Origin of the sequence: Liquorilactobacillus aquaticus DSM 21051 (assembly GCF_001436755.1) — a bacterium.
GTDB classification, from domain to species: Bacteria; Bacillota; Bacilli; order Lactobacillales; family Lactobacillaceae; genus Liquorilactobacillus; species Liquorilactobacillus aquaticus.
Window position 1 is genome coordinate 1 of sequence record NZ_AYZD01000001.1, and the last position, 57671, is coordinate 57671.

Genomic DNA, 57671 nt, shown 5'->3' on the forward strand with positions numbered 1-57671 from the left:
AAAATTCGGTTTCTCGTCCTATTTACTTATACAGAGGCTAGTTATGTCACAGCCTCAATTTTGCGTATTCAATTACCAAATTAGGTTAGTGATAAATTTATTTGTTGGTTTTCTTTTTAATTCGTCTAGTTTGACCGGAATATTCGAATAATTGGACGAAACTTTTAATGGCGGTCTTTCTCAGCAATAAAACAAGTCCATATCCAATTATGACCCCTAAAGCATTTGTAATGACATCATTAATATCGATCCAACGCGAGATATTAAACAACAGATCGTAGATAAATTGGCTGAATTCGATCGATGCACCTACCCCAAAACCGAATAGGATCACCTGCTTAAAGTTCAATCGTTTAATCAGGAATAAGTATCCGCCTAAAGGAATCGTCATTAAAATGTTTAGAAAAAACCCAGTATCGATATATCTAAACGGGATAATATTGATTGGTATCGTTCCAAACCTAAACAAAGCTGCCGGTACCTCGCGATATGCATCAGGAGTCGGTGAAAAAACCAAATAACCGACAACAAGCAAGTACACGCCCAATGAAGTAACTGTAAAAAGTTTCCAGATATTTTTTTCGGTCAACCTGGAGATACCCATTTTAATGGCAACTACCAATCCGGTCATATTTAAAACAAACGGGACCCAACGTTCGATCTCTGCCATAAGAATCTCCCCCTTTTTATATCTTAGTAAAGACTGGAATTGACTTTCGACTTGAGATCATACTAGCACAACAACTTTAATTTCACCTTAAGGTCTTTCCTAAAAGCATAAGTGTAACCTTTTCTCAACGATATTTATGTTTCTTTAATAATTTGTGTATTCTATTTGTAACATGTCAGAAAAAGATTAACAAGTTATTGACAATTTATAAGTAAATCTGTAAATTTAATACTAGAAACTAATACACGTATAAAACGATGAAGAGAAGAGTAGATCATTACAAAGGCACTAAGCGAGCACTGATAGTGTGAGAGTGCAGCCTTAGGATGATTGAAGATGAACTCGGAGTTTTGGGCAGCGCTAAGAAGGCATGCCCCGTAGAGATGCGATAAAATCTGAAGCATATTTTTACTTGTATGCTGCTGAGTTACAGATAGTAATATCTGGATAAAGATGGGTGGTACCGCGAAAGCTTTCGTCCCTGTACGTTGTATTTTACGTACAAGGATGAGAGCTTTTTTGCTGCAAGCTTATTAAGCAAGGGATGTGAGGCCGACAAAAAAATCTTTTAGTTTAAGACGATTAAAAAAAGGAATTATAGGGGGAAGAGTTAATGCGCAAACTAAGAACTATACTATCTTTGCTGGCTATGAGTGTTTTGATTTTAACACTTTCGGCTTGCGGAAAATCAGCAGAAAGCAGTTCAAGTTCAAAAAAGCAAGTCTTAAATTTAAGCGCGACCGCTCCGCTTGATACGATCGACATCTCAAAAGCAAGCGGTTATGGTCAAACAGGCAATGTTTTTGAAAGCTTCTATCGCCTTGGCAAAAATGGCAAAGTTACGCCAGGATTAGCTAAAAGTGGAACGGTCTCTAAAGATGGCAAGACATGGACCTTTAAGCTGCGCAATGCTAAATGGAGCAATGGCGCTAAAATCACTGCTCAGGATTTCGTGTATTCGTGGCGTAGAACGCTGAATCCTAAAACTAAATCAACATATTCATACCTATTCGGTGGTGTTCAGAATGCGGACGCCGTCAGTTCCGGTAAAAAAGATCCGAGTTCAGTTGGAATTTCTGCTCCTGATAGTAAAACAGTCGTAATCAAGCTCAATAAACCAATCGCTTATTTTAAAGTCCTAATGGCTTATCCCCTATTTGGACCGCAAAATCAAAAAATTGTTGAAAAATATGGCAAAAAATATGCCACAAAAGCCCAATATATGGTTTACTCAGGTCCATTCAAAATCAAGAAATGGAACGGAACCGGCAATAAATGGCAATTCGTCAAAAATAATCAATATTGGGACAAAAAAGTTGTCAAACTTCAAAAGATTAACTACTTAGTCGTCGGAAGCCCAACAACTGGGCAGGAGCTTTATCAGCAAGGAAAACTTGATCTAACGCCCCTCGCTGGTCAGCAAGTTAAGAACTTTAAAACCAGTTCACAATTCAAGCAGTATCCATACTCATATGTCTCTTACTTGCAGTATAACTTCAAAGACGGTGATGCTGTCAAACGTACGGCAATGAATAATCGCAACATCAGATTAGCTCTATCTTTAGCTATTGATCGCAACGTTTTAACTAAGAAGATCCTAGGAAACGGCTCTCTGACACCTAAGGGTTTTGTGGCTTCAGAACTGGCAAATGACCCGAAGACCGGAACCGATTTTGCTGATCAGCAATACGTTAAAAATACGGTTGAACGTAATACCAAACTTGCAAAGCAGTATTGGGCAAAAGGCATGAAAGAAATTGGACAAAAAAAGCTTAAACTCACATTGCTGGCTTCAAATGATGACTCTAACAGTACCGTGATTGCGCAGTATCTGCAATCGGCATATGCCAAAGTTCTTTCTGGTTTAAGCATTGAAGTTAACAGTATTCCTAGTAATAATGCTCAGCAGAATGCCCTCCAAGGAAACTTTGATATTTACCTTTCTGGCTGGGGCGGCGATTTTAGTGATCCAATTACCTTTTTGCAAATTCCTGAAACAGATACAGCCTACAATTATGGTAAGTATTCAAGTGCAAAGTATGATGAATTGATCGCACGCGCTCAGAATGCGGATGCAAATGATCCAAGCAAGCGCTGGAGTGATCTGGTCCAAGCTGCACGCCTTCTCAACAGTGATCAAGGCATGACACCAGTCTATCAGCAAGTTACTGCTTATCTACAAAAAAACGATATCAAGGGTATTATTCACAATACAGCAGGAACACAGTGGAACTACAAGTATGCTTATAAAAAATAAAATTTAAAATACAACACATATCTATAAAATAAAAGCTCCCCCTCGCTTAAAAAATAATTAAGCGGTGGGAAGCTTTTATTTTTAGCAACAGGTCTGTTAGAAAATCAGGCACAATGAAACGTTGCTTACCATAACATAGAAACGTGATTTTTGGGTTTGCGTCATCCGCTTTATACCCTATTTAAAATCATTAATAATGGGGGTAAGATAATTAAAAGAAAATTCCAAACCTTTTTTTACCAATTCATTGCTTTTTGAAAAACGTCTGTCCTCATGCTCAATACTAAAATCGCCTTCGTAATTAATTTCCTGCATCACTTTATAAAATTCACTCCAGTTAATGTCACCTAAACCTGGAATCACCGGTGTCCAGAATCCTAGATCTTCAGCATGCTGTCGGTTTAATTTTTTGCCATAAATTCCATATTTATAAAATTGGCTTTTATCAACAAGCATGTCCTTAGCATCAATATGAAAAATACGATCTTTGTATTCACGCAAAGCTCTGAGATAATCAATCCCCAACCAGTCTAAATGTGATGGATCGAAGTTCAAACCGAATGCTGCGCTGGAAATACGGTGAAACATTTCATCCCACAGCTCCGGTGAATAGGAAATAGTCCCTGGAAGCCCATCTTCCTGCCAACCCGGCATGGGACAATTCTCTACCATCAGCTTAACGTTTTTCTTTTCAGCAAACAGTACAAGCTGTGAAAAAATTCGTTCAAATTCGTCGAAATTTTCCAATAGAGATTTTTTTTGATTTTTTCCGACAAAACATCCCACTAAAGGTGTCCCGAGCTCGCTAGCTGCTTCTATTACAGCTCTCAAGTGTTCATAGTAAAATTTTTGTTTACACTCATCTGAATCGAGCATATTATCATAATAAGCTAGACTTGAAAAAGAAATATGATATTTCTCCTGTATAGTTTTTATTTTAACTGTTTCAACCGCAGTTAAATGCTCAACATCAATATCGCTCCCCGAATAGTCGCGTGTATTGCTGCGTGGCCAGCAAGAAACATCTAACGCGGAGAAACCAACTTGATGCGCATATTTCATCTTCTCTTCTAAAGTCATATTCTGTAAACAACCTGTTAAAAACCCAAAATTCATTTTGATCACTCCTTTTTTAATAATCTACTAAATAATATTCGCAAAATAGTCCAAATTACTGATAATAACAGCTCCGATAACAGCCAGTACCGTCCCCAACGAAATAAGAATCATTTGATGAGAGGATTTCTTTTCGTGCAAAATAAAGATACCTCCAAATGCTCCAACAATAAATCCAAGTGAACTCAAAGTGGACGCTGCTGCCTGACCAAGATTTGGATTAGCAATCGAAACAAAAAGTGCAACATTCCCGACTGCCCAAACCACGCCAGTAATAGCATTTGTAAAAGTAATTTTACTAATCAACTGCTTTGTTTCATGCGTTATCATAAATACGAATAATATACCACCGATTACCATGCCAATAGATTGTGGAAAAATAATTGTAATCATATATTGGACTCCATGCTCAGCATTTATAATTTGAGCCGGGATATCCATCCATCTCTGTAAAAGTTTAGGCGCAATGAAATAACCCATAAAACCTAAAGTAGATAATAACAGTGGCAAAAAACCACCTACAGCATTTTTCTTTATATCATTATTGCTTTTCTTTCCCGTTTTGTCTTCAGTTTGAATCCAAACAGCTCCTAAAACAATCAATGCAATCGCAACAATTCCGGCAATCCATTGCGAAACCTTGGTCCATTCACCTAAAAGTGCAGCCCCTAACAAAGCATTCCCGACAATTTGGCTCGTCATAGATAAAGGCACGGCACGAGAAACACCCATTGACTTAATTGCAATAAATTGAAATCCTTGACCTACCGTCCACAAAACACCGGATACCAGCCCAATAATAACGATCTGCCAATTCATTGCGTATCCATGGGGCAATACCCAAAGGAAATAAGTTAGAAATCCAAAAAGCAATCCGCCAAGAGTAAGGCCTAATGTTTGCTGTGATGAATTCCCGCCAAACTTGGCTGATAGAAGTCCGATTGACCCCCAACACAAAGATGGAATAAGTGCGATTAAGATATGCATAATTTCCCCTCCCTAATTGATTTCGATCATCTGGCCTTTTTCATTAGACTCAATTCCCGCAAAGGTTGCTTTCATTGCATTGAGAACAGTCTCACCATCCGATATAGAAACACGCTTGCTTAATATAGAATCTACAAATTCATCGATCATTCCAGAACTGGTCTGCTGATCATTAGTCTGAATCTGATCAAGGCTGTAATCAATGTGTTCCTTATTTTTTAATATCACCCTAATTGCGTATTCAGGATCATCATATATTTTCATAATTCCTTTGGTTCCGTACAGAATAGTTGAGTTATCTTCTTCTCCGTAATAAGTCCAACTTGCTGCGACAGTCCCTAACACGCCTGAATTTAACTTATAGATGCTGAATGCATTATCATCGACACCGATCAATTCACCTGCGCTATCTCTCTTGTCCAGCGTAGCTAATATTGAAAAGGCGCTAGTGACATGGCTATCTAGCAAATACAGCATCAAATCCAACTTATGGACGCCTAGATCAAAAATCGCTCCAAATTTAGCTTTGTTTTTATCAAAAAACCAAGTATTAGCCCCTGGATCAACACTCCAAGTCTCTGGTCCTCCATGTCCAAAAGTGGTTTTAAAAGTTAAAACACTGCCAATTGTATTTTGCTGCAACAATTTTTTAGCTATTACATGTGCTCTTGCCAATCTTTGATTCTGATCAATCATTAACTTCCGTCCGGCTTTTTTGGCTTCATCGATCATTGCTTCGCAATCCTCCAAAGTTGTGGCCATTGGTTTTTCGCAAAGAACATGTTTGCCAGCCTTCAATGCTTGGATGGTGAGCTTAGCATGAGACTCATTAGCAACACAAATACTAACCGCATCGATTTTGTCATCCGCCAGAAGAGACTCAATTGAATCAAACGCCCGTCCCCCGTATTGTTTTGCCATTGTTGAAGCCCTTTCTTGTGAATAATCAAAATATCCCTCTAGCTGTACATGTGTATTATGTGCATACTCAGGAATATGCCGGGTTTGAGCAATCTTGCCACAGCCAATAATACCCACGTTCAATTTTTTGCCTGTCATATTTAAATTCCTCCTTTGATTAAGAACAATTATGTTTTATAATAAAACCGCTTACATTGCAATGCGAATTTCATAAACTGAAATATTGCAAAAAAGTGGATGAATTAAAATGCTTTAATTAAGCGTTCTTTGTTAGCTTTTGAAACTATCCATGGTCTATTTTGATTAAATTTAGAAATATTTCATTTTTATTTTGGAGGGAAATAATTTGAGTAAAAAGATTAACGCTTACGATATTGCTAAAGTCGCACATGTCTCACCTTCTACTGTATCCAGAGTCTTGAATCATAAAAATAACGTTAACCTAATCACTGCTCAAAAAGTTGAGGAGGTTATTAAAAAACTGGAATTCAAGCGTAACAAGGACAAAAACACAGCAAAAATAATTCTCTTGAATATTCCTGATCTCTCGAACACTTTCTACGCCGATATCATCGAAGGAATCAAAGCTGCTGCCAATGCTAATCAATACCATTTGCTAATTGATCAGACTGATTTAGGCAATACTGATATTCAACATTTTATGAACTTAGTACGCAGACTGCAAATTTCTGGTCTTATAACATTCAAACAATTATCACTGTCTATTTTGAACAGACTTTCCAGTATCATCAAAGTAGTACAATGCAACGAATTCAATCCAGCGTCCGATCTTCCATATGTCACAATTAATGATTACTCTGCTGCTAAAGACGCAACTATTCAACTTCTAAGAACTGGTAAAAGAAATATTGGTCTTATCAACGGTCCGAAATCATTCAGATACGCTTATGAACGTGAGCGTGGATTTAAAGATGCCTTAAAAGAATACAATATTTCGACTACCAAAGAATGGCTTATTTCTTTACCTGCTATAAAGTACGAAATTGCTTTACCTATTGTTTCACAATTATTAAGTGCCCAGCCTCATCCTGATGCGTTTTTTTGTGTTTCAGATACGCTTGGAGCTGCCGTAATAAATGCCGCACAAAAGTACCGTTTAAGGGTACCTGCGGATATTGCAGTTATCGGATTCGATAATACAATGATCTCTCAAATCATCACGCCCCCTTTAACAACCGTAAATCAACCTCGTTTTCAAATTGGCTACTCTTCCGTTGAATTATTTAAAAATTTTGACCACAAAAACCGCCACTTACAACTAGAAACAGAATTTATTGTCCGCAACTCAATCTAACTTCAAATGAATAAGAATTAGTGATCATTTCAAGCCGGATTAAATTCCAACTTTTTAAGAGATAAATAGCAAATTATGTAATTCAAATTTAAGGGAAAAATTTATTTTTGAACTTTAGCACCCAAAAGACAAACTCTTCAGAAACAGCGGAGCTAGGCCAAAGAATTGATTTGGTCTAGCTCCGCTTTAATTTTTTATAATATTCGTATCAATAATATGTCCCAGCGATCAGCTTAGGCTGATTTTACCAAAACTTTCTTATCTCTCTTGCTTACTTTTACCTGGAATCAGACGTGCCGAATTCAGAATGAAGATCGATTCGCTTCCGACATGGACTATTGCCGCAACAAGCGGTGTTAATATTCCAAAACCGGCAAGCAACATACCCGCAGCATCAACAACAATCGTCCCCACAAAGTTAAAGTTAACGATTCGGCGTGTTCGACGTGCAAGGCTGATCAACGACTGCACATCGCCCAGATTTGAACTGATAAGTACGACTTTTGAAGAATCACGTGCGATATCAGTCCCGCTGCCCATTGCAATGCCAACATCAGCTTGTGCAAGGGATGGTGCATCGTTTACACCATCCCCAACCATTGCAACTTTGTGTCCCGCTTGGCGTTGAGCATCAATCGCAGCCAGTTTTCCTTCCGGCATAAGTTCAGCACGAACCTCATCAATCTGCAGCTCAGCCGCAATCGACTCTGCGGTAGCTGTTCTATCACCAGTCAGCATGATGACGCGCAAACCCATTTTTTTAAGTTCAGCAATACTTTCAGCTGCATTCGCGCGAACTGAATCTGCTAATGAGATTTTACCGATAAAGCGACCATCATACGAGATATACACTATATTCTCCCCAGAGTCCGTACTTTGAGTATTCTTTTCTTCCATTCCTCTAAACGCATCTTGTCCAAGATGTCCCGCATTGCCAACCCTCAGGATGTGTCCATCGATTACAGTCGTCAGTCCTTGTCCCGGCTTATTCTCAAAAGAATCTGGCTGAATAAGTTTTTCACCATTTTCATTAGCAGCCGCAACAATTGCTTTTCCAAGCGGATGCTCAGAATGCCATTCGGCGCTGGCAGCAAGCTGTAACAATCGTTTGGTGGAAACCCCATCTACAGATACTACTGATGTTACTTTCGGAGATCCAAGGGTCAATGTACCTGTCTTATCAAAAATAATCGTGTCCAATTGTGCCAACGATTCCATGTAAGATCCACCCTTAACAAAAGCCCCTTTACGCGCCGCTCTTGCAATTGATGCTAGCATGGCTAAGGGAGTCCCAGCTGCTATCCCACACGCCCCGGCAACAATAATCACATCGATCGCGTTATGCAGATTTCGAGTAACGATCCATGTGAGGATAGCGCCTGCAATAGCTGTATATATCAAAAAAGCAGCGAACTTATCAGCTAATTTCTGAATTGGTGCTTGGTTAGACTGAGCTTCTTGAACTGCGGCAATCGTCTGACCATATGAGGACTCCTCGCCGACTCGTTCTGCACGCACTTCAAGCGCCCCATTTCTATTAACTGATCCTGCATAGACAAACACTCCAGCAGTAACTTCGACTGGCATTGATTCACCTGTAATTCGAGATTGATCGACACTAGAAAATCCATTTATGACCGTTCCGTCAACCGGAATCCGCTCTCCCGGTGAAATAATGACTATCTGATTTAGCCTTACTTCTTTAAGAGCAACTCGCTGTATCACTTCTTTTTTAGCACTGGACGTCTGTTTGATACGGACTGTTCCAGGTAAAAAGGACATTAAGTCCGTTAAGGCATTTTTACCTTGATCCATACATAAGTCTTCAAGGATATCGGCTGCCAGCACAAAAATTGTAATAATAAGTGAAGTTACCCACTGACCGATAGCAGCGGCCGCCACGATCGCAATAAACATCGAAAGGTCCATGCTCATTTTTCGCTGGCGAATATCATGCCATGATTCAATGATAATCGGCCAGCAGCCGTAAATCAGCCCAACTGCAGTAGTCCCCATTATCGCCCATAATTGTTGTGGCACAAATATTTCAAGCCCAATTACAATAAGTGCCAAAAATACCGTTATTAAAATACGATTAAGTGCATCTCGTTCTATTCGTGCCCAGATAGGGGCTGTTTGATTTTTTTCACCCAATTCGTTTTCCTCCTCACAAATCAATGACCTTCTTAAATTCGTAAACTTTGTCAACGGCATGTCCTACTTTAAACAAGCTCTAAAAAAGCTGCTAGTTTCTTGCCCATATATTGAGGTGTTTCTATTGCCCCACGTCTTAACCAGCTGAGCGATGTATTGACAACTGCCCCCGCGATAAAATCAGCCCAATATTCGTCATCAGCCCGCTTACTGTTCGAAACCTTAATTATCATCTTGTTTTGCAGCAGATATTGATAAGTAGTCACAAATGATTTTATTAGTATCTGTTCTTTACCAGATCGCAGCAATGTCAGTTGTGAATCACTATGGTTCAAGACCAACTGAAAGTAATGTTCCATCAATGTAGTAAATTGCAGCTTTGATTGATTAGGCAGCTTCCTAATATATTTTATGATGCTCAACATTTCAAATTCGCTGATTATATCATCCAAAGTCGTGAAATTTTTATAATAATAAGTTCTGGAAACACCGGCTTGCTTTGTAAGTTCGGTAATTGAGATATCCTCCGAGTTTTTCATCTGCAGTAATGCAATCAGTGCCTGAAAAATATCGACCAGCTTTTTGTTTTTGATCTCTTGCGGTGACATAGTTAACAAAAACACTCCTTTTGTAAACGATACGTATAAAACAAGAATACGCCATGCTATTGTTTGAAACAAGCCTATAAAATCAATAAAAAACAAGGAGTACTTATCACTATGGACAAAAAACAAAAAGCAATCACATTTTTAATGACTATCGGAATCTTCCTATGTATGCTCGACACAACGATCATGAATATTGCGTTACCGAAAATTCAAAAAGGGTTAAATGTCAGCTTCGAGAACCTTTCATGGGCCTTAAATATTTATACGATCATATTCGCTGTCTTCACAATTCCCTTTGCAAGAATCGCAGATCTTTTAGGAAAAAACAAAGTTTATCTCATTGGATTAACTGCCTTTTTGCTAGGTTCGTTATTTTCCGGAATTTCAGTGAATGCAGCTTGGCTGATAGCAGCACGTGGCATTCAAAGCCTTGGTGCAGCAATCGTTTTTCCTGCCAGCATGACGATCGGAATCGCATCTGTGAATATCCAAAATAGAAAAACAATGCTGACCGTTTTGGGGATCACACAAGGCCTGGCGACAGCGCTTGGTCCGACTATCGGTGGGATCATCACACAATATCTTGGTTGGCGCTATATTTTCTTGGTCAACCTCCCCTTGATCATCCTAGCAGTCATTTTGACTTTTTGCCTTCTGCCTCTTAAAAATGAAAAAACAGTAAATGCCAAGATCGACTTCCCAGGGATGCTTCTGTCGATGATCATGCTGTTTTCATTAACTCTTGGACTGATCAAAGGAAATGATTGGGGTTGGCACAGCTTTTCGATTATCCTACTTGGAGCAGCAGTATTCCTCGCTTTCGGTCTGTTTATCATTGTAGAACATCACAGCAGTGCCCCCATGATCCCACTCGCTTTATTTAAAAATCGGCAATTCATCGGGGCTGTGCTCGCAACGATTTTAAGCAGCGTCTTCTTAGTTGCGGTCATGGTTATCATGCCGACATTCTTTACCACGCTTCTCGGCAAAAGTGAACTAACAGCTGCCTTCATGATCACTCCAACTTCATTAATGATTTTCTTTTTATCACCCGTTGGTGGACGGCTGGTCGAAACAACCGGTCCACGCTTAATGATGCTGCTCGGTTTTCTTTCAATGAGTATCGGTTATATAGTTCTTTCCCTTATCGATCCAGGGATTTACAGTCAACTAGTAATCAGCCTTGTCCTGATCGGAGGTGGTTTCGGAATAATAGCAGGACCAGTTGTTGTTCTCGGAGCTTCCAACTTCACCGGTGAACTTTTAACTGCATCTCAAAGCGTCCTAGGACTTTTTAGGCAAATTGGAACCTTGTTGGCGGTTGCTATCTTTGTCTCAGCCTTGACTGGCAATTTGAAGACAGCACGAGCACATTCAATTGATACCGCAACCGAAAGTATCAATTCATCTGCACTTCCGCGTACATCCCAAAAAATCTTCAAAGAAAATGTTCAGAAGTCTATTGAAAATGACGGTAATTCTAAACAGCATCCAGCAGAAACAATCTCAGCCGCCAAAATCAAAGCCCTCACTAAGGCTAAATACACCACCGTTTTGGCCCAGATGCCTAATAATACGTCTCTTTCCAGCACTGCCAAGCAAAAGATCTATGCTGAAATATCAGCTAAAGTCACCCAAGAGAGTTTCGAGCAAAAACAGATCGTCAAACAAATAACAACAGAGATCAAAAAAGAGCTTAGAAAAAATTTAAAAGCAGCCTTTATGAAACCATATCGCCAAGCGATACCTTTCGTCATATTAGCAGGATTTTCAAGTTTGTTATTTTATCGTAAAAAAGACTATCTCAACATATCTGCCTAAATTTATTTTTAGCATATGAGAAATACGAAAAATTATCAATTTTGCAAACTCTCATCACTGGGTTATAATCTTCGTAAACAACAATGGAGATTTTTAGCCTTAATCATTGGGCACCAAATATTAGTTGTGAAATGCGAATAAAATAAAACTAGAATTTGCCGCGAAATAACTTTACTGCTGAAACATATTAGTTCATATAAGACAAGGAGCCGGGTTAAAAGTTATATTTTAACCTAGCTCCTCTATTTATTTTGGATAAACCTGTTCCATAAGTCAAAATTCTCCATATAACTCGAATTACTCATAGCAAAACACTTGCTATGTGCGTAATTTCGCTTTAGTACTCAAATTTTACCGACTTGTGTCACACTCCCTATTATATTATTCTGACATATCCTTATTTAATACATTTCAGAAGCCAGCTACTTTGCCATACTAACAATCCCTCTGAAAAAAAATTTTAGCCTATTCTATACATCTTCAAAAAGTTCGTAAATCTTAGGTCGATATACTCTCATTTTTTTATTGATTAAACAAGTCACAGCACCAACCTTGTTTGCACGGTCAAGCCTAATTCAGTTTCCATACGTCAATCCCAGCGTCAGGATCAAACTGCCGCGGCAAATCTTCCTTAGTGGGCGTAAAGACTATCTCCCCAGTATATCCGATCGTTGCTTCGCGCAAGTCTCCTGCAATGACTGCAATATCACCTTTGTCATTCAAATATGAAAACCCAGCATGGGCGTGCACAACCGGCTGATTCTGGTCATCGAGAGAAACATTTCCAGTTAAAGTAAACATTTCTAACATTCCTTCCTTCGTATGATCTAGGAAGTCGTGTTTTTCTGGAATATAAGTCGAAATAATAACTTTATTAGCGGCACCGATTCCTGTAAAGTGACCACACACATGATACCTATCTGCAAATTTTCTAATTTCCGCCATTAAGTTCTCATTTTTAGCGATCCTAAGATAATATTCACCATTCATCATTTTGGACTCCATCGTACCCACCATGTCCTTTCAAAATATAGTTTAAACAATCAAAAAGCCGTTTAACCCCAGTTTATGTAACAGTTAAACAGCTCGCATCCAATTCCCCTTTGAGACCTAACGCACCATAGGAAGCTTGACATCAGCATTATATTTCCCTCAGCCAAAATAAAAAGCAATCTTTCGGTCTGCATTCGACCAGAAAATTGCTGCACATCCTTAGGCTTTATCTGGATAATAGTCTGTACCTAGCTGCTTTTTGATTTTATTTTTTGTCAGATCAATATCCTTTACTTTGTCTCTCAGATCAGCCGGTGTTTCAAGGTATTTCTCCCAAACATCTTCCATCGCTTCACTGACTCGTTTAAAGTCTGCTTTATCCGAAGATAAATCTTCCTCAATGAAGATAAAACTTGGTACAGTTCTCGATTGGATTTTTCCATTGTAAAGAAGCTGAACTTTTTGACAAGTGTAACCTGACTCATTTCCAATCCCAACTTTATATGCAGCATTAAGTTCTGGATCACGATGACTGGCTGGTATATATTTAAAAAAATACGGATTAAACAATCTCATGCCTGCACCCCCTTCACTCTATGTTTCAAGTATAGCGGTTTCACAAATTAAATGTCAATTTTATAGTTTCTTATGCCGAAACAGTAGAGCTAAAAAAAACCTTCAGTTAGTTTAAACTGAAGACAGTATACTTTCACCTAGTTAAATATTAAATATCAAATTTTCTGAGGTATCGTGTTAATAAAGACAATCCTTGTTTTAAAATCTCTTTATTGCAGCAATAGCCCAAACGTGCATGCTGGGGAACTCCAAAAGCACTCCCTGGAACCAATAAAACACCAGTATCTTTCAAAAGTGAAGCACAAAATGAATAATCATCTTCCGGAATAGTAAGCTTGATAAACGAAGTTGGAACATAATTAGGCAAGACCAGTTCGACACGTGGTTCTTTTTCAATCCAGTGCTTAACAATTTCCAAATTTTCACTCACAATCTCTCGATTACGTTGAAGAATCTTCTCCCTGTTTGATAACGCCAAGACTGCTAATTCATTATCCAGCACTCCACTACTAATTAAAGTGTAGTCGCGATACTTGCGAAAAAGATTGATAATTTCATCGTTTGGCGACGCAACCCAGCCAATTCTAAGTCCAGGAAGCGAATAAGTTTTTGACAAGGAATTAGTAGCAATTCCCTTTTCATAAATGTCTGCGATCGAGACAAAGTCACTGCTGCCCGCTAACGGGGAATAAACTTCATCGACAACGACATAAGCATCTACTGCACGGGCGACTGCAACAACTTGCTCAAGAGCTGTTCGCTCTAACAGCGTTCCTGTCGGATTGTTCGCATTATTCAGACAAATCATTTTAGTCTTTGGTGTGACGATCGCCGCCAGTCTATCCACATCAAGTTGCCAATTAGCATCTTCTTCCAAATGAATAAAATCAACATGTGCTCCAAGTGAACGTGGAATGTCGTAAAGCTGCTGATAAGTTGGAAAAGGTGCAACAACATGATCTCCAGGGTGCAAAAGCGCATAAAGAACCAGCATATTTGCCCCTGTTGAACCATTAGTTTGCAGAATATTTTCAGCAGTAACATTCTGGTATAATTCGGCAACAAGATTTTTAAAAGCCGGCGAGCCTTCAATCCAACCATAATCCATTTTCCTGCTATTTAGCTTTTCAAAAAAAGCAGCAGTTGTCGTCCCACCCAGGGCTGTCAATTCTCTTAATGTTAAAGCCGCGACTGAACTCTGCGATATGTCAAAACGCGCTTCTTTCTCCCATTTATTCAACCATTCTTCAACGCCGAACTTTGCTATTTCGATAATTATCGCTCCATTCCTAAAAAACGTTCCTTTCACCGCTACGCTATCTAACAATAATAGTTTACAAAGTTACTATTTTTCCCTAACCTTAACTCGAACTAATTTTTTGATTTCTATTACTAAGCGTCTATTTTCCTCTTCCTTACCAACGGTAATTCTAACATACTGCGGATAACCCCATGCACTGCATTCGCGAATAATAACACCGCAAGACATCAATTGTTCACAGAATACTTTTGACTGCAGGCCCTCCGGCAATCGAGCAAAAATAAAATTGGCTTGAGATGGCACAACTTCAAATTCCAACTGGTCTAACTCTACAGTAAGCTGTTCTCTTTGCAGCAGTAGCTCTTTTTTGATTGCCAGTGCTTCCTTCTGATCCAGCAATAGAGAAGCACGTGCCGCAAAAAGGCCAACACGATTAACACAGAAAGGTTCAGTAATCGTATCATATGCCGTAATCAGGTTTGGCCGCGCTAAGAGATAACCGACACGAATACCTGCTAGACCATAGTACTTGGAAAAGGTCCTGATAATCACTAGTTTTTTATGCTCCAACTTATCTGTCAGTTGTGCTCTTTTCCCCATTTGGATAAAGTCAGCATATGCTTCATCGAGAGCAATCCAGACGTCATCCCCGACTTCATCGACAAAATGTTCAATCTCTTCAGGGTTATTTATCGCTCCAGTAGGATTGTTAGGATTGCATAGCCAAACCAACTTTGTGTCTGGAGTAATGGCTGCTTTAAAAGCCTCGAAGTCGTAACTGAAATCCTCTTTCACAGGAATCTCCTTGACTGTTGCCCCCATCAAAGTGGAAACTTCTCGGTAGAGGCGATAGGTCGGTTTCGCAAGCAGTACCTCATCTCCTTCATCTAAAAATAAGCGTGCTACGGTTTCAATAACATTTCCCGCCCCACTGCCAAGAGCAACATTGCCTTTCGTCAGCCTATTTTGAGCGGCAATCGTTTCGATCAAGCCGACATAATCATCTTCTGGATAACGATTGAGGTACTTCAAGCTCTTCTTCATCGCAGCCTGAGCATTTGGATATGGTCCATAAGGATTCTCATTTGAACCCAATTTAACAACATCTGTCAACCCATATTTATCTAGAACAGCTGCTTCAGTCTCACCCGCAATATATGGCTGACAATCATCAACCTGTCTGCGTAATTTTAGTTCTGACATTTAGACACCTCAATCTTTATAATAATAATTCTCAAGCACAAAAAAAGGATTTAAAATATTCGCTTATTTGAATACGTTAAATTCTTTTTAATAAAACCAATCGCTATGAAAAGTTTTCTATTGAATAATAAAAGTGGCTCAAAAATAAGCTTTTGCCTCTCCCACTTATTTTAATTCTGCGTATCATGATGGATCACCCGAACGACTATTTAAACACGATGATCTTTTGGTTAGTAAACTCATATAAGCCCAGATCACTCATCTCACGTCCATAACCAGAATTCTTAACCCCACCAAATGGCAATTCAGGATAAGCTCCGGAAGGTCGATTAATAAAGACTTGCCCGGTCTCGATCTGTGACGCAACACGATGAGCACGTTCTTCATCTTCACCATAGACTGCACCCGCTAAACCAAAATCTGAATCATTTGCTAGAGCAACAACTTGTTCATCGTTCTCAGCGATAAAGACCTGTGCGACCGGTCCAAAAAATTCTTGGCGATAGGCTGGATTAGCAGGCGTAATATCAGTTAGAACAATCGGCTTGAAAAAGTTTCCTCGTCCTTCGACAATTCCGCCATCAACCAAAACCTTTGCTCCATGTTTAATCGCTGTATCAACCTGAGATTGCAGTTCAACAGCAGCACTATGAGATGAAAGAGGAGCTAGTGCTGTCGTTTCGTCAAGCGGATCGCCCATCTTGAGGTTAGCAAAAGTCTGTTTGATACCCGCAACAAACTCCGCCGCAACCGTCTTTTCAACAATAAAACGTTTGGCTGATGTACAAACCTGCCCCGAATTGCGCAGTCTGGCTGCAGTTGCATCTGCAATAGCAAGCTTCAGGTCCGCATCATCTAAAATAGCAAAAACATCACTTCCACCAAGCTCCATGGTCGATTTGATTAAACTCTTCCCGGCAGCACCAGCAATTATTCTTCCCGCTGCCTCTGAACCCGTCAACGCCACTCCTTGAACACGCTTATCCGCAATTATCCGTGAAACTTGTTCATGTGATATGAAGAGATTTTTAAAGGCTCCTTCTTCCCAACCAGCTTTCTCAACCAACCTTTCCAGAAGTTCTGCACAACCCGCAACGATCCCGGCATGCTTTAAAACAACCGGATTACCGATCAAATAATTGGGTGCTAAGACACGTACCACTTGTGAGTACGGAAAATTCCACGGCTCAATACTAGCAATTACCCCCAACGAATGATATTCCAAAAGTGCTTTCTTCCCTGCTCCGTAAGAATAAGGTTTAGGCTTCAACAATTCAGTGTGGTTCGCATAATATTCTGCCAATTTTGCACATAATTCAACTTCACCACGCCCTTCACTGAGACGTTTCCCCATATTAAGCGCGGCTTCATGGGCCAACTCTTCCTTATGTTCAAGCAGAACAGCTCCAAAGCGTTTTAGTTTCTTAGCTCTGAATGCTACGTCTACTTGTTTTTGTTCTTGATAAAACATTTCTGCTTTTTTCAAAGCTGCTTCAACTTCAGCATCACTTTGTACGGCAAATGTCTTAAGTGTCTTTCCATTATACGGATTAACTACGGTATACCCCATTAATTTTCACCCACTTTTTCCAAACTTAAACTGATACTCGTATTCAGAATCGCAATAGCTTTATTCACATCGCTCTTCTCAATAATCAATGGCGGCATAAATCTAATCACATTATGAAAAACACCACAATTCAGCAAGATCAAATGCTGTTGCAAAGCCTCCTTGCGAATTCTTGCAACTAACTCCGTTGCCGGTTCTCCATCTTTTTCACGAAACTCAATTGCGATCATCAATCCTAGTCCACGCACGCTGCTGATCGCTAGATATCTTTCCTGCAGTTTTTGAAGCTTGGTAACAAAATAAGCACCGACTGTTCTGACATGTTCCAAGAACTCAGCGTTCATGATGTCCAAAACAGCTGACCCGGCTGCACAAGCCAAGGGATTTCCTCCAAATGTTCCACCATGTGCCCCTGGTTCCCATTGATCCATATATTTCTTTTTGCCAATTACTGCACTCAACGGTATCCCATTCGCAATCCCTTTGGCTGATGTTAGGACATCAGGCTGTATTCCATAATGATCTTTGGCAAACAAATTACCTGTCCGACCATAACCACTTTGAACTTCATCGAAGATCAACAGGATACCAAAACGATCACAAATTTCTCGCAATTTAATCAGAAATTTTCTTGGAGCTGGAAGGTAGCCACCTTCGCCCTGTACGGGTTCAACAACGATGCATGCTGTTTGCGAAGGAGCCAGCACATTATGAAAGACCTGCTGCAACTGCCCTAAACAGCGGGCAATTTCTTCGTCCTCACTCAACTTAGTATTATAGATGTCAGGAAAATCAACATGATAAACCGGTGGCAGGACACCTTCATAATTTTTACGATATTGTGCGTTCGAAGCTGTCATCGCTGCAGTCAGAAGTGTCCGCCCATGGAATGAACGGTTGAAAGCGATGATCCCGCTTCGCTTGGTCACGCTCAATGCAAGTTTTACAGCACCTTCATTGGCTTCGGCACCGCTATTGGAAAAATAAACCTTGTAATCTTCTCCAACACGAGCAACTAATTTTTCTGCCAGTTCAATATAAGAAGGATAGTAAACAACATTGTGTCCTCCATGAACCAAATCATGCAGTTGCTTTTCAATTGCCTCAACTACAACTGGATGATTATGTCCGCAATTGACGACTCCGACTCCAGCTGCAAAATCAAGATACTTTTCGCCCTTTTCATCAGTCAAATAGGCTCCTTGACCCTTTACAATACCCAATTCTGTTGCACGTTTAGCGACTGGCGGCAAAACTTCCAGTGATCGTTCATATAATGATTTCAAATTTACTTCACTCCTTGCGGACAACTACATGACCTTGGATAAAAATGAACGTGTCCGCGTATTATTTGTTTCTTTAAAAATATGATCAGCTGTTCCACTATCAGCAATCATGCCCTCATCCATAAAAAGAACTTGATCTGCAATATTCTGTGCAAATGACATTTCATGTGTGACAATGATCATAGTCATTCCGTTCTTAGCCAATCCTTCCATTACACCCAAAACATCGCCAACCATTTCAGGATCAAGCGCTGAAGTCGGTTCATCAAATAGCATAACTTCAGGTTCCATGGCCAGAGCACGGGCAATCGCAACACGTTGCTGCTGCCCACCTGACAATGACTGCGGGTACGCGTCAGCTTTTTCTGATAAACCAACCTGTTCAAGCAGCTCATGCGCATGTTTATTGGCTTCTTGCGGCGTAGCAATTTTTAATTTTATTGGTGAGAAAGTGATGTTTTCTAGAACCGTCTTATGCGGAAAAAGATTAAATTGTTGAAACACCATCCCCATTTTCTGACGTAATAAGCGTAGTTTTTCTTTGCTGGCACCATTAACATTCTCGCCTTCAAACAAAACTTCTCCTTCATAATCATCTTCTAGACGATTCAAACATCGCAGCAGAGTACTCTTGCCACTGCCAGAAGGTCCGATCAAAACAACTTTTTCGGATTTCTTAACATCAAATGAAATGTCTTTCAAAACGACATTGTCACCAAAAGCTTTCTTAAGATTGTTGACTTCAATAATGCTTTTTTCAGCGCTCATTCTGTCATCCCTCCTCTAATTACTTCGCAGATATTTGCGCCCCATTCTCTTTTCCAAGAGCTGCATCAGCTGCGACAAAATAAAGGTTAGGACGAAATAAATCAAAGCAGCAACAATCAACGGTGGTACAAAGTCATACAGTGTTCCGCCAACCCCTAATGCTTGCGCGGTAACTTCTTGAACTCCAATATAAAACAGGACCGATGATTCCTTAACTAAAGAAATAAACTCATTTCCAAGTGCAGGCAGAATATTCCGAACAGCCTGCGGTAAAACGATTGAAAACATTGTTGTCCTATCACTTAAACCCAGAGACAGTCCAGCTTCAGTCTGCCCATTTGAAATCGAGATAATCCCTGAACGAAAGATCTCAGCGGTATACGCACCAGAATTGATCCCCAAAGCGATCGATCCTGGGATCACACGATCAAGCCCTGATCCCAAGAACTGGATCTGTGGTACTTCCAAAACCTTCGACAATGTATAGTAAATCAACATTACCTGAATCATGGCTGGAGTCCCTCTGACAATTGCAATATAAACACGTGCAATGTATGAGAGGAACTTTATTTTAGAAAGCCGCATCATAACAAAGATCAATCCGAGCAGGATGCCGATAATGATACCGATTATGGAAATAATAATTGTTTGCGCAGTTCCTTCGACAAAAACTGGATAGTACTGCTTTAAAAAATCAAACATTTTCTTCACCCTTTACTTGGCTCAATTAATCTGCATTCTTAGCTTGCAGATCCTCAGCTTTCTTAAACATCTTGTCTAACTCGCCGCTCTTTTTAAGTTTATTAATCTGCTTATTTACACGCTTTAACAAAGCTTTGTCTGATTTACGAGCTGCAATATTGACCGAACGTTGATCTTTTGGCGTCGTCAACTTGACCTTAGCAATCGCGTATTTATCGGGATATTGTCTAATATAATTATTGGCAATTTCATTTTCAACGACCACACCACTCAACTTACCCTGTGACAATTCTGTTGTTAAACTTGTCAAAACACCTTCGGTAACAACATTGCTTCCCTTCAACTGAGACTTAGCAATCGATTCTTGTGTCGTTGTCTGTTGCGCTCCAATTTGTTTGCCTTTAACATCAGATACATTATTAAAGTTATTTGCATCTTTCTTTTGAACCAGCAGTACATTCTCAACGGTGTAATATGAATTCGAAAAGGCAACAACTTTTTTACGTTCGTTGGTTGAAACCATTCCTGCCATAATCAAATCAATTTTGTTGTTTTTCAACTCAGAGATCAATGATGGAAATTCTGTATTTTCAATTTTGAGTTTAACTCCTAAATCGTCCGCAATTTTCTGCGCAATCATCATATCGTATCCAACAATTTTCTTCTTACCGTTTTGCATGATCGGGAATTCAAACGGTGCATAATCAGCTGACGTCCCGACAACTAAAGTTTTCTTATCTTGAATTTTTTTGACACTGTTATCTGTACTTTTGTTGCCGCAGCCTGCAAGAACAAGTCCTAAAGCCATTACTGTTCCAAGCATCCCCAAAGTTTTCTTGAATGTTAATTTCATGATTTCTCCCCCTGTTTTGTATTATCCGCGTTGTAACGGAAAGGTCATACAATGCGGGCCTCCGCCCGCTTTCAAAGTTTCAGTTATATCCAGTTCGATCACTTTCATTCCATGTGCACGCAATGCCTTGTTGACTTCCGTATTCTGCTTCAAAGACAAAACACGCTTAGCTCCTAAGCTTTCTAAATTGCATCCGTGCTTGAAAATAGCTTCTTCTGGCACCGGAATAATTTCAATTTCAAGTTTTTCCAGTAATTTCAAAAATGCTGCAGGCAGCCCCTCCTTATAGGCAACAGCCAGATGGTCATCGACAAGATTAAAACACATGTCAAGATGAAGATAGCGCGGATCTGCAGGAACCGGGTAAACTTCGTATCCAAAGTGAGCTAAACCCGCCTTCAGTTCCTCAAACCCTTTTTGATCTGTCCGGTCAATAATACCAACTGCAATCACTTTTTCAGTCAGAAAAGCAAAATCTCCTCCCTCAAAGTAGCCCTCTTTGATCTCTAATATTTTGGGAACACCCAATTTCTTCATCTTATTTTCGTAAGCTCTCCTTTCGGGAAAGCGTAATTCTTTTTTAAACCGTCCTAGAATATAACCTTCTTTGACACAACCACCGAAATCACGTGCAAAAACTGCATTTGTCATCTCTGGCGTTGCCGTTTGCTGCTCGACTTCGATCCCAGCTTGCTGGTAGGCCTCGACAAGCTGTTCAAACTCAGCAGTCAATTTTTTTCGATTCAGCGGCTGATCAGCATATTTTTTAGAAATCTCATTGATCGGTGCTGCTTCTTCCAGATAAGTCGGCGGACAAACCAAAACTCGCTTTAGTTCAGAAGTTCCATTAAGTACAAACATCGCTTCACTCCTCACTCTTCCACGCTTTTGCCGTAAAATTGCGAATCAATTTAGGTAAAACACCAAATGAATATGGCTTATAGACGCGCTCTTTCCAAGTGTGCGCTCCCTTACCAAAAACGCCGATATCAACAGCTGGAATATTCAGCGCACGCATCTTATCATAGGGCAGCGGGTAAATTCTTCCAGCAAACGGAAAATTCTCAGTCAGCTGGTTAATCTCTGCATCATTTTCATCGATTGCCAAGTAACTACTATCAGACAGATACGGAAAGAACTGTTTCATTTTAAAATCTTCCTCCTGTTCATAGTCGGCTAGAGTTGCCTTGAGCTTTTGATAAATATGTGAATCTGATGCGATACTGTTATGCGGACAGAATGGCGGTGCTAGAAACAAAATAACTTTCGCTGCACTATCGTTGATCTGCTTATCTAAATAATCAATCAATGCAAAACCTATTTCACGCTTATCAAGTTCATGATTTTCCTCCCAAAAAGCATGAATTAGTTCATCTACTTGAATCCCTTCTTGATGGAGATAGTCCAAATACTCGACAAACGTAAATACCTTAATCTTTCGTTCGTCTTTGACAGCTGGAAACGAGAGACTATTCAAATATGCAGCTTGCTTTGCAGCCAAGTCAGCAACTAAGTCACGGCAATCATGCTGGACAGCTTCTTTTAAATGCTGCAGAATCTCATACACAGGACGCTTATACGTGAACGTATTAAAATACATCTGCGTGACTTTGGCTGTTTGAACATTATAGAAATCTTTTTGATCACGCAGCATCAAACATGACGATGGTAGAACTTCCTCATCAGGAATGTGTTCAATAAACTCTGGGTTGTTATTAATCAATAAATTGATCCGGCTAGCAACCAAAGTAGAGTCGACCCCTGCATAAGTATTGCCAACATGCGTTTCGATTCCCTTAATATAAAAACACGTCAGTGCTTTACCTGCTGCTCCGTAATAAATGTATTTCTGTTGATCTCCTTCATACTTAGGACTTATAAAATCCGTATTCACTGCAACTTCGTAAGTGAGGTCGTATTTCTTCTTTAATCTTTCCAATTCATCTAATGAAGCAATTGCTCCACTGTGATCATTTTCCTCAACACAATTGCCCATAAATAGCAAGTTTCCGGTTAGCTCTTCTGGATGCTCGCTATAATAAAGCAAATTAGTCAGATTGACAGCATCTCCACTTTTCATATCCAATGCTCCCCGCCCAAAAAGCCAGTTACCTGAAAGAGCATCCTTTTGAATATCTGGATCTTCGCTATAATGCTTAAAGTATTCAGCCAGCTGGTCTGAATTCAGCGCCTCCTCTTTTAAGACTCCAAAATCATTTATCCCGACAGTGTCCATATGTGAATGATAAATAATCGTTTTTGTTGCGCCTTCCTTTTTTATTAAGGCAAATACATTTTTTCTCCCTAATGTGTCATTCGGAAGTTCCTGAGTCCATACAAAACGCGGATGTTCCTTAAAAAAGGGAAAGCTGCGTAAAACATCTTCGACTTCCTCAGCAATCGCAATCTCCCCAGCAGTACCATTAACACTTTTTACACTAACAAGTCTGCGTGTAATTGCTTCGATTCTTTGTGCTTCTGACATCTGTTTCAGTTTCTGGTACATCTCCACCACTTCCAAGGTTATAAAAAATATAATTAAAACTTAATGTGATTATAATTTACCTTCAATGTCATGTCAATAAATATAACAATGTCTAATAACGTAAACTCTTTGCTTTCAAAAGTCAGCTGCTCATTTGATAACAGGTATTATGCATAAAATTCGATTGTTACAGGTTACATGTTAATATATATTCTTGATTATGCTTCGAATATTCAAGGCTATTTCTTGAGCTTTATTATTCCAAGTAATAACTAGCCATTATATTAGTGGTAAAAGCGGCTCCATGTTATATTACTTAACATATAAAAATTGCTCAGAATCATCAACCTCGGTCATCACAATGTTCATGAGCAGTATTAGGTTGATTTAATCTTTTAATTAAAGGAGTCTTTCAAATGAAAATTATTATTTCAGATTATGCAACGTCAATGATGGCTGACCATAGCTATGAAATTAAGCTCTTAAAACAACAACATCCACAATGGATCGTTAAAGTACTAGTCTATGATCCTAATGATCTGACCGAATTCAATCATGAATTGGCTGATGCTGATGCTTTGATCACCGCGTTTATCCCCATAGACACAATGCTTCTTGCTGAAGCTCCATATTTGAAGTTAATTTCGGTTAATGCGATGGGCTTCAATAATGTAGATTTAAAAGCAGCATCCGCATACGGGGTCCGTGTCTGTGCAATTTCCGACTATTGCAGTGATGATGTTGCCGAATTCACATTCTCTTTAATTTTGAGCCTAACTAAACAGCTAAAAGCTTACGATGAACTCCTGCACACCAAACACGTCTGGAAGTATAATTCGTTACCACCGCAAAAGCGACTCGCTAAACAAACATTAGGCATTTTAGGACTAGGTAAAATAGGTCAAAAGGTTGCACATATTGCCAAAGCATTCGGTATGCAAGTACTCGCCTATGATCCTTTTCTTCCACAAGAAGTTGCTGCAAAACTCAGAATCCCTTTGATTTCTGTAAATCAACTTTACCAAAGGTCCGATATCATTACTAATCATATGCGTCTAACTAAAGACAATCGCTCCTTTTTTGATAAAAGTGCATTTGAAAAGATGTCGGCGCGACGTCCCACCTTCATTAACGTTGCCCGCGGTGAAAGCGTCAATGAAGAAGCGCTGTTGGATGCACTGGACAAAGGTTTGATCAAAGGAGCTGGTCTCGATGTCCTTTCATCTGAAAAGCCTGATTTGGAAGGCCATCCTTTATTAAATCGCCCAAATGTTATTCTGACTCCGCACGCAGCCTTTTACTCCGTCGATTCTGTAACAGATCTGCAACGTATTTCATGCCAAAATGTTGTCAGGTTTTTCGAAGGCGAGCACGATATGGTCAGCCATTTTGTGGATGAGCAACCTAAGATCCTGATTTAATCCTGCAGTCAGAAAATTGATTGCTGATGTGCATTAATTCATATAAAAATAAGGTTAAAAAAAGAACTAGACCAAAGTTGATTTTGATCTAGTTCCTTTTTTATTTCACTATAAACCTGTTCCATAAGTCAAGATTCTTCATCTTACTTTGAATTACTCATAGTAAAAGAACACGCTATATTCGTAATCTCAAGTTGATCTCTCGACTGCAATTTTCTTTGAATCTAATTTTATTCCGACTACAACTACAAAATCTTAGTTTAATTTATACAACGTACTGCTTTGCCCACCCATTGATCCACCTGACGGTTGAGATTGATTGTTAGACATGCCCTTTTGACTACTGCTGTTAGGCTTCTTCATTCCACTAGGCCTTTGACCTCTCCCTGCCATTTTTTTGAATGAACCTCTAGGCGTTTGACCCTTCCGTCCAGTTGCAGACGAAGCTGTATCGGTATATTCTTTCGCCTTCACTTTGGTCCCATATTTTTTAACCCATTTGATAATCGAACTGCTTGTGGTTTTACCAGAAAGATAAAAATACTTAACTTTACCTTCTTTGACCATCTTTTTGAACTGTTTAAGTGAGATCGCATTATCTGTACCATTGTACCCACCAATTGTCATCACAGCTCTTTTTGTTTTAATAATATACGGTGCTGCTGTATTAGAGTCCATGGTTGCGAACATATATTTAGTATTCTTGGTGTTTTTCTCAAGATACTTGATCATTTTTGTACTGGCACTCTCACTCCCAAGTCCTCCGCTGGACTGGCCAGAACTGCTTAGCAAATCTGGTCCCGCCGACGGAATCGCATCAGATGCACCTGCTAATGTAGGTGTCAAAGACCAGAATCCAGGTGCCAGTGCTAGAAATGCCACTGCTAAGGCTCCATAGATCAAACTCTTATGCTCATCTTGATAGAACATCGCCGAAAATGAAGCCACTGCTGTTCCGATAATAATTATCCAGCTAAGCCATGGATAATAACTATAAACATACCAAGCCTGCAAAGCAGCCGTAATCCAAAAACCGGTTGCCAGCAGATATAATTGCCAGCGATCACGTTTCTCCTTCAATGATTCAATGAATGTCGTTACCCCGATAGCCGCTAAGACGGCCAGCGGTGGCGCAAGCATGATCATATAATATGGATGGAAAAAACTAGCAATACTGAAAAAACCAGCAACTGGAACAAGCCATCCTGCCCAGTAAAGCAACTGTTGCTGTTTCTGAGTTGTTTTCCACCACTTTTTCTGTCTTTTAACTTCATATAGATACGCTGCAATCAATCCGACAAGCGCTAGAGGAAACAGCCAACTGACTTGCTGTCCCAGTGCTTTTTGCAAGAGTCTAAATGGTCCAGCAGTACCAATATTAAACGCTCCGCCACCACCGCCTTGAGCCCCAGTCCCCTGCTTGCCACCCATTTGCTGACCGCCTTTGTTAGCGCTAGCAGTGATGCCCTTACCTCCAGGGGATTGCATCTTTTGGCTACCAGTTGGCTGGCCTTTCATTTTGCCTTGCGTTTGCTGCTTTTTCTGCGAATTACCCATTCCACTGAATCTTCCGCCAGTTCCAGTTGATTGTCCCAACAAACGCTGACTGCCATTATAGCCGAAAGCCAAATTTAAGACAGAATTATTTGATGAACTTCCAATGTAAGGACGTTTGGTGGAATTAGTTGAGTCGACAGCCAGCGGCCATAAGAGCGTAAAGGCCGTTACGGCTGCTGTTGCAACAAATAAATGTGCAATTTTTTTCTTCCAACCGGCTGTTGAAGCGATCCAATAGAAAAAATACATTGCGGGTAAAACCATGAAAGCTTGCAGCATTTTAATATTAAAAGCAATCCCAATTAGTGCAAACGCAATTGCCACAAGCCATGTTTTATGCTTTTTCACAGCCAACTGCAGAAGATATCCAGCTAGCAGTAAGAAGAAAACCAATGTCGCATCCATATTATTTGTACGTGAATCAGCGACAACGATCGGTGTAATTGTCATGAAAAAAGCACCTAAATTAGCGGCAAGCCTCCCAAAATAAGGACGCACCATCTTGTAAATCAAAGCAACTGAGCCGATTCCGAATAAAACTGAAGATAAAACAATACTCCAGCTATGCAACCCAAAAATTTTGACACTTGCGACCATAAACCATAATGCGACTGGGGGCTTATCGACGGTAATAAAACCCGCTGGATCAAAACTGGCATACCAGAAATTTTTCCAGCTCTTGCTCATACTGATAATAGCAGATGTATAAAAATCATTTGATGACCCAGCTTTCCAAATACTCCATCCGTATAGGAAAGCGGCAAGAACCAAAATAACGATCAGCCACCCGTCGAATCGTTTTATCTTTTCTTTCATATAGTACTCACATCCCTCTCTCGTTCTGACTAAATACCTAATGGAAAACCGGCAGCTTGAATGTGATAAACATATAAAGCTACTTACATAAGATTAAGCTTGCTTTTTTTAACTACTCTATATAAATCAATATTTTTTCTTTAAGAGTTATTAATTTTTTATTTAGAGAGAAAGGCTGGGCTAATTTTCATTTCAAAAAAAACACAAAAAAACTTCCGCAAATCTCGATTGATTTGAACAAAAGCTTTTCTCTTAGCTTAGGTTCAAATCCGTCATAGTATGCAGAAGTTTACCTCTATGATAACTCTGGTAAAAAGCTTGATTAGGTTCGTACTGCTATTATGTGCGAATCTTTCATCGTTCTTTTCAATGGTGCATTCAACAGTAAAACTTTTACTGGAGCATTGCACTACACTAGCTTGCCATTTTTTTACCTGATTATATATATAACATGCTTAGTCCAGATAACTGCTGTGAAATAGTATAGAACCTCGGTTTGTTCCAATTGGCGCAATTTTATTCAGAATAGGTTCCAAGACATGATAAAAATCTGATGCTGCAGGAGTTAGACCATTCTTCATCGCTTCTAGCTGCAAACTAATAATTACTTTATTAACGACTGCAACAGTATATCTGTTCCGTTCTAAATCCGTCTTTGCCATGAGCCCTATTTTTCTTTCCCGTTCTGAAATTTGAGGATCAAGTACAAAATTATACATTTTAGCTAGTATTTCCTGATTTTCTTTTTTTTCTTCTTTAAACATTGTTATCACTCCTAGTTTTTAATATTTTCATCATTCAAAACGTACTGGTCATCTTCTTCAACTACCTAGATTACTACTCGTTTCAATACAATTCCAGTGTCTTTTCTTATACTGCAATCGTCTATGAATGACTCCTTTAAAAATTATTCTCTATTTTAGCTGATTAGTTAAAACACTCTTAAAATATAGTATGATAACGCCTAGTCGTTTCGACACAAACAAATAGGCTCCCAGCTAATGAAACTAGAAGCCTAAAAAGGTGTCTATTGATCGATTGGATTCTCTTTGGTATAAAAAAGTTGCATGCATCACTCATTGTTTTTGCCGCATTGCCTTTGATGGCAAAACATACTAACCAACTTTTTTTGCAAAAACACCATTGCTAATTTTCATATCCAAATTTGAGGAGCTAAATTTTGAATTATATTCGTAAATTACCAAAGATCATTTTTATATGATTGCCGGTTGCTCTCCCCCGAGCTAGAAACGATCCTTTTCATTCTTACGGTATCATTAAAGCAAGTTTTCAACTATTCATCTTAAGTCTGCAATCGTCGTACTACCATATAGCGACTCCCAGTCCTTTTTAAAATCTGCAACAGCTGCTGAAATCAAGGGAACATTCAGGCCGGACTGAATTACGTCTGTTCCAATTGTAACGGCGTGAGCACCATTCTTAATTGCGGCCGTGACCTGCTCAACATTATGAAAGCTTGCCGCCAATATTTTTGTCTGACTCTTGCTTGCTTTGATTGCTTGCGCAAGCTCGGCAATTACTTGATCAGCTGCAATGTTCATATTTTGCATTCGGTTATAATAAGGAGCAAGATAGTCAGCGTTCGCCGCCAATGCCAATTCCCCTTGAAAAACCGTATAGATTGCAGTCGCTGTAATATGCAGCCCTTCACTTTTTAAAACTTTGATTGCAGCCAGTCCTTTTTCATCTGTTGGAATTTTTATATACACATCTTGATCGATTTCCGTTGTGATCCGATGTGCATCAGCAACGATTTCATCTACCGTTGACCCAACTACTTGAACATGTAACGCTTTATTCTTACCGATGACTTTGCGAATTTCACGCAAATGTTCAAAGAAATCAATCTTTCCTTCTTTTTTTACAATTGTTGGATTCGAGGTCACCCCGTTTAATGGCAGTGTTTCATTGTATCTTCTTATTTGATCCAAATTGACGGTATCCACTAATATTTCCATCATACTTCCCTCTCTTTTAACATAGCATTTACGAATTTTGTTTTGTTATGATCGATTCGATATTACTAAATAGTTTGTTCCGTTCGTTCAATAATATCATCCTGCGTTTCTTTAGATAAGCCGACAAAAAATGCAGAATAACCGGCCACACGCACAATTAGATCTCGGTGTTTATCTGGATTTTTTTGTGCATCAATTAGCGTTTCTCGATCAACAACGTTATATTGAACATGATAACCATGAAGGCGATTGAAGAATGTACGCAACAGCATTACCAGTTTTTCACAGTTAACAACACTGCGCAAAATTTGTGGTGACATCTTTTGATTCAATAGAACTCCTCCGATAATAGCCTTCGTATCTAGCTTAGAGACCGACTTAAAAACCGCTGTTGGGCCTTCTGTATCCAGCGCATGCTCTGGTGAACATCCTTCAGCTAATGGTGTTCGTGCAAATCGTCCATCTGGTGTCGCCAGTGTGCTGTGACCTTGGCCCACGTTGGCTGAAATCGAAGAGGTTCCAGCATAGCGCCCCCCACCGATCGGACCCCTGCCATACCGAGTATTTTTATACTTCGAAATTTCATTGATATAAGGTTGATATGCGTCAACGATCAGTTGGTCTACCTCATCAATATCATTGCCATATTTTGGTGCATCATTGATCAGCATTTGCCGTATTTTTTCTTGTCCTTGCCCTTGATAATTTTCTTGTAACGCTTGCCATAATTGATTGGAGGTGATACATTGCTCTTCAAACACCAGTTTCTTAATGGCTGCCAATGAATCAGCTAAATTAGCAATTCCCACTTGCAAGCCACTGATGAAATCATAGATTGCTCCACCTTCCTTGAGCGTTTTTCCACGTCCAATACAATCTTCAGTCAGCACAGAACACAAAATATCTGGATAGTTTTGTTCTAGGGCCAAATCGCAGCTATTTTCAATGATGACGCTTTGACGTGTGATCTCTCTTAAAGACTTATCCCACGCCTTCATTAGATCTTCATAAGACTTCATTTCTGTAAAGTGACCATAATTTGGCAACAACTGTTTCCCAGATTCAGGATCCTTACCACCATTCATAACAATCAGCAATGTCCGTGGAAAATTAACAAAACTCATTCCGGTACACCGATATCCCCATTTTCCGGGTACAGCTGTCTCAACACATCCAATAGCACTATAGTTATAAGCGTCTTCTTTTTTTATCCCACGTGCAATAAATGATGGAATTATAACCTCATCATTATTAAAGGCTGGCATTCCCAAACCTTTTTTGATTACCTCAATGCACTGGCGCATGAAATGATCGCTAAGCCCGCGATGATATCGCACTGTTAAATTAGGTTGTGGCAGATGGGCTTGAACAATCGCATTCAAGATAAGGTATGAGGTTGGATTAACCGCATCATCTCCATTTTTAGTTTGTCCCCCAATCGTAATATTTTGGTACAAAGGACTGCCTGCGGAAAATTCAGTATGTGCCCATGATCGAACTTTGTTGATAGTTAAAGTCTTAAGGCATAGGTTTGTCAGCAACTCAACTGCCTCTTTCTTGTTAATTCTGCCAGCTGCCAAATCTCTTTCGTAAAATGGATTAAGGTACTGGTCTAAACGTCCGTAAGAAACTGAATGTCCATTGGATTCTATTTGAAGGACTAGATGAGTTAACCATATTGATTGGACCGCCTCTTGATAAGTATCCGCCGGATGATAAGGTACTTTGCGCAAAATTCGCGCCATCTCCACTAATTCAACTCTCCGTTTCTTTTCAGTCACTTTAGCCGCTTGCTTTTCAGCCAATTCTGCATATCTTTTCGCGAATCCTTTAACTGCTTTGATGACAATCAAACTCGCTTGGTAAAAATAAAGCTTTTTCTGCTGACTAATATCAGTAAGATCTAGCCTTGCCAGCAGTGTTTTAACTTTTTTTTCATATGAAATCAAGCCTTGATTGATAACAGTTTCGTAATTTACAGCAATGTGTCCATCACCAGAAGTAATATTTCCGTCAGCCCCGATCAATCCCAAATCATAAAAAACTCGGCTTTGTGGTGGAAAAGAAGCATATCCTCGATCCTCTAATGTATTGTGTTTCCAGAAAGGTGCGATTTCTCGTAATTGCTCTTTAGCCTGCTCCGTAATATAAAACACATCCCCGGAACGCTTTTCGAAGATATCCAACTCTTCGATGACCCAGTTCATCGAGTATTCTGGAAAAACCGGAGCCCAACGATTATGTGATGCCTGATTTCCTGCCAAGAGTGTATCCTTCTCAATATAAATCGTCATGTTTTTTAAAATATGTTCTAAAACACGTGCCCTAATAATATCAACTTGATGATCTTGATATTGTTTGTATGCTTCTGTTGTTAATATCGCTTTTTCTGGATCAATATATGGTTTAGCAGCAAGAATAGACTCACGATAGTTATGCATTTTAAGAGTTAGTTCGCCAAAATCTCCGACTTTTTGTCCGAATACTTCCTGATCTGCAGTAATTGTTGGACTCATTTTAGATAACCTCCTTGAATTTTATTAGGCGCAAATACAAAAACTTCATAGATTAATTCCACTATCAGTACTTCACCCGCAACCGCTCTAAACAAATTTTTTGACAGCTTGACTGTCCCAGCAGTATCTACCATCCATTTATTTTGGCTTTCACCCCTGCTTCTTGTAACGTTTTTTGATATTCCAATAAATCGTCTGTATGAAGTTGCGCCTTGTCTTTTAATGTATATATTCTTCCCAGTTCCGCATACTTTTTTAAGCCGAACTGATGAAAAGGCAGTAACTCAACTTCTTTGACACCAAGTTTCTTGAAAAGCTTGCCAAATTGAATTGCATCTTCATTGGTATAATTAAACCGCGGAATGACTGGTATCCTAATACAATAGTTTTTGCCGGAAGCAATCAAAGTTTTCATGTTTTTCAAGATCAATTTATTGCTTCCGCCAGTGCCTTTTTTATGCCGCAGTGAGTCCCATTGCTTACAGTCAAAATAAATCAGATCCATATAAGTATAAAACGCATTGAAAACATCCGCCTTGGCAAAACCAGTAGTTTCACATGCTAGATGAATCCCGCGTGCCTTGACTGCCTTAGCGAGTTCAATCGCAAAGGGGGCTTGAAACAAAACCTCTCCACCTGAAAATGTTACACCACCATTCGACTCATCATAGAAATCTTTATCCTGCATGATGATTTCCATCAGTTCAGCAACTGTTTTATATTCTCCAACGATTGTGTTGCAATTTTTTGCTTCATCAAACATCTTTTCAGGTCTTTTCTTCTGAGATTCTGGATTTGAACACCAGGCACAGCGTAGAGGACATCCTTTAAAAAAAATAACTGTTCTGATCCCTGGTCCATCATTTAGGCTGAACTTTTGCACATTAAATATTAAACCGGTTCTTGTCTCATTAATTTTTTGCTTTGTTGGCATAGTGTTCCTCCTTTTGATCAGAAAATTATATTTTTTGGCTTTAATAAACGAGCACTTTTTCTGACCTATAGTTTTTGCTCAGCCAAATATTTTTGTTTTATATACAAATAAGGTATAATTCAAATGCTGAAGCAATCCTGCTGCTTAAAGCTTTTAGATGTGCTCTGCGCGCATTAGAGTCCTTAAGCATCCTAGTTTAAAAGAATAAGAGATGAATATTATGAATGCGGCTAAGCGAGAATTATTAGCGCGGATTGCCTATCTTTACTACATAAAAAAATACAGCCAAAAACAGATCTCCCAAGAATTAGGCATTTATCGAACAACTGTCAGTCGTTTTTTACAACAAGCTCAACGTGAGAATATTGTTTCCGTTCAAATCAATGGTTTTGATACTAGCACTTTTGAATTGGAAGTAGAGCTTAAAAGATTGGGCCATTTAAAAAATGTATTAATTGCCGAAAGCGGCACACAAGATCACAATCTGCTTGCTGCTAAAGCAGCACAATACTTACGCCAGATTATTTTTCCAGAAGCAACTGTCGGTTTTGCATGGGGCAACACTTTGGCAGGAATGGTCGGACAACTGCATAATTTTAAAAAAACCAATGCCCTCTTTGTTCCGCTAGTGGGTGGCCCAAGTGTCACTAACAGTGGTTATCACGTTAATGGAATTATCTACGATTTTGCCCGTCAGCTCGGCGGCGAAAGTCTGTATATTGACAAACCAGTCATTCAAACGTCACGTTACGACTGTGCTCAATTTGTTTCTTCACCTCGTTTTGAACCAATTAGACGTTCTTGGAATAATTTAGATATTGCTTTTGTTGGAATCGGTGGTCCGTTAACAGGATATTCAAGCCGCTGGCGGAATTTATTGACCGCAAAAGACATCACATTTTTGAAAGAACGCAAGGCCATCGGTGATTGTTGTTGCACTTTTTTCGACAAAGATGGTAAAATTCTTCGAGGAGAGACACTTGAGCGAACAATTGGGATTCCACTGCAGACCCTTCAAAAGACAAAAACTGTGGTTGGAGTAGCACGTTCATTGACCAAAGTTCCTTCAATTGCCGCCCTACTGAAATTAAACGTTCTTGATGTTTTGATTACTGATAAAGAAACTGGACTCAAACTTCTGACAGTTTTAAGAGAACAAAAATCGTAGTGAAAAAAAGACGTTGTATACCACTAATCACACCTTTGATTTGCTTGAATATCAAACCAATATTTTTTTAAATTATCAACTAGCTTTAAGCAAACACTTGAGTCAGTCTCCTTTCCGCCTTTTTTCGGCCTTGAGAAAGCGATACCATTTGATTAAAGTATAATTTTTGTTGCTCTCCTTAGCAACTATAAACGGCGCTCAAAAAAGGCTAACTATCCCCTAACTTTAAAACAAACATTGTTATTTCAGTGGTTGAGCTCTCTTTAGCTGTTTTACGGATTACCATGAATGTGCACAAAAGTGCAAAATCAAAAAATATTTGAACATTAACAGATAAGACATTACCAAAATGCATTCTACAACGCACTAATTGATACTAAGTTTTTGACAAAAAAAAGACCCCCAAGACATTGAAGTCTGAGAGCCTCTAACCTAAAGATAATCGGATGCGGTGTTGTCATGTTCCATTTATATACTAAATAATTGGTTATACCTGTGCAGGTACTCTAAACACTTATCACACTTTCGAAGCATTAAAGAGGGCTTCACTCAATTCAATCTTAGCTTTTCCAGGTTCACTATTGAAGAATGTAACCTGTCCCTGATGGTTTTCAGCTCGAAGCAAAGATTTACTTATCAGTACGCGCTGCAATTCACGTGCTGCGCCTGGACCTCCATCAATAATAAAAGGAGCAGGTCCCATGACATCCCTAACAGCAGCTTCAATAAATGGAAAATGGGTACAGCCCAAAACAATTGCATCTGTTTTACCTTTATATTGTGCGAGAAGTTTTTCCAGATACGCATGCACTGCGTTTGAACTTAATTCCCCGTGTTCAACAAATTCCACTAGGTCTGGTGCTGGTACTGGAATCAAGGTCGCTTTTTTTTCATATTTTTTCATCAACTCGTTAAACTTTTCTTCGCGTAATGTCAACGGAGTAGCCATAACCAAAACACGCGAGTTTTTTTTGCGTTCAACTGCTGGTTTAACAGCTGGTTCTAAGCCAACAATCGGTAGTTCGGGGTAGCGAACTCTAATGTCATCAACTGCAGCACTGGTCGCCGTATTACAGGCGATTACAATCGCTTTGACATTTTTTTTCAAAAAGCGTTCCACGATCGCAAAGCTTAGTTTTTTAACTTCTTCAGTCGTTTTGATACCATAAGGTGCATTTTTAGAATCACCATAAAAGATAAAATCCTCTGCTGGCATTAACTGATGTAAATTGCGTAAAACACTAATTCCTCCAACACCTGAATCGAAAACTCCGACTGGAAGATTTTCTTTAGAGTTCTCCATAGTTTCAACTTCCTTTTTCAAAAATATTTGTAATAAGACAGCAAAACAGGTAAAAAGCCCAAGAATTGAATCCAAATTCTCAGGCCCTTTCAACTCGTAGCCTTAGAGCCTTATTGCTAACTAAAATTTTTTTTGCATTTATTTATGGGCGCGCAAATTGGACATCATGATGCTTGCGCAGCAACATAACTTTGAATGCGTTTAGCTGCTTCTTGCAAATTTTCCATGCTAGCTGCATAACTGATGCGAACATATCCTTCGCCTCCAGCACCAAATGATATACCGGGAATCAGTGCAACTTTGGCGTCACGTGCCAAACTACGCACAAACTTCCACGAGTCCTGCATACAATTTGCTGGAATCTTAGCAAAAATATAAAAAGCCCCATCTGGACTTGCCATTTTAAAGCCGACTTTCTTAAGTTCTTTAATTAGAAAGTCTCGCCGTTTAGCGTACTCTTTAAGCATGACCGCACTGTCTTTTTTACCATTTTTCATTGCCTCTAGCGCCGCATATTGCGCATTAGCTGTTGGCGCGGTGACCATATACTGATGGGACTTAACAACCTGCTCGATGAAATCCTGCGGTCCCATAATATAACCGATGCGCCAGCCTGTCATTGCATGTGATTTAGATAAGCCATTGATAACTATTGTGTTTTCAGGTGCAAATTCAGCAAGCGAAACATGTTTTTTACTATATGATAGTTCCGCATATATCTCGTCGCTAATCGCCCAGATATCCTGTTCCTTGATAACTTCTGCCAAGCCTTTTAGCTGCGCACGCGAATAAGTCACACCAGTCGGATTGCTTGGGTAGTTCAAGACAACTGCTTTGACGTGAGCCAGTGGATATTCTTCAAAAACCTTGCGCAAACGTTCAGGTGTCAAAACAAAGTTATCTTCACTAGTGTCCACTGTAATAACGCGACCACGATTAACTAAAGTATCTGGAATATAAATTGGAAAAATCGGTGTCGGAACAATGACCACATCTTCTGAATTCAAGATTGTCTGCAAGCTGGCAGCTATTCCTTCTGTTGCTCCAATTGTTGTTACAATCTGCTCAGGTTTGTAAGTAAAGCCAAATTTTTCATTGTAATAAGCCGCAGCAGCTTCCCTTAACTCTGGAATCCCTGCATTAGGTGTGTAGTGCGAATGATTTTCCTCAATCGCCTTGATTGCCGCCTTCTTAATGTGTTCAGGTGTATTAAAATCTGGTTCACCCAAGGTCAGCTTAATGACGCCGGGAATACTATTGACCTCAGTATCAAATTGTCGAATATCTGAAACTGCGATCTGTTCAATCCTATTATTAAATTTGTTTCTTTTCATTTTATATCTCCCCATAAAAACAAGATAAGAATCTGAGAAAACCATTTCCTCTAATTATATCACGATATCAATGGAAAAGAATGCAACAAAACTTGTTTTAACTTTAAACAGCCTCCAAAAGAAAATAATAACTTTCCTTTTAAAAGCTATCATCTTTCCTGTGTTCAAAAAATTATATCTAAGCTACACTAAAAGCCAGAGAAACGTGACAAAACGAATGTCTTATCACTATCCTCTGGCTTTAACGAAAAACTTCACATCAACATATTTAAAATAACATTTTTTCTACTTAAGCAACTGGTTTAAATTGGACAATTTTTTCCAAACGAACCGCGATTAGAACAACAAGCACAATTTTAACTACAGCGGGAATAACAAACGGAACCAACCCTGTCATGAGAGCTGTTTTAACAGTCATATCTAGCACAGGTACCATCCATAGCGAGCCGATAATAAGACTCAAAGCCGCCCCAAACACATTAGCTACAACTAAATCCATTGGTTTATGCCCCCGAAGCTTCAAATACAGCGACGTTATAAGTGCATATACCACAAAGGAATATAAGTACCCAGCCGTAGGACTGACAAAAACAGCTGCGCCGCCAGCAAAGCCCGCGAAAACAGGTAATCCAACTGCACCTAAGATCAGATATGCAATGATCACTTCAACTGCATAAAGTGGAGAAAGCATGGAAGCGATCAAACCTACTGCGAAAGTCTGCAAGGTTAAAGGAACGATTGGCAAGGGAATCGTAATCTGTGAACAAATAATTAGAACCGCCAGCAAAAGGCCAGACAATGTTAGTTTATGTATTTTTTCTTTTGTTAACATTTCAAAAACTCCTTCAAGCTAAATTGTTAATCTCATCATAGCTTATCCATTTTCGATAGTCAACCTAAATTTAAATATGGTTAACCAAGTTAACCTAACAATTAAGCCTTTTAATCTACTACCACATGACTGCACCATTTTGTTATCAAAACTTGTTAAAAAAAGCTGAGATCCAAGCCAAAACTCACGTTTTAGTTCAGACCTCATCCAGTATGTCGATTCTTCTGCGAAGCCGCTTGAGCTTTTTCAGAAATAAATTTTTTCTCATCAAACAGCCGCATATCTTTATATTCTTAACTAAGTACTATTTAATCATAATTTGGTTTTAAAACTCGCATCTTCACAGCAAGTACACCATGCTTTTTAATATCATTTTGGGGATAAACTTTTGCTAATTCATCCAAACTAAGCCCAACCGCTGCTTCTGAGTACACCTTATAAATTTCCGCAAGTTTTTTAAATTTCTTGATGCTCCAAGCACTCGCTAAAATCATCTCTTCCTTATTACTTTTGCGATGAACGGCAAGTGTGTCGCCTACACTAAAATGCTTCATTTCCTCATCATTTAAAAAAATTTCAACTGTTTTCGTACCATTTGAAATTTTTTCAAACAACCTATCATCCAATAGTATATCCACAATAATCGACCTCCTGCAAAACGTTAGTTAACTAGTTGCTTAGAAACTACTTGACATAAGGTACCTATCTTGGATAAATGTGCAATAAGGCATATTCAGAAGTAAGATTTGTTCAAAAACTGCCTAAAAAGCATCAGGAGTCCAGTGAGACACCCATTAAATATCCGCTGCCTTCTTCAATAAAAAAAACAAAGCAGCTACTATTCCAATGTCATCCAAATCATATAAGTAAGATGTTATTCTTTTTGTTAAAAGTTATCAAGTAAAAAGGCCTTTTATCTTTGTTTTCTTTATATAAAAAAATAGCAAATGCCCAATTGACTGGCTTTTGCTACTTTGAAGATGCTATTCTTTTTAAACGGATAACTTAGTTTTAATTTTGAAACAAAATTATTTTCAGCTTAATGTATCAGAATTGGCTATCCTGATCTCCGTATTTTCTGGAAAAATACTGCGCTCTTTCTCACTTAAAACCTTATCAGTGATGAACATTGATATCTTATCTGGTGAACAAATGCTGTAATAAGAGGTGTTAATAAACTTTTTATGTTCCGCAACTAATATGACCTTGCGCGCACGTTTAACAGCTGTCCCAACAACTTCAGCATCCCCTTGGTTCAACAAGTATATACCATTTTCATCGATCCCCGATGCGGCAATAAATGCCGTATCAAAAGCAACTTTGTTTAATTCCTCAATTGCAGAATTCGAATAGAAAAAACGATTCTGGTGATCAAGCGTTCCACTTAATGTTTTGACTGTGATTTTACTTTTCTCTGCTAATGCCATGCAATTGTCTAACGAATGTGTAAAAACCGTCATTGGTAAGTTCAAATTTTGACACGTTTTTAGCAAAATTGTCGAGGCATCGACAAAATAAACATGGTGTGCCTGAAAATAGTCAACAGCTGTTAGCGCAATCTGAGTTTTCTGCCGCGTAAAATGTGCCAGCCGACTTTGAAAATTTGGGACCTTGTTGCCGAAATCAAGCGGAAGAATCCCCCCGTGGGTACGTTTCACTTCACCGCGCTTATCAAGAAGTACAATATCCCTTCGAGCGGTATCTTGTGAAACACCGAATTCAGACATAATATCCTTAGTCGTTAATTCCTGACGTTCTTCTAGTAATTGTTTGATCAATTCGACTCTTTTCTCTTGGCTCATAAATCAACCTCAAATCTCTATGTATTTCAAAACAATCTCGGTTTTATTATACTTGTTTAAGCAGTAAATGCCAAGTAAGTGTAATGACTTACTTATTATAATAACTAAAAAAGAATTTACACAAAAAGAGCTGGAAACAATCTACTCGTCCCAACCCCTCTTGTTCTTAGCTATTCCCAGGATCAACTACTAAATACAGTTTAGAATGCTTTTTCTAATGGGGGAACAACTTGCTTTTTGCGTGAAACCACACCTGGAAGATCTAACTTATTATCAACAATCTTAACATTGAAGGCTTTAGCAACAGCTTCTTGCGGTTCGCCTATAACAAGCAAACGAGTATCACTGTTGAGAATGTTAGTTACCATTAATAAGAAAAGATCATACCCGTTTTCTTTGTTTTGTTTTTCAATTGCGGCACGCAGGGCATCTTCACGTGCAAACACTTCATCCAAATCAACTGTATTAACTTGATCGATTCGAACTGTCTTACCGCCCATTTCAAATGATTTAGCATCGGAAGTAATTAATTCTTCTTCCGTCTTGCTGCCCAAGTTAGTTCCTGCTTTAAGCATAGCCAAACCGTACGTTTCATAATCAACACCAGCGATTTCAGCTAATTCCTTAACTGCTTTTTCGTCTTGTGGTGTTGTTGTAGGTGACTTGAACAATAGTGTATCTGAAATAATAGCAGATAGCATCAAACCAGCTAACTTAGCAGGTACTTCAACTTCATTTTGCTTAAATAACTTATAGATAATCGTGCTGCAGCAGCCAAGTGGTTCTGCATGGTAAAATAATGGAGCTGCTGTCTCAAAGTTAGCAATCCGATGATGATCTACAACATGTGTTACTTGAAGTTGAGCAATATCATCAACACTCTGCTGAGCTTCATTGTGATCAACCAACATAACAGCTTCAACTTCATCCTTAGCCGAAGTAATAACACGCGGCGTTGCTTCATCAAAATGATCTAGAACAAACTTTGTTTCCTCATTAGGTGCTCCCAAAGCTACAGCTTCAGTCTCAGCTCCCAATTTGTTTTCCAAATATGAAAATGCTTTTGCAGCAACAATTGCATCTGTATCTGGATTTTTGTGTCCAAAAACTAATTCTTTCATTAAACTAATCTCCATTCTTTTTTATTACTATCTTGATTTAACCTTCATTGTTCATTTCTGTCAAGCGGGAAATATAATCTTTTTCAGTCAGGTAGTTTTCAAATGCGCGCAAAAAATGTTGAATACGCGGAATTTGATCCTTATCTTTTCTAAATACAAAGGACAGGTCAAAGGAGATCTCAGGTTCAAATAAAGCTGTCCACAGTTTTTCCTTTTTTCCATTATTATGTGCCAAAACAAACGACTGTGGCAAGGTAGTGTAAACTCCTGTTGCAAGTGCAAAACGATAAATTTGTGCAGGAGTTGCGAAATGGGCAGCACTAGTGGGTTTATCTACCAATTCATTTTTGTAGGACTCGCGGATAATACTGTTCAAATAATATAATGGTGGATAAGTTACCCATTCATTATCCAGCGTGTCTTTGAGTTTAATTCGTCTTTTTTTAGAAAGCCTTTCATCATGATGCAGGAAAAGCAGATCTTCTGTAATTATTTTCTTTGCAGCATACGGTTTCCAATTCTTAATGTTATCGTCTGGAAGATACATCACAGCTAAATCAATTGTATTTTTTTCAAGCCTTTCCCAGATTTCTTTTCGGGTCAGCATATGAAAAATGATTTTTACGTCAGGATTTTCTTTATAGTAATTAATCGCAAAATTACTGAAAACGCGATCCTCGATCGAAGCCAAGATGCCAATACTTATTTCGCCTTGCGTCGCACTCGTAGATTGCTGAATTTCATCAGTTGCTCTATTAAGCGCCTCATAAATTTGGTGAGTAGCATCAAGCATCGTATAGCCAGCATCCGACAAATGCAATTTCTTACCGACTGAATAAAATAAAGGAGCACCTACATTGCGCTCTAATTTTTTAATTTGTTGCGTCAAGGCAGGTTGTGTTATTCCCAATATTTGAGCCGCTTGGGTATAACTCATTGTGTCAGCAAGCTGCAGAAAATAACTTAAAGTTTTTGAAGAAAAAATGTTTTCCTGTTTCGTTTTCATAATATCCTTCCCACTTCTATTAATTTTTATTAATGGTAAGTGCTACTTCAAACTTATTGAATACCTTTATAATAAAACAAATCGCCCCGTCTTGACAACCAAAAAATTAAATTTTAATATTTAAATATTGATAGCAATCACTTGCTTTTCAGCCACCCTTTTTTAAAATCCAAATTCGCGATATTCCTGCATCTTACTAGCAAATAAGCTTCCAGTTGTTGGTGGTGTATAGGTAATCGCGTTTGCTCCTGCCTCAAGTACTGCTGTAATTGTTTCATCAGAACGGCCACCAGTTGCAATAATCGGAACTTTAGGATATCTTTTGCGAATCTCGGCAACTATTTGCGGCGTATCGCGTCCACCACTCACATTTAAAACATCAATTCCACTTGCAAATTTTTCATCAAAATCAACCTCACTAGAAACAACTGTCATTACAATTGGAATATCGACCACATCTTCAATCATCTTGATTGTCTCAGAAGATGTCGGTGCGTTGACCACTACACCAATACTTCCTAAACTTTCCGCAAATAGACTCATATCAGCAGATCTTTTCCCACGGGTCAATCCACCACCGACACCCGCAAAAACTGGTTTATCCGCTGCAATATTAATAGCCTGCATAATTGCAGGGTCGGGTGTGAAGGGATAAACTGCCAAAATTGCATCCGCATTCGTATTTCGAATAATAGCAATATCAGTCGTATATACCAATGAGCGGACCTTGCGACCCATAAAGTAAATACCACTCGCTTGTTTGATAATTGATGGCATCGGGATGATTTGTTTCCTCAAATTGGTTGAAACGTTAAACTTAAATGAATTTATTTTAATCACCTCACCAAAAAATAGTAAAATAAATATTTCCGTAACCTTTGAGCGTTAATTGGGCAAAATAAAGAGGCCCATCAGTCGCTCACAGCAATGCATATCTTATACTCACATTTGACCCATAAGTTAAAGTTTCTAACTAACGATGTCATCTCGACTCACCTAAACAAAAGCATAATTTAAAATAATAGCGAGGAGGTAGCTATTAGGAGAAGAAACATTAGATAATTGCTAAACCATCGTTAAGTAATATCGAATTTAAAAATAACACAAAAAGCTCCACTTGCAAACAAAACAAACCATTTTTTTCTTGAAAATAATTTATTATCTTCAGCTATAATATTGTTTTCCTAGGTCTGGCATCTTCGAAAAAAGCTACCCTAGTTTTACCGTAGAGAGCTCAAAAATGATAACTCAAAAAAAGGCTGAGACAAATTAATTATTGTCTCAGTCTCTTGCACTTAGCATGCTTACTTGTCACTACTCAGCTTCAATTTTTTTAGGAATAACTACACTAAGAGGGCCAATCAAGGTACCCTTTGTAATCCTCAATATGCAGCAATTTTTCCGCATTTGCTACTCTGTCACTAGTCGGGGGCTCTATCCCCTCCAACTTGTACTTGATTCCCATCTCATGGTATTTATGAACACCCATTGTATGATATGGAAGCACTTCGACTTTCTTAACATTTTTTAGTGTCTTGATGTAATCTCCAAGCTCAGTAAGATAATTATCAAAATCTGTTCGTTCAGGAATCAGCACGTGTCTAATCCAAACTGGTTTCCCAATGTCAGACAAGTATTGACACATATCTAAAATGTTCTCATTGCGGTAACCAGTCAATTTGCGATGCTCGTCAGAATTAATATGTTTAATATCAACTAATAATATATCAGTCACATCCATTAAACGTTGAAACTTATCAAACCAAGGTTGCCTACGCGTAAAAGGTTGACCGCAAGTATCTAAACATGTGTTTATTCCTAATTTCTTGCATTTAGTGAAAAGTTCCGTTGCAAACTCGATTTGTAAAAGAATTTCACCTCCGCTTAGGGTAATTCCACCTTTATCTCCCCAAAACTGGCGAAAAGGCAAGGCTTTTTCTAAAAGTTCATCAGTTGTCATTTCGGTACCTACATTCTTTTTCCAGGTATCGGGGTTATGACAAAACTGACATCGCATGTTGCATCCTTGCATGAACGCAACAAATCTAATGCCCGGTCCGTCGACTGCCCCAAAGCTTTCAGTGGAATGAACAAATCCCAAAATTTCACCATTTCGTTTAGGAACTTTTCTTTCACGTAAAGGTGACTTCACCATTGTTCCTCATCCTCTCATTGAACTTGCTTAACAAATACATAAGGAGCGACTGGGACAAAATTTTTTTGCCTTAGCCCCTCCTTATTATAAAAATCAGCTAACTTATCAAATCAACAAGCATTACTACATTGTTTCATGGAATGTACGTGAAATAACGTCGTCTTGTTGCTCCTTAGTCAAGTCTGCAAAGTAGACACAGTACCCTGAAACACGAATTGTTAAAGTCGGGTACTTCTCTGGATGCTTTTGTGCATCAAGTAAAGTATCACGTTTGAAGACATTGATATTCAAATGATGCCCGTTATTCTTCATGTAACCGTTGATCATATTGACCAACGTATCTTCTTGTAGTTTAGGATCGTGTCCTAATGTTGTCGGTGTTACAGCAAATGTGTTTGAAATTCCATCAGTGGCATACTTGTAAGGAATTTTAGCGACAGACAAGAGCGATGCTAATGCTCCGTTCTGTTCTGCACCATAAGCAGGGTTAGCTCCAGGTGCAAAAGGTTCACCTTTCTTACGTCCATCCGGGGTTGTTCCTGTGTTTTTACCATAAACAACATTGGAAGTAATTGTCAGAACAGACGTCGACAATTTTGATCCACGATACAGGTGATGTCTATTCATCTTGGTAAACAGCGATTTGACTAACCAAACAGCAATCTCATCAGCACGTTCATCATTATTTCCATATTTTGGAAAATCATTATCAGCTTTGAAATCGACTGCAATGCCGTTCTCATCACGAATAGCCTTCACATGTCCGTACTTAATAGCTGAAATTGAATCTGCTGCAACGGAGAGACCTGAAATACCTGTTGCAAATGTTCGATCAAGCCGTGTATCTTTTAATGCTAATTGTGCTGACTCATAGTAATATTTATCATGCATGTAATGAATCGTATTTAATGCATTGACATAGACATCTGCCAACCAATCAAGCATTGCATCAAATTTTTGCATGAACTCGTCATAGTCAATGTACTCACTAGTGATCGGTGCATACGCAGGTCCAACCTGAGCTGCTCCAATTTCATCTTTACCACCGTTAATCGCATATAGAACGGTTTTGGCAAGATTAGCACGTGCTCCAAAATATTGAATGCCATCTGCAACAGGTTGCGCAGATACACAACAAGCAATTGCATAGTAATCTGTTCCCCACTGTTTAAGCATTAAATCATCATTTTCATATTGAATCGTTGAACTCTCAACGGAAACACTTGCTGCATAACGCTTGAAAGTCTCAGGAAGTTTTTGTGACCATAATAAAGTAATATTTGGTTCTGGAGCAGCTCCCATATTACTTAAAGTATTCAAGAAACGATATGCCGTCTTAGTGACATGATGCTCACCATCCAGCCCCATCCCAGCTAGCGATAGAGTTGCCCAAATCGGATTACCGGAGAATAAAGAATTATATTCAGGTGTCCGGATAAAGGATACCATCCGTAATTTCATTGTAAACTGATCAACAAGCTCTTGTGCTTCTGTCTCAGTCAACAGGCCGCGTTTTAAATCACGCTCAAGGTAAATATCAATAAAAGTATCAATACGTCCGATTGACATTGCAGCACCGTTTTGCTGTTTAATAGCAGCTAAGTAACCGAAATACAACCATTGAATTGCCTCTTCAGCATTTGTTGCAGGTTTAGAAATATCAAAGCCATATGAAGCAGCCATTTCCTTGATTTGATTCAAAGCCCTAATCTGTTCAGAAATTTCTTCCCGCATTTGGATAACTTCATCCGTCATTTCTTGATCACCATAATTATCCAAATCATTCAATTTAGCTTGAACTAAGCGATCGATGCCATACAAGGCAACACGTGGGAAATCACCAACAAGCCGACCACGCCCATAAGCATCTGGAAGACCTGTTACAATTTTATAATGACGTGCACGTCTAACTTCTGGCGTATAAGCATCGAATACTCCTTGATTATGGCTCTTAGTAATATCCGTAAAAATATGCGTTGTCTCTGGATCGATCTCAAAACCATACGATTTGAGTGCTTCAGCAGCCATTCGAATACCTCCAAATGGCATCAAAGCTTTTTTCATTGGTTTATCTGTCTGTAAACCAACAATTTTCTCACGATCTTTATCTAAATATCCAGGCCCATGCGATGTGATAGTTGAAACAACTTTTGTGTCAGCATCAAGCACCCCACCGGCAGCACGTTCTTCAAGCTTAAGTTTAGTTAACTCATCATTAAGAACCTTTGTATTCTCAGTTGGGCCTTCGAGAAATGATTCATCGCCATTATACTGATGATAATTTTGCTGAATGAAATCACGAATGTCAATTTCCGATTGCCACTGTCCGCCCTTAAATTCGTCCCATGCTTTCTGACTAGTTTCTCTTTCCATCTGTTTCATCTTAAAAGCCTCCTTGTTGATATGTTAAACGCTTTCTACACACTGATAATAGCACTTGCACAATTCTTTAGCAAGCGTTTTCACTAATTAATTAAAACTTTTCAAGGTAAATTAAAGTACTAAACCTTATACTAAGGAATTTGACGTTAATCGTCAACGTGAATATGTGAGCGAAGTGTTGCACAAAATATAAAATATTTTAAAATGATATTTTTTTTAAATAATCGTAAAAAACAGACCGTCTCCCTAATATGGTTACGGTCTCTTAAATTCAATACATAGTCTTTGCAGCCTATTTCGCAAAAATTGGCCTTACTTGCTGACAAATTTTATTGTTAAAAGTTAAGGTCAATAATCCTCTGTTCCGCTATTCCACTCAGAAAATACTGTTTTCTATCATTCTTGATCAAAAACCACATTTAATTCATTTTATACCTGCTATTGATAGCATCTTATGCAAACCATTTGTTTTTTGATTGTCATCAGCGAGCAGCATTTTGACAGTAAATTGGATGAGCGGCTGTTAAGTTTTCAACTTCTTTTTTTATTGTTTGCAATTTTTCTGTGTTATTTGCATTTTTCAAAGCTTCGACAATCAATGCTGCAACTAAGCTTGCTTCTTTTGTTGAAAAACCACGGCTCGTGATAGCCGGGGTCCCTAATCTGATTCCACTCGTTTTAAAGGGGCTGAGTGTTTCAAAGGGAATCGAGTTTTTGTTAACGGTAATATTAAGTTTGTCCAAAAGCTGTTCTGCTTCTTTACCATTAAGACCAAAACCGCGCACATCAACCAGCAACAAATGATTATCGGTTCCACCAGAAACCAAGCGAGCTTCGTCATCTTTGTCAAAAACTGCTGCCATCGCCTGAGCATTGGCAATGACTTGTTTTGAATACTGCACAAAACTAGGATCCAATGCCTCTTTAAATGCAGCTGCCTTCGCTGCGACCACATGTTCAAGCGGACCGCCCTGAGTTCCTGGGAAAATACTGCTGTTTATTTTTTTAGCTAACTCACTATCGTTGGTTAGAATCATCCCGCCGCGGGGACCTCGTAGTGTTTTATGTGTTGTAGTCGTTGTAATATCAGCATATGGAACTGGACTTGGATGTAATCCAGCTGCAACCAAACCTGCGATATGTGCCATATCCACCATCAGTTTTGCATCTACCTTGTCAGCGATCTCTCTGAACTTTGCAAAATCGATTTTACGCGAATAAGCACTAGCTCCAGCAACGATCAACTTAGGATGGTGCTTTTCGGCCAACTTTAAGATAGCAGCATAATCAAGTTGCTCAGTTTCTTGATCAACACCATAGCCGATAAAATTATATGTTTTACCACTAAAGTTCACAGGTGACCCATGTGTTAAATGTCCCCCTGCAGCCAGATCCATGCCTAAAACAGTGTCTCCAGGTTTGATAAGAGATAGGTATGCAGCTGCGTTCGACTGCGAACCAGAATGCGGCTGCACATTGGCAAACTTTGCACCAAAAATTTTTTTAGCGCGTTCAATCGCTAAATCTTCTACAACATCAACATACTGGCATCCTCCATAATAACGTTTACCTGGATAACCTTCAGCATATTTATTGGTTAAAACACTTCCTTGGGCAGCCATAACTGCCTTAGAAACGATGTTTTCAGAGGCAATCAGCTCAATATTGTTCTGTTGTCTTTCTTCCTCTTTTTCAATGGCATTCCACAATTCCGAATCAAATTCTTTATAATTCATTTAGCCACCTCCATATTATTTTTTTATTGTACCATATACAAAATAAGAACACATTCAAACGCAGAATGCATTCTTATTCTTAATCGTAATAGTAAAAATTAAAGAAGTGCCACTGATCTACTAAAACATTTTCTTAGCTTGCGCCTAGTTTTCTAGCCAGTTTTCTGGATCCTTACGCCATTTTTTAAGCAGCTCTTTTTCAGGAGCTGTGATTTGTTCTTCAGCTTCAGCAACGTCGATCAATTCTCCATAATTGGTCAGAGTTGCAAAAGGTATCTTAGCTTGCGCAAAATTCTTATCTGCTGCGTCTAACTGATAACTGAAAATTCCGCAGACCCCGATCACATCAGCACCCTCTTTTTGAGCAGCTGCGACGGCTTGAAGCACGCTTCCGCCAGTCGAGATCAAATCATCAATCAAAAGTGTTTTTTGGCCCGCCGTTAAATATCCCTCTATCTGTTTTCCACGTCCATGATCTTTAGGCTTAGAGCGGACATAAGTCATAGGCAGATTCAATTCCTGTGCAATCCAAGCGGCGTGAGGAATTCCGGCCGTTGCAGTTCCGGCAATCATTTCAACTTCCGGAAAAGATTTTCTGATTAGGTCTGCAATACCTTTCGCTATTCTCGTTCTAATTTCAGGATAGCTAATCGTCAAGCGATTATCACAGTAAATAGGGCTCTTAATCCCACTAGCCCATGTAAAAGGTTCGTTTGGCGATAGGGTTACTGCGTTAATTTCTAAAAGATCTTTAGCGACTTGCTTCATTACATGTTTTCCTCCCACATCTTTTTTATGTATCGATATGCAGCCACGCAGTCATCTGACTGTGTGATTGCACGTCCTACTACAATTGCACTGCTTTTTCGAGCCGCTGCTTGAGCAGGAGTCATTACGCGCTTTTGATCGTCTGTATCACTGTCAGCCAGCCTAATTCCCGGCGTTACACGCAAAAAGTCCATATTCGTCGTGGACAAAATTGAATTTGCCTCATAAGCAGAACAGACTACACCATCCATCCCAGCTGCCTGCGCTAAACGCGCATAATGCAGTACACTTTGTTCAAGCGAGATAGCTACCTTTTGCTGTTCAGTGACCATCTTCTGGTCTGTCGAAGTTAGCTGAGTAATCGCGAGCAGTTTAGCATTTTTTCTACCACCACTGCCATCGAGAAGACCTTCCTTGGCTGCACGCATCATCTCGCTGCCACCACTTGCATGCAGCGTTGTCATACTGACACCCAGCTTTCCAATCACCCGCATCGCACTTTCAACTGTATGTGGGATATCATGACACTTTAAATCTAGAAAAACATCATGGCCCTTAGCTAGGACTGCTTTAACCATCTCTTGACCTTCGCTATAAAAAAGTTCCATTCCAATCTTGACGAAAAGCTTTTCTTCATCGGGAAATTTATTTAAAAAAAATTCAGTTTCTTGCCGATTAGGAAAATCTAATGCGATAATTGGTCGCTTAATTGTCATCTTATTGTGCACTCCTTACTTCTGCAATTAATTGTCCTAAACTCTTAATCTTTAATTCATCCAGCTTTTGCGGCAAAGCTTTGATTAAGTCTGGACACGCAGTTGGATTATTGAAGTGAGCCGTTCCAATTGCAACTGCACTTGCACCCGCCAGATACATTTCAATCACATCATCTGCTGTTTCAATTCCTCCCATTGCGATAATTGGAAGGTTGACCGCACGACTAACCTGATAGATCATTCGAACAGCAATTGGTTTTATTCCAGGACCAGAAAGACCACCAGTCTTATTAGCCAAAATCGGTTTACGCGTTTTCAGATCGATTCTCATCCCCAGCAAGGTATTAATCATACTTAAACCATCTGCGCCACCTGCCGCCACTGCTTGAGCAATCTCTACAATATCGGTGACGTTCGGCGAAAGCTTAACATACACCGGAACCTTTGAGACCTCCTTTACAGCCTTGGTCAAGCGTTGCGCCGTTGCAGGATCAGTTCCAAAAAGCATTCCACCCTCATGCACATTCGGACAAGAAATATTTAATTCAAGAGCAGAAACCATGCTAGACGCCGACATCCGCTTAGCAACTTCAACGTATTCTGCTTGTGTCGCACCTGCAATGTTAGCAATAACTGGCAATTCTGGATACTTTTTATGCAAGATTGGTAGTTTTTCCTTGAGAATTACATCAACTCCTGGATTTTGAAGACCGACGGCATTTAAGACACCACTTTTAGTTTCAGCAATTCGTGGAACTGGATTGCCAATTCGTGGTTTCAATGTCGCCGCTTTGATAATAATTGCACCCAACTCATTCAAATCAAACATTTCAGCATAACGATTATCACCGAAACCGAAACAACCGCTAGCCGGCATCACCGGGTTCTTTAATTTAAGTCCTGGCAGTTCGACTGCAAGACGTTCCTCAGCCATCATAAAGTAACCTCCCGTCCGTCAAAAACAGGGCCTTCAACGCACACTCTCTTATTTAAAATGCCATCCTTGGTTGAAACGACACAGGCTTCACAAGCTCCCATACCGCAGGCCATCCTGCTTTCCAGCGAAAGATAAATCGCTGCTTCTGTTGCAGAGAAGTGACGTTGAACCATTTTCAAGAGGCCTTCTGGGCCACAAGCATAAACACTAGTATATTGCGATGTAGAATTCTGTTCTGTCAGCAATTCACCGACATTACCCTTAAAACCTTTTGAACCATCATCCGTTGCCAGTAGCAAACGACCTGTGCATTCGAATTCCTCTTCGCCAAAAATCATGGCAGCAGTTCTAAAACCTATAGCCGTTGAAACCTTGCAGCCCTTCTCTTTCAGTGCTTGTGCAAGCAGCATTAATGGCGGCAAACCCGTTCCACCGCCAACAAGGAGAACTTCCGCACCAGGTTCCACTTTCTCTAATGGAAATCCATTTCCCAAGGGTCCTAAGACATTCAGTTGCGTTCCGACTGCAAGTTCGCTTAATAAACGTGTTCCATCTCCAACGATACGATAAATCAGCGTTATTGTTTTTCGAACTGCATCACAAGCAGCAATCGCTAACGGCCGCCTCAACTGATACGCTTCATCTGGGAGCTTGAGCATTACGAAGCATCCCGGTTTGACTTTTGCATAATCAAATTCTCCCTGCAAAACAATGCGATAAATGTTAGGTGCTGATTTTTGATGTGCAATGATTTGAAAATCGTTTTTAGTAAGCATTATAGTTCCTCTCCGCGCGAATTCAGTCACTGTTATCTTATTTCATTACATCAGTCGCAAAAGTACGATTCTCAAGTGCTTTTGCAAGTGCTTCAGCTGTATTGAGCGACGTAATCAACGGCACATTGTGTTCGATCGCCGTTTGTCTGATTGTGAAACCATCTGAAGTCACTTCTTGATCGTGTCCCATCGTATTAATCACAAGCTGTGCTTTGCCAGCTCTTATCAACTGCAGGATATCAATTCGATTTCCGCCTTCTTCACCGATCTTATTGACCTGTTTGACATGCAAACCATTGTCATTTAGAAAGCTGGCAGTTCCTGCTGTTGCAAAAAGCCTATAGCCGATTTGACTGAACTTCTTAGCAAGCGGTAAAACAACATTCTTATCGCGGCTATCAATAGTCAGCAAAACACTGCCACTGAGTGGTAGTTCCATCTTTGCACCTGCGAATGCTTTAAGAAGAGCTTTTTCGAAGGTGTGATCACTCCCCATGACCTCGCCAGTCGACTTCATCTCTGGTCCAAGGTAGCTATCAACATCCTCCAATTTACTGAATGAGAAGACTGGAGCTTTGACATGAATTGATTTGCTTTCAGGATATAAACCAGATTCATAACCTAAATCAGCTAAAGATTTTCCTAAGATGACCTTCGTTGCCACCTGTGCCATCTCAATCCCAGTAATCTTGCTTAAGAAAGGCACTGTCCGGCTAGCACGCGGATTTACCTCAAGAACATAAACATCATCATTATGGATAATAAACTGAATATTCATAATTCCGACACATTTTAATGTCACTGCTAACTTCTTAGTTGCATCGACGATTTGCTGCTTGATCGCGTCCGAGAACGACTGCGGTGGATAAACAGCCATCGAGTCGCCAGAATGAACACCGGCATGCTCAATATGTTCCATAATTCCGGGCAATAATACATCCTTACCATCACAGATCGCATCAACTTCACATTCACGACCTTCAAGGTAAGCATCGACTAAAATCGGGTGATCAATCGCTGCTTTGACGTTCTGTTCAAGATAATCATTCAATTCATTTTCATTGTTGACAATTTCCATTGCACGCCCACCCAAAACATAGCTTGGACGTACCAGTACTGGATAGCCGATTTCCTCAGCTGTCTCTATAACTTTCTCTTGCGTTGTTGCTGTTTTGCCAATTGGTTGTTTCAAGCCTAGGTTATTAATAACCTGATCGAAAAGTTCACGATCTTCTGCTCTGTCAACGTCTTCGACTTTTGTGCCCAGCACCTTAACACCATTGGCTTGCAAATCAGCCGCCAAGTTGATAGCTGTTTGACCGCCAAACTGTACTATCACGCCAGTTGGTTTCTCAAGCTCAATCACATTTAAAACATCCTCAAGTGTCAATGGCTCAAAGTAAAGTTTATCTGAAATAGAAAAGTCAGTTGACACTGTTTCTGGATTACTATTCATCACGATGGCTTCGTAACCAAGTTTCTGAATAGCTTTAACACTGTGGACTGTTGCATAGTCAAACTCCACGCCCTGTCCAATTCGGATCGGACCTGAACCAATAACCAAGACTGATTCTTTAGAGGTTCGAATACTTTCATTTTCAGAATCATAAGTGCTGTAAAAATAAGGCGTTTGTGACTCAAATTCGGCCGCGCAAGTATCAACCATCTTATATGTGGGCAATACTGCAGCCTCCTTTCGGAAAGTACGTACATTCTCAGCTGAAGTATTCCATAACTTGGCAATTGTTGCATCACTGAAACCATATCTTTTAACTTTTCTCAAAATATCTTTATCATTTGGATGCTTGCAGATCTCAATTTCCAATTCAGTAATATGTTTTATTAAATCAAGGAAATAATGATTTATTTTTGTCAGTTCATTAACTTCATCTAAGGTGTAGCCACGCCGAAAGGCTTCAGCAATGTAGAAGAGCCGATCATCCTGTGCGTGTACTAATTTTTCTTCTAATTTTTCATCCGTTGCTTTTTGAGCCTCAGGAGATATCAGATCATTTTCATCAATTTCCAATGAACGAACGGCCTTTTGAATCGCTTCTTCAGCAGTTCGACCGATTGACATAACCTCTCCAGTCGCCTTCATCTGCGTTCCCAGCTTGCGGTTAGCGCGTGGAAACTTGTCAAAAGGCCAACGCGGAATCTTTGCTACCACATAATCTAGTGCTGGCTCAAATTCAGCAAAAGTTGTCCCTGTAACTGGATTCTTGATTTCATCAAGCGTTAAACCAACTGCGATCTTAGCTGCCATTTTGGCAATTGGGTACCCTGTTGCTTTGGAAGCAAGTGCAGAAGAGCGGCTGACACGTGGGTTTACCTCAATGACATCATAGTTAAAACTATGCGGATCAAGTGCCAGCTGAACATTACATCCGCCTTCAATCTTCAAAGCACTGATTAAACGCAAGGAAACATCACGCAGCATTTGGTACTCTCGATCTGACAATGTCTGAGTCGGTGCTAAAACAATCGAGTCTCCAGTGTGGATCCCTACAGGGTCAAAATTTTCCATTGAACAAACTACCATGGTATTATCAGCACTATCACGCATTACCTCAAATTCAACTTCTTTGTATCCCATAATACTTTTTTCGATCAAGCACTGCGTCACCGGTGACAAATCCAAACCATTTGCGGCGATTTCGGCTAACTGTTCTTTGTTATCACACAAACCACCGCCAGTTCCACCCATTGTAAAGGCCGGACGAACAATCACGGGATATCCGATTTCCTCAGCGAAGGCAAGTGCTTCTTCAGTTGTGCTGACGGTTTTTGACTCTGGAATAGGTTCATCAAGCTTAGTCATCAGTTCCTTAAATAATTCCCGATCTTCTGCCTGGTTGATAGCTTCTAGCTTAGTTCCTAAAAGTTCGATCTCAAACTCTTCTAAAATGCCGGTTTGAGAAAGCGACATTGCCAAGTTTAAACCCGTTTGACCACCTAGAGTTGGTAGAATAGCATCTGGATATTCTTGCCGAATAATCCTCGAAACTGACTCAGTTGTCAATGGTTCGATATATACCCGATCGGCAATTTCAGTATCTGTCATAATTGTGGCCGGATTTGAATTGACCAAAACTACTTCATATCCTTCTTCGCGAAGTGCCATACATGCTTGTGTTCCTGAATAGTCAAATTCTGCCGCTTGTCCAATGATGATCGGACCGGAACCAATTACCATTATTTTATGAATATCCGTTCTTTTAGGCATTCTTTTCATCCTTCCTTACATCAATCATATGCATAAAGTCATCAAAAAGATCATCCGCATCGTGCGGGCCCGGAGCAGCGTCCGGATGAAATTGAACACTAAAGGCAGAGTAATCTTTGTGCCGTAAACCCTCGATAGTTTCATCATTAAGCTCACGATAAGTGACATTAAGTTTCTGACTATCAATTGAATCAGCTCGAACTGCAAAACCGTGATTTTGTGATGTAAAACATATCCGTCCTGTTGCAACTTCTTTAACAGGATGATTAAAACCACGATGTCCGAATTTCATCTTAAAAGTATCTGCTCCATTGGCGAGCGCAAACAGCTGATGCCCCAAGCAAATTCCGAAAAGCGGTAATTTTTTTTCAACTTCACGAATCATCTCAATAGCATGCGTCAATGATTTAGGATCTCCAGGTCCGTTTGATAAAAGGACACCGTCTGGATGTAATTTAAAAATATCCGCAGCTGTAGCCGTGTACGGCAGTACGATTGTATTACAGCCACGTTTCGCTAATTCACGCAAAATGCTGTGTTTCAAGCCATAGTCAACAACAACCACATTCCTCTTGTCCCCAGGGTTGGGATATGCTTTGCTAGTTGAAACCTGCTGAACCAGATCATGATTGATAACTGTTGCATTCAACTGATCAAAAGCATGATCTAAATCAGCTTTTGCGTCGACAATGCTCCCCTTCATCGTTCCATGCGAACGTAATTTTTTAGTCAATTCACGTGTATCAATCCCCGTGATTCCAGGAATATCCATTTGTTCCAAAAATTCGGCAAAAGTTGACTGTTGCCGCCAACTACTCGAGACACGTGCAACCTCATGGCAGATAACACCCTTGCAAGTTGGTTCAATAGATTCATAATCATCAAAGTTAACCCCATAATTTCCAATCAATGGATTGGTAAAAACCAAGATCTGATTAGAATATGATTGATCAGTAACAGCCTCTTGGTAGCCGGTCATTCCTGTCGTAAAAACAACCTCACCATTCGAAGTACTTGGCGCTCCGAACCCCTCTCCCTTGAAGATGGTTCCGTCTTCTAAAAGTAAATAACGTTCCACTGTCAGTCCTCCTTTTGATAAACAATTTCCCCATCAACAAAGGTCATTTCTGTTTCGCCATAGGCTTTGGTTCCTGTAAAAGGCGTGTTAGTTCCCTTAGATAGGTAATCTTCATTCTTTAATTCAAATTCGTCTTTTAAATTAAATACAGCAATATCAGCATTTTTACCGGGTAAAAGTGCTCCTGCATTCTCTAAGCGAAATTTTTGAGCTGGAACGGCGCTCATCCATTCAAGCAATTGTTCCAATTTAAAGATTCCTTTTTTAACAAAGTGTGTATACAGCAACGCAAACGCTGTTTCACTTCCCGTAATGCCGAATGCGGCGTGGCACATACTGCCTTTTTTCTCATCCTCGCTATGTGGAGCGTGGTCCGTTGCAATCATGTCAATTGTTCCGTCCAATAAGCCATCAATAAGCGCTTTTTGGTCTTCTTTTGACCGCAATGGCGGATTCATTTTATAAAAAGAATCGTCGCATGGTATGTCAGCGTCTGCAAGCAGAAGATGATGCGGTGCAACTTCGCATGTAACATTGATCTTCTTGGATTTAGCCCAGCGAACCAACTCAACACTCTCCTTTGTTGAAAGATGACAAGCATGATAATGAACACCTGTCTGCTGTGCAAGGATCAAATCACGGGCAAGCTGTGAAGATTCGCTAAGCCCCAGCATCCCAGGCAAGTTCAGCTCTTTAGCACGCCGTCCAGCGTTCATAACGCCTCCAAAAAGCAATGAATTATCCTCAATATGCTCAACAAGCGGCATGTCGTATTCCGCTGCTTTCTTCATTGCCAAATACATCGTTCCGGCTTCTTGAATACCACTACCATCGTCACTGAAGGCAAAGGCTCCAGCATGCTTAAGTGCTTCAAAATCTGTTAGCTTTTCCCCTTGACGTTTCTGTGTGATGGAGGCATATTGCTTAATGTGGACCGCACCATCCTTAGCATTACGTTTTTGAACATCTTGCAAACGCGCAACATTATCTGGCACAGGATCCAAGTTAGGCATGGCACAAACTGTTGTAAATCCGCCATGAGCAGCAGCTTGGCTTCCTGTTTTAATTGTTTCCTTATAGGTAAATCCCGGTTCACGGTAATGCACATGAACATCAACTAAACCTGGCGCAACCAATTTTCCGGTGAGATCAAATTTCTTTTGAACATCAATTCCTAATTGAGATAAGTTCTTTCCTAATGCAATAATTTTGCCTTCACTGATCAGAATATCAACCTTTTGCAACCGACCGGCTTGATAAACCAAACCGTTTTCTAGTAAAATCCTCATTTCTCTCCTCCTAAACCACGACCATTAATAACTGCTTCAATCATTGCCATTCTCATAAAAACACCATTTTTCATTTGCATTGAGAAACGTGATTTAGGTGCCTCGACCAAGTCCGATGCTAATTCAACACCACGATTGATAGGACCAGGATGCATGATGATCGCTCGTTCCTTCATTCGTGCATATCTTTCAATTGTTAGCCCATACTCGCTATGATATGCCGTCGGGGAAAAGGAAACTTCTTTTTGATGCCGTTCATGCTGAACACGTAATAAAATAACCACATCCATCTGATCGATTAATTCATCAACTTTACCATATTTGCCGAATTCTTCAAACTCGCTTGAATACCAGTACTCTGGACCAGAAAAATAAATTTCCGCCCCAAGCTGCTGCAACAAACGCATATCGCTGCGCGCTACCCGTGAGTTTGTCAAATCACCGATAATTGCAACTTTTAGACCCTTAAAATGACCAAATTGTTCATGAATAGTCATCATGTCTAAAAGACACTGTGAGGGATGCTGCCCACTACCATCACCAGCATTGATAATGCCCATATTCAATTTTTGAGTATTATTTAAATTTATTAGATCATTATAATATTCATTTTTCGAATGCCTGATGACTGCCAGATTGACACCAATCGAATTCAGTGAAAGTAAAGTATCATAAAGTGTTTCACCCTTATTAACCGAACTTGTAGCAGGGTCAAATGGGATTGTTTGAATTCCAAGCTTTCTCTCAGCCATTTCAAAGCTGCAATGTGTTCTTGTACTATTTTCGAAAAACATGTTAACAGCATAGATCGGTTGGGAATACTCTGCAACCGCTCCACCTGCTTTGAAATATTCTGCTCGCTCAATCAATCCTTTAACTTGATCATTTTCCAATTTTTTTATTGTTAAAAAATGTTGCAACTTTAAACGTTCTTGCATGTTCAGCATCATTATATCTCCTCACTATTTTTCGCTATTGGCCTTTTCAGGCAGGACAAGATTTGCAATAATCCCAAAAATGGTTGCTAACGCAATACTAGTTAACTGGAACTTTCCAATCTGCAGATATGTTCCTCCGATTCCAATGACTAAAATTACAGCAGTAATAATCAAATTGCGTTTCAATTCATAGTTAACTTTATTATCAACTAAAATTCTAAGTCCGTTCGATGCGATCATTCCGAAAAGCAAGAAACTTATGCCGCCGATAACAGGAGTAGGAATTGATTGGATCAAAGCGCTGACCTTACCTACAAAGCTGAAAAGAACCGCAA

The 57671-nt window shown here is 39.5% G+C and carries 47 protein-coding genes (1 of these 47 running past the window's edge); 5 read left to right on the forward strand and 42 right to left on the reverse strand.

Annotated features, from left to right (window positions below; all coding sequences use genetic code 11):
* Positions 1 to 97: 97 nt before the first annotated feature.
* Positions 98 to 670: a VanZ family protein gene (locus tag FC19_RS00005; RefSeq protein WP_057874947.1), complete on the reverse strand. Its 573-nt coding sequence runs from the start codon at positions 668 to 670 to the stop codon at positions 98 to 100.
* 613 nt (positions 671 to 1283) lie between these two features.
* Here FC19_RS00005 and FC19_RS00010 point away from each other — a divergent pair.
* Positions 1284 to 2927, forward strand: coding sequence for a peptide ABC transporter substrate-binding protein (locus FC19_RS00010; RefSeq protein ID WP_057874948.1), 1644 nt, complete (start codon positions 1284 to 1286; stop codon positions 2925 to 2927).
* Positions 2928 to 3104: 177 nt separating this feature from the next.
* Here the strand turns inward: FC19_RS00010 and FC19_RS00015 are convergent, their stop codons facing one another.
* From FC19_RS00015 to FC19_RS00025, 3 genes are read right to left on the reverse strand one after another with little or no spacing between them, the layout of a single operon-like run.
* The gene (locus FC19_RS00015; RefSeq protein WP_057874949.1) at positions 3105 to 4043 is read right to left on the reverse strand and encodes a sugar phosphate isomerase/epimerase family protein; all 939 of its coding nucleotides are present in this window, start codon (positions 4041 to 4043) and stop codon (positions 3105 to 3107) included.
* 27 nt (positions 4044 to 4070) lie between these two features.
* A complete protein-coding gene (locus tag FC19_RS00020; protein ID WP_057874950.1) occupies positions 4071 to 5030 on the reverse strand; it encodes a GRP family sugar transporter in 960 nt (319 codons plus the stop codon).
* A gap of 12 nt (positions 5031 to 5042) precedes the next feature.
* A complete protein-coding gene (locus FC19_RS00025) occupies positions 5043 to 6089 on the reverse strand; it encodes a Gfo/Idh/MocA family protein (protein ID WP_057874951.1) in 1047 nt (348 codons plus the stop codon).
* A 208-nt stretch (positions 6090 to 6297) separates the two neighbouring features.
* Between FC19_RS00025 and FC19_RS00030 the strand changes: the two genes are divergently transcribed.
* On the forward strand, positions 6298 to 7266 hold the full coding sequence (locus FC19_RS00030; protein ID WP_057874952.1) for a LacI family DNA-binding transcriptional regulator: 969 nt from the start codon (positions 6298 to 6300) through the stop codon (positions 7264 to 7266).
* 258 nt (positions 7267 to 7524) lie between these two features.
* Here FC19_RS00030 and FC19_RS00035 read toward each other — a convergent pair whose 3' ends face one another.
* Entirely contained in the window at positions 7525 to 9420 is a 1896-nt protein-coding gene (locus tag FC19_RS00035) for a heavy metal translocating P-type ATPase (RefSeq protein ID WP_057874953.1), read from the reverse strand.
* A gap of 68 nt (positions 9421 to 9488) precedes the next feature.
* The gene (locus FC19_RS00040; RefSeq protein ID WP_057874954.1) at positions 9489 to 10028 is read right to left on the reverse strand and encodes a TetR/AcrR family transcriptional regulator; all 540 of its coding nucleotides are present in this window, start codon (positions 10026 to 10028) and stop codon (positions 9489 to 9491) included.
* A 111-nt stretch (positions 10029 to 10139) separates the two neighbouring features.
* Here FC19_RS00040 and FC19_RS00045 point away from each other — a divergent pair, with 111 nt between their 5' ends.
* Complete coding sequence (locus FC19_RS00045) at positions 10140 to 11849, forward strand: MFS transporter (protein WP_057874955.1); 1710 nt, start codon at positions 10140 to 10142, stop codon at positions 11847 to 11849.
* Between the two features lie 570 nt (positions 11850 to 12419).
* Here the strand turns inward: FC19_RS00045 and FC19_RS00050 are convergent.
* From FC19_RS00050 to FC19_RS00100, 11 genes are all read right to left on the reverse strand, one after another.
* A complete protein-coding gene (locus FC19_RS00050; RefSeq protein ID WP_083488241.1) occupies positions 12420 to 12866 on the reverse strand; it encodes a PPC domain-containing DNA-binding protein in 447 nt (148 codons plus the stop codon).
* Between the two features lie 195 nt (positions 12867 to 13061).
* Complete coding sequence (locus FC19_RS00055; RefSeq protein ID WP_057874957.1) at positions 13062 to 13418, reverse strand: hypothetical protein; 357 nt, start codon at positions 13416 to 13418, stop codon at positions 13062 to 13064.
* A 148-nt stretch (positions 13419 to 13566) separates the two neighbouring features.
* Positions 13567 to 14691, reverse strand: a complete 1125-nt coding sequence (locus FC19_RS00060; RefSeq protein WP_057875104.1) for an aminotransferase — start codon at positions 14689 to 14691, stop codon at positions 13567 to 13569.
* A gap of 72 nt (positions 14692 to 14763) precedes the next feature.
* Positions 14764 to 15882, reverse strand: coding sequence for a histidinol-phosphate transaminase (gene hisC / locus FC19_RS00065; protein ID WP_057874958.1), 1119 nt, complete (start codon positions 15880 to 15882; stop codon positions 14764 to 14766).
* Positions 15883 to 16087: 205 nt separating this feature from the next.
* A complete protein-coding gene (locus FC19_RS00070) occupies positions 16088 to 17452 on the reverse strand; it encodes an aldehyde dehydrogenase family protein (protein WP_057874959.1) in 1365 nt (454 codons plus the stop codon).
* On the reverse strand, positions 17452 to 18738 hold the full coding sequence (locus FC19_RS00075; RefSeq protein WP_057874960.1) for an aspartate aminotransferase family protein: 1287 nt from the start codon (positions 18736 to 18738) through the stop codon (positions 17452 to 17454). The genes FC19_RS00070 and FC19_RS00075 overlap by 1 nt, the downstream gene beginning before the upstream one ends.
* Positions 18739 to 18762: 24 nt before the next feature.
* A complete protein-coding gene (locus FC19_RS00080) occupies positions 18763 to 19506 on the reverse strand; it encodes an amino acid ABC transporter ATP-binding protein (protein WP_083488243.1) in 744 nt (247 codons plus the stop codon).
* A 15-nt stretch (positions 19507 to 19521) separates the two neighbouring features.
* Positions 19522 to 20208, reverse strand: coding sequence for an amino acid ABC transporter permease (locus FC19_RS00085; protein WP_057874961.1), 687 nt, complete (start codon positions 20206 to 20208; stop codon positions 19522 to 19524).
* Between the two features lie 25 nt (positions 20209 to 20233).
* Positions 20234 to 21061, reverse strand: coding sequence for a transporter substrate-binding domain-containing protein (locus FC19_RS00090; RefSeq protein WP_057874962.1), 828 nt, complete (start codon positions 21059 to 21061; stop codon positions 20234 to 20236).
* A 21-nt stretch (positions 21062 to 21082) separates the two neighbouring features.
* Positions 21083 to 21922, reverse strand: a complete 840-nt coding sequence (locus FC19_RS00095) for a dimethylarginine dimethylaminohydrolase family protein (RefSeq protein ID WP_057874963.1) — start codon at positions 21920 to 21922, stop codon at positions 21083 to 21085.
* Between the two features lie 4 nt (positions 21923 to 21926).
* Positions 21927 to 23567 (reverse strand): M20/M25/M40 family metallo-hydrolase, encoded by a 1641-nt coding sequence (locus tag FC19_RS00100; protein ID WP_057874964.1) that lies wholly within the window; start codon positions 23565 to 23567, stop codon positions 21927 to 21929.
* A 428-nt stretch (positions 23568 to 23995) separates the two neighbouring features.
* On the opposite strand from FC19_RS00100, the gene FC19_RS00105 reads away from it, so the two are divergent.
* Positions 23996 to 24967, forward strand: a complete 972-nt coding sequence (locus FC19_RS00105; RefSeq protein ID WP_235809286.1) for an NAD(P)-dependent oxidoreductase — start codon at positions 23996 to 23998, stop codon at positions 24965 to 24967.
* A gap of 255 nt (positions 24968 to 25222) precedes the next feature.
* Here FC19_RS00105 and FC19_RS00110 read toward each other — a convergent pair whose 3' ends face one another.
* The 5 genes from FC19_RS00110 to FC19_RS00130 form a co-directional block, all read right to left on the reverse strand.
* Positions 25223 to 27340 (reverse strand): ArnT family glycosyltransferase, encoded by a 2118-nt coding sequence (locus tag FC19_RS00110; protein WP_057874966.1) that lies wholly within the window; start codon positions 27338 to 27340, stop codon positions 25223 to 25225.
* A 455-nt stretch (positions 27341 to 27795) separates the two neighbouring features.
* A complete protein-coding gene (locus tag FC19_RS00115) occupies positions 27796 to 28104 on the reverse strand; it encodes a bacteriocin immunity family protein (protein WP_057874967.1) in 309 nt (102 codons plus the stop codon).
* A 534-nt stretch (positions 28105 to 28638) separates the two neighbouring features.
* Positions 28639 to 29319: a fructose-6-phosphate aldolase gene (locus tag FC19_RS00120; protein WP_057874968.1), complete on the reverse strand. Its 681-nt coding sequence runs from the start codon at positions 29317 to 29319 to the stop codon at positions 28639 to 28641.
* 65 nt (positions 29320 to 29384) lie between these two features.
* Complete coding sequence (locus FC19_RS00125) at positions 29385 to 31835, reverse strand: glycyl radical protein (protein ID WP_057874969.1); 2451 nt, start codon at positions 31833 to 31835, stop codon at positions 29385 to 29387.
* 127 nt (positions 31836 to 31962) lie between these two features.
* Positions 31963 to 32769 carry a glycyl-radical enzyme activating protein gene (locus tag FC19_RS00130; RefSeq protein ID WP_057874970.1) on the reverse strand — a complete coding sequence of 269 codons (807 nt, stop codon included), beginning with the start codon at positions 32767 to 32769 and terminating at the stop codon, positions 31963 to 31965.
* Between the two features lie 220 nt (positions 32770 to 32989).
* Between FC19_RS00130 and FC19_RS00135 the strand changes: the two genes are divergently transcribed.
* The gene (locus FC19_RS00135; protein ID WP_057874971.1) at positions 32990 to 33937 is read left to right on the forward strand and encodes a sugar-binding transcriptional regulator; all 948 of its coding nucleotides are present in this window, start codon (positions 32990 to 32992) and stop codon (positions 33935 to 33937) included.
* A gap of 517 nt (positions 33938 to 34454) precedes the next feature.
* Here FC19_RS00135 and murI read toward each other — a convergent pair.
* The 20 genes from murI to FC19_RS00235 form a co-directional block, all read right to left on the reverse strand.
* On the reverse strand, positions 34455 to 35240 hold the full coding sequence (gene murI, locus FC19_RS00140) for a glutamate racemase (protein ID WP_057875106.1): 786 nt from the start codon (positions 35238 to 35240) through the stop codon (positions 34455 to 34457).
* A gap of 164 nt (positions 35241 to 35404) precedes the next feature.
* A complete protein-coding gene (locus tag FC19_RS00145) occupies positions 35405 to 36574 on the reverse strand; it encodes a pyridoxal phosphate-dependent aminotransferase (RefSeq protein WP_057874972.1) in 1170 nt (389 codons plus the stop codon).
* A gap of 289 nt (positions 36575 to 36863) precedes the next feature.
* The gene (locus FC19_RS00150) at positions 36864 to 37406 is read right to left on the reverse strand and encodes a biotin transporter BioY (RefSeq protein WP_057874973.1); all 543 of its coding nucleotides are present in this window, start codon (positions 37404 to 37406) and stop codon (positions 36864 to 36866) included.
* Between the two features lie 308 nt (positions 37407 to 37714).
* Positions 37715 to 38044: an ASCH domain-containing protein gene (locus FC19_RS00155; protein ID WP_057874974.1), complete on the reverse strand. Its 330-nt coding sequence runs from the start codon at positions 38042 to 38044 to the stop codon at positions 37715 to 37717.
* Positions 38045 to 38440: 396 nt separating this feature from the next.
* Positions 38441 to 39208, reverse strand: a complete 768-nt coding sequence (locus FC19_RS00160; protein WP_057874975.1) for a DeoR/GlpR family DNA-binding transcription regulator — start codon at positions 39206 to 39208, stop codon at positions 38441 to 38443.
* A gap of 200 nt (positions 39209 to 39408) precedes the next feature.
* Complete coding sequence (locus FC19_RS00165; protein ID WP_057874976.1) at positions 39409 to 40329, reverse strand: manganese-dependent inorganic pyrophosphatase; 921 nt, start codon at positions 40327 to 40329, stop codon at positions 39409 to 39411.
* Positions 40330 to 40366: 37 nt separating this feature from the next.
* A complete protein-coding gene (locus FC19_RS00170; protein ID WP_057874977.1) occupies positions 40367 to 41335 on the reverse strand; it encodes a LysR family transcriptional regulator in 969 nt (322 codons plus the stop codon).
* A gap of 162 nt (positions 41336 to 41497) precedes the next feature.
* Positions 41498 to 42112 (reverse strand): beta/alpha barrel domain-containing protein, encoded by a 615-nt coding sequence (locus FC19_RS00175; protein WP_187327530.1) that lies wholly within the window; start codon positions 42110 to 42112, stop codon positions 41498 to 41500.
* 571 nt (positions 42113 to 42683) lie between these two features.
* Positions 42684 to 43490 carry a pyruvate formate-lyase-activating protein gene (gene pflA / locus FC19_RS00180; protein ID WP_057874978.1) on the reverse strand — a complete coding sequence of 269 codons (807 nt, stop codon included), beginning with the start codon at positions 43488 to 43490 and terminating at the stop codon, positions 42684 to 42686.
* Between the two features lie 123 nt (positions 43491 to 43613).
* A complete protein-coding gene (gene pflB, locus FC19_RS00185) occupies positions 43614 to 45872 on the reverse strand; it encodes a formate C-acetyltransferase (RefSeq protein ID WP_057874979.1) in 2259 nt (752 codons plus the stop codon).
* Between the two features lie 482 nt (positions 45873 to 46354).
* Positions 46355 to 47608, reverse strand: a complete 1254-nt coding sequence (gene glyA / locus FC19_RS00190) for a serine hydroxymethyltransferase (RefSeq protein ID WP_057874980.1) — start codon at positions 47606 to 47608, stop codon at positions 46355 to 46357.
* A 144-nt stretch (positions 47609 to 47752) separates the two neighbouring features.
* The gene (pyrE, locus tag FC19_RS00195; RefSeq protein ID WP_057874981.1) at positions 47753 to 48376 is read right to left on the reverse strand and encodes an orotate phosphoribosyltransferase; all 624 of its coding nucleotides are present in this window, start codon (positions 48374 to 48376) and stop codon (positions 47753 to 47755) included.
* Positions 48376 to 49092 carry an orotidine-5'-phosphate decarboxylase gene (pyrF, locus tag FC19_RS00200; protein WP_057874982.1) on the reverse strand — a complete coding sequence of 239 codons (717 nt, stop codon included), beginning with the start codon at positions 49090 to 49092 and terminating at the stop codon, positions 48376 to 48378. The genes pyrE and pyrF overlap by 1 nt, the downstream gene beginning before the upstream one ends.
* A 1-nt stretch (position 49093) precedes the next feature.
* Positions 49094 to 50026, reverse strand: a complete 933-nt coding sequence (locus tag FC19_RS00205; RefSeq protein WP_057875108.1) for a dihydroorotate dehydrogenase — start codon at positions 50024 to 50026, stop codon at positions 49094 to 49096.
* The gene (locus FC19_RS00210) at positions 50026 to 50805 is read right to left on the reverse strand and encodes a dihydroorotate dehydrogenase electron transfer subunit (RefSeq protein WP_057874983.1); all 780 of its coding nucleotides are present in this window, start codon (positions 50803 to 50805) and stop codon (positions 50026 to 50028) included. Before FC19_RS00210 ends, FC19_RS00205 begins: the two co-directional genes overlap by 1 nt.
* 37 nt (positions 50806 to 50842) lie before the next feature.
* Positions 50843 to 54031, reverse strand: coding sequence for a carbamoyl-phosphate synthase large subunit (carB, locus tag FC19_RS00215; RefSeq protein WP_057874984.1), 3189 nt, complete (start codon positions 54029 to 54031; stop codon positions 50843 to 50845).
* Positions 54024 to 55109, reverse strand: coding sequence for a carbamoyl phosphate synthase small subunit (locus tag FC19_RS00220; protein WP_057874985.1), 1086 nt, complete (start codon positions 55107 to 55109; stop codon positions 54024 to 54026). Before FC19_RS00220 ends, carB begins: the two co-directional genes overlap by 8 nt.
* 2 nt (positions 55110 to 55111) lie before the next feature.
* On the reverse strand, positions 55112 to 56398 hold the full coding sequence (locus FC19_RS00225) for a dihydroorotase (RefSeq protein WP_057874986.1): 1287 nt from the start codon (positions 56396 to 56398) through the stop codon (positions 55112 to 55114).
* Positions 56395 to 57336, reverse strand: a complete 942-nt coding sequence (locus FC19_RS00230) for an aspartate carbamoyltransferase catalytic subunit (protein ID WP_187327532.1) — start codon at positions 57334 to 57336, stop codon at positions 56395 to 56397. Before FC19_RS00230 ends, FC19_RS00225 begins: the two co-directional genes overlap by 4 nt.
* A 24-nt stretch (positions 57337 to 57360) precedes the next feature.
* Positions 57361 to 57671, reverse strand: the final stretch of a protein-coding gene (locus FC19_RS00235) for a solute carrier family 23 protein (RefSeq protein WP_057874988.1). The gene runs 976 nt beyond the window's last position; 311 of the gene's 1287 nt are visible here — the last part of the coding sequence; the start codon falls outside the window, past its right edge; its stop codon occupies positions 57361 to 57363.

What these genes read in the sequence shown, in the direction of transcription:
- FC19_RS00005 (WP_057874947.1), bottom strand. Translation starts at nt 670, where the DNA reads ATGGCAGAGATCGAACGTTGGGTCCCGTTTGTTTTAAATATGACCGGA.
- FC19_RS00010 (WP_057874948.1), top strand. Translation starts at nt 1,284, where the DNA reads ATGCGCAAACTAAGAACTATACTATCTTTGCTGGCTATGAGTGTTTTG.
- FC19_RS00015 (WP_057874949.1), bottom strand. Translation starts at nt 4,043, where the DNA reads ATGAATTTTGGGTTTTTAACAGGTTGTTTACAGAATATGACTTTAGAA.
- FC19_RS00020 (WP_057874950.1), bottom strand. Translation starts at nt 5,030, where the DNA reads ATGCATATCTTAATCGCACTTATTCCATCTTTGTGTTGGGGGTCAATC.
- FC19_RS00025 (WP_057874951.1), bottom strand. Translation starts at nt 6,089, where the DNA reads ATGACAGGCAAAAAATTGAACGTGGGTATTATTGGCTGTGGCAAGATT.
- FC19_RS00040 (WP_057874954.1), bottom strand. Translation starts at nt 10,028, where the DNA reads ATGTCACCGCAAGAGATCAAAAACAAAAAGCTGGTCGATATTTTTCAG.
- FC19_RS00045 (WP_057874955.1), top strand. Translation starts at nt 10,140, where the DNA reads ATGGACAAAAAACAAAAAGCAATCACATTTTTAATGACTATCGGAATC.
- FC19_RS00050 (WP_083488241.1), bottom strand. Translation starts at nt 12,866, where the DNA reads ATGGTGGGTACGATGGAGTCCAAAATGATGAATGGTGAATATTATCTT.
- FC19_RS00055 (WP_057874957.1), bottom strand. Translation starts at nt 13,418, where the DNA reads ATGAGATTGTTTAATCCGTATTTTTTTAAATATATACCAGCCAGTCAT.
- hisC (WP_057874958.1), bottom strand. Translation starts at nt 15,882, where the DNA reads ATGTCAGAACTAAAATTACGCAGACAGGTTGATGATTGTCAGCCATAT.
- FC19_RS00070 (WP_057874959.1), bottom strand. Translation starts at nt 17,452, where the DNA reads ATGGGGTATACCGTAGTTAATCCGTATAATGGAAAGACACTTAAGACA.
- FC19_RS00080 (WP_083488243.1), bottom strand. Translation starts at nt 19,506, where the DNA reads ATGAGCGCTGAAAAAAGCATTATTGAAGTCAACAATCTTAAGAAAGCT.
- FC19_RS00085 (WP_057874961.1), bottom strand. Translation starts at nt 20,208, where the DNA reads ATGTTTGATTTTTTAAAGCAGTACTATCCAGTTTTTGTCGAAGGAACT.
- FC19_RS00090 (WP_057874962.1), bottom strand. Translation starts at nt 21,061, where the DNA reads ATGAAATTAACATTCAAGAAAACTTTGGGGATGCTTGGAACAGTAATG.
- FC19_RS00095 (WP_057874963.1), bottom strand. Translation starts at nt 21,922, where the DNA reads ATGTTTGTACTTAATGGAACTTCTGAACTAAAGCGAGTTTTGGTTTGT.
- FC19_RS00100 (WP_057874964.1), bottom strand. Translation starts at nt 23,567, where the DNA reads ATGTACCAGAAACTGAAACAGATGTCAGAAGCACAAAGAATCGAAGCA.
- FC19_RS00105 (WP_235809286.1), top strand. Translation starts at nt 23,996, where the DNA reads ATGATGGCTGACCATAGCTATGAAATTAAGCTCTTAAAACAACAACAT.
- FC19_RS00110 (WP_057874966.1), bottom strand. Translation starts at nt 27,340, where the DNA reads ATGAAAGAAAAGATAAAACGATTCGACGGGTGGCTGATCGTTATTTTG.
- FC19_RS00115 (WP_057874967.1), bottom strand. Translation starts at nt 28,104, where the DNA reads ATGTTTAAAGAAGAAAAAAAAGAAAATCAGGAAATACTAGCTAAAATG.
- FC19_RS00120 (WP_057874968.1), bottom strand. Translation starts at nt 29,319, where the DNA reads ATGGAAATATTAGTGGATACCGTCAATTTGGATCAAATAAGAAGATAC.
- FC19_RS00125 (WP_057874969.1), bottom strand. Translation starts at nt 31,835, where the DNA reads ATGAGTCCAACAATTACTGCAGATCAGGAAGTATTCGGACAAAAAGTC.
- FC19_RS00130 (WP_057874970.1), bottom strand. Translation starts at nt 32,769, where the DNA reads ATGCCAACAAAGCAAAAAATTAATGAGACAAGAACCGGTTTAATATTT.
- FC19_RS00135 (WP_057874971.1), top strand. Translation starts at nt 32,990, where the DNA reads ATGAATGCGGCTAAGCGAGAATTATTAGCGCGGATTGCCTATCTTTAC.
- murI (WP_057875106.1), bottom strand. Translation starts at nt 35,240, where the DNA reads ATGGAGAACTCTAAAGAAAATCTTCCAGTCGGAGTTTTCGATTCAGGT.
- FC19_RS00145 (WP_057874972.1), bottom strand. Translation starts at nt 36,574, where the DNA reads ATGAAAAGAAACAAATTTAATAATAGGATTGAACAGATCGCAGTTTCA.
- FC19_RS00150 (WP_057874973.1), bottom strand. Translation starts at nt 37,406, where the DNA reads ATGTTAACAAAAGAAAAAATACATAAACTAACATTGTCTGGCCTTTTG.
- FC19_RS00160 (WP_057874975.1), bottom strand. Translation starts at nt 39,208, where the DNA reads ATGAGCCAAGAGAAAAGAGTCGAATTGATCAAACAATTACTAGAAGAA.
- FC19_RS00165 (WP_057874976.1), bottom strand. Translation starts at nt 40,329, where the DNA reads ATGAAAGAATTAGTTTTTGGACACAAAAATCCAGATACAGATGCAATT.
- FC19_RS00170 (WP_057874977.1), bottom strand. Translation starts at nt 41,335, where the DNA reads ATGAAAACGAAACAGGAAAACATTTTTTCTTCAAAAACTTTAAGTTAT.
- FC19_RS00175 (WP_187327530.1), bottom strand. Translation starts at nt 42,112, where the DNA reads ATGCCATCAATTATCAAACAAGCGAGTGGTATTTACTTTATGGGTCGC.
- pflA (WP_057874978.1), bottom strand. Translation starts at nt 43,490, where the DNA reads ATGGTGAAGTCACCTTTACGTGAAAGAAAAGTTCCTAAACGAAATGGT.
- pflB (WP_057874979.1), bottom strand. Translation starts at nt 45,872, where the DNA reads ATGAAACAGATGGAAAGAGAAACTAGTCAGAAAGCATGGGACGAATTT.
- glyA (WP_057874980.1), bottom strand. Translation starts at nt 47,608, where the DNA reads ATGAATTATAAAGAATTTGATTCGGAATTGTGGAATGCCATTGAAAAA.
- pyrE (WP_057874981.1), bottom strand. Translation starts at nt 48,376, where the DNA reads ATGAAGCAAGTCGCTAAAGATCTTTTAGAAATTAACGCAGTAACCCTA.
- pyrF (WP_057874982.1), bottom strand. Translation starts at nt 49,092, where the DNA reads ATGACAATTAAGCGACCAATTATCGCATTAGATTTTCCTAATCGGCAA.
- FC19_RS00205 (WP_057875108.1), bottom strand. Translation starts at nt 50,026, where the DNA reads ATGGCTGAGGAACGTCTTGCAGTCGAACTGCCAGGACTTAAATTAAAG.
- FC19_RS00210 (WP_057874983.1), bottom strand. Translation starts at nt 50,805, where the DNA reads ATGCTTACTAAAAACGATTTTCAAATCATTGCACATCAAAAATCAGCA.
- carB (WP_057874984.1), bottom strand. Translation starts at nt 54,031, where the DNA reads ATGCCTAAAAGAACGGATATTCATAAAATAATGGTAATTGGTTCCGGT.
- FC19_RS00225 (WP_057874986.1), bottom strand. Translation starts at nt 56,398, where the DNA reads ATGAGGATTTTACTAGAAAACGGTTTGGTTTATCAAGCCGGTCGGTTG.
- FC19_RS00230 (WP_187327532.1), bottom strand. Translation starts at nt 57,336, where the DNA reads ATGCAAGAACGTTTAAAGTTGCAACATTTTTTAACAATAAAAAAATTG.